Origin of the sequence: Nocardioides sp. NPDC127514 (assembly GCF_040302125.1) — a bacterium.
GTDB lineage: Bacteria > Actinomycetota > Actinomycetes > Propionibacteriales > Nocardioidaceae > Nocardioides.
Genome location: NZ_JBEORF010000035.1, coordinates 1 through 56,917, shown reverse-complemented (window position 1 = coordinate 56,917; position 56,917 = coordinate 1). Strand labels below are relative to the sequence as shown.

Annotated in this window: 54 protein-coding genes, 1 tRNA gene, 1 other RNA gene and 1 pseudogene (1 of these 57 cut by a window edge); 43 read left to right on the top strand and 14 right to left on the bottom strand. The window is 67.6% G+C overall.

What is annotated here, in order from left to right:
- The 3 genes from ABTX24_RS24820 to ABTX24_RS24810 form a co-directional block, all read right to left on the bottom strand.
- Window positions 1–307 carry the start of a hypothetical protein gene (locus tag ABTX24_RS24820; RefSeq protein WP_160025826.1) on the bottom strand. Its footprint begins 575 nt before the window's first position, so the window shows 307 of its 882 coding nt (coding positions 1–307); it begins with the start codon at window positions 305–307; its stop codon lies beyond the left edge, outside the window.
- Window positions 304–633 carry a hypothetical protein gene (locus tag ABTX24_RS24815; protein WP_350843389.1) on the bottom strand — a complete coding sequence of 110 codons (330 nt, stop codon included), beginning with the start codon at window positions 631–633 and terminating at the stop codon, window positions 304–306. Before ABTX24_RS24815 ends, ABTX24_RS24820 begins: the two co-directional genes overlap by 4 nt.
- 127 nt (window positions 634–760) lie before the next feature.
- Complete coding sequence (locus ABTX24_RS24810; protein ID WP_350843387.1) at window positions 761–1,936, bottom strand: pyridoxal phosphate-dependent aminotransferase; 1,176 nt, start codon at window positions 1,934–1,936, stop codon at window positions 761–763.
- Between the two features lie 52 nt (window positions 1,937–1,988).
- On the opposite strand from ABTX24_RS24810, the gene ABTX24_RS24805 reads away from it, so the two are divergent.
- The gene (locus ABTX24_RS24805) at window positions 1,989–3,479 is read left to right on the top strand and encodes a potassium/proton antiporter (protein ID WP_201451162.1); all 1,491 of its coding nucleotides are present in this window, start codon (window positions 1,989–1,991) and stop codon (window positions 3,477–3,479) included.
- Between the two features lie 13 nt (window positions 3,480–3,492).
- Here ABTX24_RS24805 and ABTX24_RS24800 read toward each other — a convergent pair whose 3' ends face one another.
- Together ABTX24_RS24800 and ABTX24_RS24795 are read right to left on the bottom strand one after the other, a co-directional pair.
- Entirely contained in the window at window positions 3,493–4,008 is a 516-nt protein-coding gene (locus tag ABTX24_RS24800; RefSeq protein ID WP_160025822.1) for a LytR C-terminal domain-containing protein, read from the bottom strand.
- A gap of 28 nt (window positions 4,009–4,036) precedes the next feature.
- Entirely contained in the window at window positions 4,037–4,330 is a 294-nt protein-coding gene (locus tag ABTX24_RS24795; RefSeq protein WP_045551249.1) for a type II toxin-antitoxin system VapB family antitoxin, read from the bottom strand.
- Window positions 4,331–4,380: 50 nt separating this feature from the next.
- Here ABTX24_RS24795 and ABTX24_RS24790 point away from each other — a divergent pair, with 50 nt between their 5' ends.
- Entirely contained in the window at window positions 4,381–5,931 is a 1,551-nt protein-coding gene (locus ABTX24_RS24790) for a helicase HerA-like domain-containing protein (RefSeq protein WP_160025821.1), read from the top strand.
- 54 nt (window positions 5,932–5,985) lie between these two features.
- Entirely contained in the window at window positions 5,986–7,479 is a 1,494-nt protein-coding gene (locus tag ABTX24_RS24785; RefSeq protein WP_350843385.1) for an amidohydrolase, read from the top strand.
- 85 nt (window positions 7,480–7,564) lie between these two features.
- Here the strand turns inward: ABTX24_RS24785 and ABTX24_RS24780 are convergent, their stop codons facing one another.
- On the bottom strand, window positions 7,565–7,735 hold the full coding sequence (locus ABTX24_RS24780; protein WP_201451161.1) for a hypothetical protein: 171 nt from the start codon (window positions 7,733–7,735) through the stop codon (window positions 7,565–7,567).
- Window positions 7,736–7,928: 193 nt separating this feature from the next.
- Window positions 7,929–8,816 (bottom strand): spermidine synthase, encoded by an 888-nt coding sequence (locus tag ABTX24_RS24775; RefSeq protein ID WP_350843383.1) that lies wholly within the window; start codon window positions 8,814–8,816, stop codon window positions 7,929–7,931.
- Window positions 8,817–8,929: 113 nt separating this feature from the next.
- Here ABTX24_RS24775 and ABTX24_RS24770 point away from each other — a divergent pair, with 113 nt between their 5' ends.
- From ABTX24_RS24770 to ABTX24_RS24730, 9 genes are all read left to right on the top strand, one after another.
- The gene (locus ABTX24_RS24770) at window positions 8,930–10,333 is read left to right on the top strand and encodes an RDD family protein (protein WP_350843381.1); all 1,404 of its coding nucleotides are present in this window, start codon (window positions 8,930–8,932) and stop codon (window positions 10,331–10,333) included.
- 64 nt (window positions 10,334–10,397) lie between these two features.
- On the top strand, window positions 10,398–14,903 hold the full coding sequence (locus ABTX24_RS24765) for a type VII secretion EssC family protein (protein WP_160025817.1): 4,506 nt from the start codon (window positions 10,398–10,400) through the stop codon (window positions 14,901–14,903).
- A 124-nt stretch (window positions 14,904–15,027) separates the two neighbouring features.
- On the top strand, window positions 15,028–15,315 hold the full coding sequence (locus ABTX24_RS24760; RefSeq protein ID WP_008356184.1) for a WXG100 family type VII secretion target: 288 nt from the start codon (window positions 15,028–15,030) through the stop codon (window positions 15,313–15,315).
- Between the two features lie 336 nt (window positions 15,316–15,651).
- Entirely contained in the window at window positions 15,652–15,939 is a 288-nt protein-coding gene (locus tag ABTX24_RS24755; RefSeq protein ID WP_008356172.1) for a WXG100 family type VII secretion target, read from the top strand.
- Between the two features lie 109 nt (window positions 15,940–16,048).
- A complete protein-coding gene (locus ABTX24_RS24750; protein ID WP_350843379.1) occupies window positions 16,049–16,369 on the top strand; it encodes a flagellar protein FlgN in 321 nt (106 codons plus the stop codon).
- A gap of 34 nt (window positions 16,370–16,403) precedes the next feature.
- Complete coding sequence (locus ABTX24_RS24745) at window positions 16,404–17,597, top strand: hypothetical protein (RefSeq protein WP_350843377.1); 1,194 nt, start codon at window positions 16,404–16,406, stop codon at window positions 17,595–17,597.
- Window positions 17,597–18,250: a hypothetical protein gene (locus ABTX24_RS24740; protein WP_350843375.1), complete on the top strand. Its 654-nt coding sequence runs from the start codon at window positions 17,597–17,599 to the stop codon at window positions 18,248–18,250. The genes ABTX24_RS24745 and ABTX24_RS24740 overlap by 1 nt, the downstream gene beginning before the upstream one ends.
- A complete protein-coding gene (locus ABTX24_RS24735) occupies window positions 18,247–18,864 on the top strand; it encodes a hypothetical protein (RefSeq protein ID WP_350843373.1) in 618 nt (205 codons plus the stop codon). Before ABTX24_RS24740 ends, ABTX24_RS24735 begins: the two co-directional genes overlap by 4 nt.
- A 17-nt stretch (window positions 18,865–18,881) precedes the next feature.
- Window positions 18,882–19,322, top strand: a complete 441-nt coding sequence (locus ABTX24_RS24730) for a hypothetical protein (protein WP_350843372.1) — start codon at window positions 18,882–18,884, stop codon at window positions 19,320–19,322.
- A gap of 82 nt (window positions 19,323–19,404) precedes the next feature.
- On the opposite strand, the gene ABTX24_RS24725 is transcribed toward ABTX24_RS24730, so the two are convergent.
- Window positions 19,405–19,551, bottom strand: a complete 147-nt coding sequence (locus ABTX24_RS24725; RefSeq protein WP_350843370.1) for a hypothetical protein — start codon at window positions 19,549–19,551, stop codon at window positions 19,405–19,407.
- 98 nt (window positions 19,552–19,649) lie between these two features.
- Here ABTX24_RS24725 and ABTX24_RS24720 point away from each other — a divergent pair, with 98 nt between their 5' ends.
- The 8 genes from ABTX24_RS24720 to ABTX24_RS24685 all read left to right on the top strand — a co-directional run bounded on the left by ABTX24_RS24720 (window position 19,650) and on the right by ABTX24_RS24685 (window position 25,173).
- A complete protein-coding gene (locus tag ABTX24_RS24720; protein WP_350843368.1) occupies window positions 19,650–20,075 on the top strand; it encodes a hypothetical protein in 426 nt (141 codons plus the stop codon).
- A 320-nt stretch (window positions 20,076–20,395) separates the two neighbouring features.
- Entirely contained in the window at window positions 20,396–20,683 is a 288-nt protein-coding gene (locus tag ABTX24_RS24715; protein ID WP_008356172.1) for a WXG100 family type VII secretion target, read from the top strand.
- A 107-nt stretch (window positions 20,684–20,790) separates the two neighbouring features.
- Window positions 20,791–21,087: a flagellar protein FlgN gene (locus ABTX24_RS24710; RefSeq protein WP_350719206.1), complete on the top strand. Its 297-nt coding sequence runs from the start codon at window positions 20,791–20,793 to the stop codon at window positions 21,085–21,087.
- A gap of 86 nt (window positions 21,088–21,173) precedes the next feature.
- Window positions 21,174–22,262 (top strand): hypothetical protein, encoded by a 1,089-nt coding sequence (locus ABTX24_RS24705; protein ID WP_350843366.1) that lies wholly within the window; start codon window positions 21,174–21,176, stop codon window positions 22,260–22,262.
- 62 nt (window positions 22,263–22,324) lie between these two features.
- Window positions 22,325–22,957: a hypothetical protein gene (locus ABTX24_RS24700; RefSeq protein WP_350843364.1), complete on the top strand. Its 633-nt coding sequence runs from the start codon at window positions 22,325–22,327 to the stop codon at window positions 22,955–22,957.
- A gap of 34 nt (window positions 22,958–22,991) precedes the next feature.
- Window positions 22,992–23,675, top strand: coding sequence for a hypothetical protein (locus ABTX24_RS24695; RefSeq protein WP_350843362.1), 684 nt, complete (start codon window positions 22,992–22,994; stop codon window positions 23,673–23,675).
- Between the two features lies 1 nt (window position 23,676).
- Window positions 23,677–24,306, top strand: coding sequence for a protein TPRXL (locus tag ABTX24_RS24690; RefSeq protein ID WP_350843360.1), 630 nt, complete (start codon window positions 23,677–23,679; stop codon window positions 24,304–24,306).
- A 36-nt stretch (window positions 24,307–24,342) separates the two neighbouring features.
- Window positions 24,343–25,173: a hypothetical protein gene (locus ABTX24_RS24685; RefSeq protein ID WP_350843358.1), complete on the top strand. Its 831-nt coding sequence runs from the start codon at window positions 24,343–24,345 to the stop codon at window positions 25,171–25,173.
- Between the two features lie 9 nt (window positions 25,174–25,182).
- Here ABTX24_RS24685 and ABTX24_RS24680 read toward each other — a convergent pair whose 3' ends face one another.
- Window positions 25,183–25,623: a DUF3592 domain-containing protein gene (locus ABTX24_RS24680; RefSeq protein ID WP_350843356.1), complete on the bottom strand. Its 441-nt coding sequence runs from the start codon at window positions 25,621–25,623 to the stop codon at window positions 25,183–25,185.
- 172 nt (window positions 25,624–25,795) lie between these two features.
- On the opposite strand from ABTX24_RS24680, the gene ABTX24_RS24675 reads away from it, so the two are divergent.
- The 5 genes from ABTX24_RS24675 (at window position 25,796) to ABTX24_RS24655 (ending at window position 34,242) form a co-directional block, all read left to right on the top strand.
- A complete protein-coding gene (locus ABTX24_RS24675) occupies window positions 25,796–27,022 on the top strand; it encodes a hypothetical protein (protein ID WP_350843354.1) in 1,227 nt (408 codons plus the stop codon).
- Between the two features lie 134 nt (window positions 27,023–27,156).
- Window positions 27,157–27,792, top strand: a complete 636-nt coding sequence (locus ABTX24_RS24670) for a transcriptional regulator (protein ID WP_350843352.1) — start codon at window positions 27,157–27,159, stop codon at window positions 27,790–27,792.
- Between the two features lie 238 nt (window positions 27,793–28,030).
- Window positions 28,031–29,617 (top strand): ABC transporter substrate-binding protein, encoded by a 1,587-nt coding sequence (locus tag ABTX24_RS24665; protein WP_350843350.1) that lies wholly within the window; start codon window positions 28,031–28,033, stop codon window positions 29,615–29,617.
- Between the two features lie 57 nt (window positions 29,618–29,674).
- Complete coding sequence (locus ABTX24_RS24660) at window positions 29,675–31,885, top strand: protein kinase domain-containing protein (protein ID WP_350843348.1); 2,211 nt, start codon at window positions 29,675–29,677, stop codon at window positions 31,883–31,885.
- On the top strand, window positions 31,882–34,242 hold the full coding sequence (locus ABTX24_RS24655) for a protein kinase domain-containing protein (protein WP_350843346.1): 2,361 nt from the start codon (window positions 31,882–31,884) through the stop codon (window positions 34,240–34,242). The genes ABTX24_RS24660 and ABTX24_RS24655 overlap by 4 nt, the downstream gene beginning before the upstream one ends.
- 66 nt (window positions 34,243–34,308) lie before the next feature.
- Here ABTX24_RS24655 and eccCa read toward each other — a convergent pair whose 3' ends face one another.
- Window positions 34,309–38,340, bottom strand: coding sequence for a type VII secretion protein EccCa (gene eccCa / locus ABTX24_RS24650; protein WP_350843344.1), 4,032 nt, complete (start codon window positions 38,338–38,340; stop codon window positions 34,309–34,311).
- A gap of 174 nt (window positions 38,341–38,514) precedes the next feature.
- Between eccCa and ABTX24_RS24645 the strand changes: the two genes are divergently transcribed.
- From ABTX24_RS24645 to ABTX24_RS24620, 6 genes are all read left to right on the top strand, one after another.
- A complete protein-coding gene (locus ABTX24_RS24645; protein ID WP_350843342.1) occupies window positions 38,515–39,888 on the top strand; it encodes a ubiquitin family protein in 1,374 nt (457 codons plus the stop codon).
- 152 nt (window positions 39,889–40,040) lie between these two features.
- Complete coding sequence (locus ABTX24_RS24640) at window positions 40,041–40,370, top strand: WXG100 family type VII secretion target (RefSeq protein ID WP_160025798.1); 330 nt, start codon at window positions 40,041–40,043, stop codon at window positions 40,368–40,370.
- 29 nt (window positions 40,371–40,399) lie between these two features.
- On the top strand, window positions 40,400–40,693 hold the full coding sequence (locus ABTX24_RS24635) for a WXG100 family type VII secretion target (protein ID WP_160025797.1): 294 nt from the start codon (window positions 40,400–40,402) through the stop codon (window positions 40,691–40,693).
- A 182-nt stretch (window positions 40,694–40,875) separates the two neighbouring features.
- Window positions 40,876–42,240, top strand: a complete 1,365-nt coding sequence (eccD, locus tag ABTX24_RS24630; protein ID WP_160025796.1) for a type VII secretion integral membrane protein EccD — start codon at window positions 40,876–40,878, stop codon at window positions 42,238–42,240.
- On the top strand, window positions 42,240–43,646 hold the full coding sequence (locus ABTX24_RS24625; RefSeq protein ID WP_350843340.1) for a type VII secretion protein EccB: 1,407 nt from the start codon (window positions 42,240–42,242) through the stop codon (window positions 43,644–43,646). Before eccD ends, ABTX24_RS24625 begins: the two co-directional genes overlap by 1 nt.
- Window positions 43,631–44,809: a S8 family serine peptidase gene (locus ABTX24_RS24620; RefSeq protein ID WP_350843338.1), complete on the top strand. Its 1,179-nt coding sequence runs from the start codon at window positions 43,631–43,633 to the stop codon at window positions 44,807–44,809. The genes ABTX24_RS24625 and ABTX24_RS24620 overlap by 16 nt, the downstream gene beginning before the upstream one ends.
- 245 nt (window positions 44,810–45,054) lie before the next feature.
- Here ABTX24_RS24620 and ABTX24_RS24615 read toward each other — a convergent pair whose 3' ends face one another.
- Window positions 45,055–45,330, bottom strand: a complete 276-nt coding sequence (locus ABTX24_RS24615) for a hypothetical protein (RefSeq protein WP_350843336.1) — start codon at window positions 45,328–45,330, stop codon at window positions 45,055–45,057.
- 534 nt (window positions 45,331–45,864) lie between these two features.
- Here ABTX24_RS24615 and ABTX24_RS24610 point away from each other — a divergent pair.
- The gene (locus ABTX24_RS24610) at window positions 45,865–46,272 is read left to right on the top strand and encodes a hypothetical protein (RefSeq protein WP_350843334.1); all 408 of its coding nucleotides are present in this window, start codon (window positions 45,865–45,867) and stop codon (window positions 46,270–46,272) included.
- Window positions 46,273–46,813: 541 nt separating this feature from the next.
- Here ABTX24_RS24610 and ABTX24_RS24605 read toward each other — a convergent pair.
- Window positions 46,814–47,179 carry a winged helix-turn-helix transcriptional regulator gene (locus ABTX24_RS24605; protein ID WP_350843332.1) on the bottom strand — a complete coding sequence of 122 codons (366 nt, stop codon included), beginning with the start codon at window positions 47,177–47,179 and terminating at the stop codon, window positions 46,814–46,816.
- Between the two features lie 77 nt (window positions 47,180–47,256).
- Here ABTX24_RS24605 and ABTX24_RS24600 point away from each other — a divergent pair, with 77 nt between their 5' ends.
- Complete coding sequence (locus ABTX24_RS24600) at window positions 47,257–47,667, top strand: RidA family protein (RefSeq protein WP_160025792.1); 411 nt, start codon at window positions 47,257–47,259, stop codon at window positions 47,665–47,667.
- Window positions 47,668–47,673: 6 nt separating this feature from the next.
- Here ABTX24_RS24600 and ABTX24_RS24595 read toward each other — a convergent pair whose 3' ends face one another.
- Window positions 47,674–48,312 carry a TetR/AcrR family transcriptional regulator gene (locus ABTX24_RS24595; protein ID WP_160025791.1) on the bottom strand — a complete coding sequence of 213 codons (639 nt, stop codon included), beginning with the start codon at window positions 48,310–48,312 and terminating at the stop codon, window positions 47,674–47,676.
- A 58-nt stretch (window positions 48,313–48,370) separates the two neighbouring features.
- Here ABTX24_RS24595 and ABTX24_RS24590 point away from each other — a divergent pair, with 58 nt between their 5' ends.
- Both ABTX24_RS24590 and ABTX24_RS24585 read left to right on the top strand, forming a co-directional pair.
- Window positions 48,371–48,868: a VOC family protein gene (locus ABTX24_RS24590; RefSeq protein ID WP_350843330.1), complete on the top strand. Its 498-nt coding sequence runs from the start codon at window positions 48,371–48,373 to the stop codon at window positions 48,866–48,868.
- A gap of 5 nt (window positions 48,869–48,873) precedes the next feature.
- Window positions 48,874–49,599 carry a hypothetical protein gene (locus ABTX24_RS24585; protein ID WP_350843328.1) on the top strand — a complete coding sequence of 242 codons (726 nt, stop codon included), beginning with the start codon at window positions 48,874–48,876 and terminating at the stop codon, window positions 49,597–49,599.
- A 73-nt stretch (window positions 49,600–49,672) separates the two neighbouring features.
- Here the strand turns inward: ABTX24_RS24585 and ABTX24_RS24580 are convergent.
- A tRNA-Ser gene (locus ABTX24_RS24580) sits at window positions 49,673–49,760 on the bottom strand.
- Between the two features lie 100 nt (window positions 49,761–49,860).
- Between ABTX24_RS24580 and ffs the strand changes: the two genes are divergently transcribed.
- The 8 genes and pseudogenes from ffs to ABTX24_RS24545 all read left to right on the top strand — a co-directional run bounded on the left by ffs (window position 49,861) and on the right by ABTX24_RS24545 (window position 56,794).
- Window positions 49,861–49,951, top strand: an RNA gene (ffs, locus tag ABTX24_RS24575) — signal recognition particle sRNA small type.
- A gap of 92 nt (window positions 49,952–50,043) precedes the next feature.
- Entirely contained in the window at window positions 50,044–52,182 is a 2,139-nt protein-coding gene (locus ABTX24_RS24570) for a DNA polymerase III subunit gamma and tau (RefSeq protein WP_350843326.1), read from the top strand.
- Window positions 52,183–52,192: 10 nt separating this feature from the next.
- Window positions 52,193–52,582: a YbaB/EbfC family nucleoid-associated protein gene (locus ABTX24_RS24565; RefSeq protein ID WP_160025787.1), complete on the top strand. Its 390-nt coding sequence runs from the start codon at window positions 52,193–52,195 to the stop codon at window positions 52,580–52,582.
- Window positions 52,583–52,615: 33 nt separating this feature from the next.
- Window positions 52,616–53,212 (top strand): recombination mediator RecR, encoded by a 597-nt coding sequence (gene recR, locus ABTX24_RS24560; RefSeq protein WP_008356228.1) that lies wholly within the window; start codon window positions 52,616–52,618, stop codon window positions 53,210–53,212.
- Between the two features lie 101 nt (window positions 53,213–53,313).
- Window positions 53,314–53,901, top strand: coding sequence for a DUF5063 domain-containing protein (locus ABTX24_RS24555; protein WP_160025786.1), 588 nt, complete (start codon window positions 53,314–53,316; stop codon window positions 53,899–53,901).
- Between the two features lie 11 nt (window positions 53,902–53,912).
- Window positions 53,913–55,217, top strand: a pseudogene (locus ABTX24_RS24550) (aspartate kinase); the annotation flags it as partial.
- The gene (locus ABTX24_RS29675; protein WP_502890426.1) at window positions 55,194–55,751 is read left to right on the top strand and encodes an ACT domain-containing protein; all 558 of its coding nucleotides are present in this window, start codon (window positions 55,194–55,196) and stop codon (window positions 55,749–55,751) included. The pseudogene ABTX24_RS24550 and the gene ABTX24_RS29675, both read left to right, overlap by 24 nt.
- On the top strand, window positions 55,748–56,794 hold the full coding sequence (locus tag ABTX24_RS24545) for an aspartate-semialdehyde dehydrogenase (protein WP_160025784.1): 1,047 nt from the start codon (window positions 55,748–55,750) through the stop codon (window positions 56,792–56,794). Before ABTX24_RS29675 ends, ABTX24_RS24545 begins: the two co-directional genes overlap by 4 nt.
- Window positions 56,795–56,917 lie beyond the last annotated feature (123 nt).

Below are 56,917 nucleotides of genomic sequence, written 5' to 3'. Positions count from 1 at the left end.
CGCCGGCGATCCCGGCGTCGAGGGTCCCGTCGGCGTCGAGGAGATCGCGGCGCTGCAGCGAGGTGCTGCCCTCGCCGAAGCCGGCGACGGCGCGGGCCAGGGCCTCGGCCTCGGCAGCCGAGCGGGTCTGCCCCAAGCGGGCGTCGAGCCCGTCATCACGGTGCGTCGCGACCTCGAACGGGAGCGGGGCCCCGATGGTCTCGCAGGCATGGGTCAGCTCGGGCAGCGTCAGGCCGACGCGTCGGGGCACACCCGCCCACGGCTCTGTCGGCGCCGCCGGAGCGGGGCCCAGGTCGATCGTGGTCATCGGAAGGTGACCTCCAGCCAGTCCTTGTGGCCCGGCTCAGGGGCCTCGAATCCGTCGAGCTTGTCCTCGGCGAGCAGCGCCTCGGCGCGTGCCTCTGCCTCGGCGATCTGCTCCTTGAACAGGTCGACCTGATTGAGGTGCTTGGCCAGGGCGTCGGCCGCCCGATCATGCTTCTCGGCCGAGCTCCGCAGCGCGGTGGCACGCTCCTTCATCCGCCCACGGAGGGACTCGGCAGCCCGGCCGTGCCAAGGCACCGCCTCGGCCTGCACCACCAGCTTGTCGGCACTCGCGCGGATGTCGCCCGCCTGCTCTCGCAGACTGCTCACCCGACGACGGATCACGTCGCTGTCGCCGTACATATCCCTCCTCGGACAGGTCTCTGTGATGGTCCTACCCCGCTGGAGCGGTTCTAAACGTAAAATCGTGAACTTTCTCAAATTCGCTCGCGACGCCCTATCGCAGGACGGTGGAGAGCCGGTCGAGGCCCTGCTCGATCTCGGCGGCGGAGCCGGCGAAGGAGAGACGTACGAAGCGGTGTCCGTCGACCGGGTCGAAGTCGACGCCGGGAGCCATCGCGACGCCCGTGCGGTCGAGGATCTGGTGGCACCAGGCCATGGTGTCGTCGGTCCAGCGGCTGACGTCGGCGTAGACGTAGAAGGCGCCGTCGGCCGGGGCCATCTCGGTGACCCCGAGGGAACGGAGGCCGTCGAGGAGCACCCCGCGGTTGGTCGCGTAGCGGGTCACGTGACCGTCGAGCTCGGCGTACGCGTCCGGGGTGAACGCCGCCACCGCGGCATGCTGGGCGAGGGTCGGCGGGCAGATGGTGAAGTTGCCGACCAGGACGTCGATCGCGCGTCGCAGGTGGGCGGGCGCGAGCAGCCAGCCGATGCGCCAGCCCGTCATCGAGAAGTACTTCGAGAACGAGCCGAACACGACCGCGTCGCGCGAGGTCTCCCAGGCGCTGCGGCCCCGGCTGCCGTCCCCGCCGTAGGTCAGCCCGTGGTAGATCTCGTCCGAGATCAGCTGGATCCCGGCCTCCTCGCAGTAGCGAGCCAGCGCGGCCAGCTCCTCGGGCAGCAGCATCGTGCCGGTCGGGTTGGCCGGACTGGCGACCACGAGCCCCTTCAGCCCGACGCGCTCGTGCAGCTCCCGCACCTGCTCCACGGTCGGCTGGAAGCGCTCGGCCGCACCTGTCGGGATCTCCACGACCTCGCACCCGAGTGCCGCGAGCACGTTGCGGTAGCAGGGATAGGACGGCCGGGCCATGGCCACCCGGTCCCCGGTGTCGAACGCAGCCAGGAACGACGCCAGGAAGCCGCCGCTCGCGCCCGTGGTCACGATGACGTCCTCGGGGGAGACGTCGATCCCGTGCCATGCCCGATGGTGCCCCGCGATCGCCTGGCGCAGCTCGAGGATCCCCGTCGCCGGCGTATAGCCCAGCGGGTCACCGCTCTGCAGCAGCCGCACCGCCTCGGCGCTGACCGCCTGCGGCGCTCCTGTGGAGGGCTGCCCCGAGGTGAGCGAGATGAGATCGCCGTACGTCCGCTGCCGCTGCGCCGCTCGCTCGAGCATGTCCATCACGTGAAAAGGAGGCACGTTCGCGCGTTGGGCGACAGTCAGACGGTCCATGGGAGCAAACATTAGGATGCAGATCCATAGGTCGGAGGGGGGCCCGGCACACATGAGTTTCGACGTCCACCAGTTCGACCTGTTCGTGCTGATCGGCTCGCTGGTCACGCTCCTGGCGATCCTCGCGGTGCGGATGTCGACGAAGGCGGGGCTCCCGTCGCTGCTGATCTACCTGCTGATGGGCGTCCTGCTCGGTGAGTCGGTGCTCGGGATCCGGTTCGACGATGCCGCGCTCGCGCACGCCGTCGGCTTCGGAGCGTTGGCGCTGATCCTGGCCGAAGGTGGTCTGACGACGTCGTGGAAGGACGTACGTCCCGCCTTCGGGCTCGGGCTGATGCTGGCCACGGTCGGGGTGGTGATCTCGATCGGGATCGTCGCGGTGGGCGCGCACTACCTGCTCGGGCTCTCCTGGCAGCTGGCGTTCCTGCTGGGGGCGGTGACCTCGCCGACCGACGCGGCGGCGGTGTTCTCGGTGCTGCGGGTGGTGCCCCTGCCCAAGAGGCTGACCGGTGTCCTCGAGGCGGAGTCGGGGCTCAACGACGCCCCGACCGTGGTGATCGTGACGCTGATCGCCAGTGGGGCGATCGCTGAGCACCATCCGGTCGTGGTGGCCGGGATCGTGGTCGGCGAGCTGCTGCTGGGCATCGTGGTCGGCCTGCTCGTCGGGTTCGGTGGAGCGTGGCTGATGCGGAGGGCCGCGCTGCCCTCCGCCGGTCTCTATCCGCTGGCGGTGATGACGCTGGCCTTCCTGGCCTACGGCGGAGCGGCGTGGCTGCACGGGTCAGGCTTCGCGGCGATCTACGTGGCCGCACTCCTGCTCGGCAACTCCGACCTGCCCCACCGCGGCGCCACCCGGTCCTTCGCCGAGGGGGTCGCCTGGCTGGCCCAGATCGGGCTCTTCGTGATGCTCGGTCTGCTGTTGTCCCCGGGACGTATCGACCTCCAGACGATCGGCCTCGCGCTCGCCGCCGGCCTGATCCTGACCTTCATCGCCCGGCCCACATCCGTGCTGGTCAGCACGGTGGTCTCCCGGATGACGTGGCGGGAGACCGTGTTCGTCTCCTGGGCGGGGTTGCGTGGCGCGGTGCCGGTCGTGCTCACCACCATCCCCCTGGCCGCGGGTGTCGACGGCGCCGAGGACCTCTTCGACCTGGTCTTCGTGATGGTCGTCGTCTACACGCTGCTGACCGGCCCGACGCTGCCGTGGGTCGCCCGCGTGCTCGGGGTCGCTCGCCCCAACGACCCGCGCTCGCTTGACCTCGACGTGGCGCCGCTGGAGCAGATCGCGGCGGACCTGATCCAGCTCCGGATCCCGCCCGAGTCGCGCCTGCACGGCGTCGAGGTCAGCGAGCTCCGGCTGCCCACGGGGTCGTCGGTGTCGCTGCTGATCCGCGACGGACGGACCCTGGTTCCGGAGGAGACCACGGTCCTCCGTGCCCGTGACGTCGTCCTGGTCGTCGTGCCCCGCCACCAGCGTGAGCTCGCGGAACGGCGCCTCGAGATGGTCAGCCGGAAGGGCCGGCTCGCGGGCTGGCTGCGCTGAGCTGCGGTACGACTTATTCGACCGGAGGGCTGCAGATCGTGGCGTCCGCCTTGGCGGTGACGGTCTTGTCGCCGCCGGTGACCTTGGGGAAGTTCTCGCCGGTCACGACCACGATGCCCGGGATGTCCGACTTGGTCTCCACGATCTTCGCGTCACCGAGCCAGCTCGCGACGAGCGCGGCCGAGGGAGCGTTCTTGTCGGGCGTCCACACCTCGACGGTCTTCAGCTTCGTGCCGCTGGGCGCGTTGCCGGTCCGACCCTTGACGAAGCCCTCATCGACGAGGTCTGTCATCGCCCGGGTGGCGAGACCCGCCCGGGTGCTCGCGTTGAGCACGGTCACGACCACCTGCGACGGATAGACCTCGGAGCCCTTCTTGACCGGGGTGTCGACGCACGGCCCGACTTCGACCTTCTGCGGGAAGGGTGCGGTCATCGCCTTCCATCCCCAGGCGCCGGCCAGAGCGACCGCGGCCGCGAGGACGGCGAGGATGATGAACGTACGAACTCCCGTGAGGGCCGAATCGAGCATGACGCCGAGCCTAACCGCTCGGAACGCGCTAACCGAGGCTGTGCACGCGGGCGTGCAGCACGTTGCGCTGCTGGAGCGCCGCGCGGAGCGCCCGGTGGAGCCCGTCCTCGAGGTAGAGCTCGCCGTTCCACTCCACCACGTGGGCGAAGAGGTCGCCGAAGAACGTCGAGTCCTCGTTGAGCAGAGCCACCAGCTGGAGGGTGTCCTTCGTGGTCACCAGCTCGTCGAGGCGGACCGTCCGAGGAGGCAGCGCAGCCCACCCCTTGGTCGTCAGACCATGGTCAGGGTAGGGGCGAGAATCGCCGACACGCTTGAAGATCACCCTCGTGACTGTATCGCCCCCCGACCAAATCCCAACATAGAGTCCTGGTCATGACGGATGCTGCTGCTCTCTCAGAAGCGGTCGGGCCCGGCTACCAATTCGAGGGTTCCGCCCTCGAGCTCGGGGGCCTGATGGCGGACGCTGAGACGTTGTTGGAGACGCCGATTCGCATTCCTTTGGGGATGCTGAACCGGCATGGGCTGGTCGCCGGGGCGACCGGCACGGGCAAGACGAAGACCCTGCAGCTGCTCGCCGAGCAGCTCTCCGCAGCCGGGGTCCCGGTGTTCGCAGCCGATATCAAAGGCGACCTCTCCGGTCTGTCCGTGCCGGGCGAGTCCAGCGAGAAGCTGACCGCACGGGCGGCATCCGTCGGGCAGGCGTGGCAGGCGCGCGGGTTCCCGGTCGAGTTCTTCGCGCTCGGCGGCGAGGGCACCGGCATCCCGGTCCGGGTTACGGTCGACGCCTTCGGTCCGACGCTCCTCTCCAAGGTCCTCGATCTCAACGAGACCCAGGAGTCCTCGCTCGGTCTCGTCTTCCACTACGCCGAGAAGGCCGGACTGAAGCTGGTCGGCCTCGACGACCTGCGGGCGGTGCTGCAGTGGCTGGTCTCCGACGAGGGCAAGGCCGATCTCAAGGGCCTGGGTGGCCTCTCGTCGGCGACGACGGGGGTGATCCTGCGTACGCTCATCGCCTTCGCCGACCAGGGCGCGGACGAGTTCTTCGGTGAGCCGGCCTTCGCGGTCACGGATTTCGTACGCAACGACGGGGACGCCGGGATCATCTCGCTGTTGGAGCTGCCCAACCTGCAGGACCGGCCGGCGATCTTCTCGACCTTCCTGATGTGGCTGCTCGCCGAGCTCTTCCGGGCGCTGCCCGAGGTCGGTGACGTCGACAAGCCCAAGCTGGTCTTCTTCTTCGACGAGGCGCACCTGCTCTTCAACGACGCCTCCGACGCGTTCCTCGACCAGATCACCAACACGGTCCGGCTGATCCGCTCCAAGGGTGTCGGGGTCTTCTTCGTGACCCAGAAGCCGACCGACGTCCCCGACGACGTGCTCGGTCAGCTCGGCTCGCGCATCCAGCACCAGCTGCGGGTCGCCACGCCCAACGACGCCAAGGCCCTCAAGGCCAGCGTCAACACCTACCCGACCTCCTCCTACGACGACCTCGGCGCGGTCATCCAGACGCTCGGCATCGGCGAGGCGATCGTGACCGTCATGAACGAGCGCGGCGCACCGACGCCGGTCGCCTGGACACGGCTGCGCGCCCCCGAGTCGCTGATGGCTCCCGCGGACGCCGCCGCGATGGAAGCCGCCGTCGCGGCGTCGCCGCTGGCGGCGAAGTACACCGCGTCCGTCGAGGTCGAGTCGGCCGCCGACCAGCTCAAGGCGAAGACGGACGCGGCAGCGGCCGCACGCGCGGCCGAGGCGGAGGAGAAGGCGGCCAAGAAGGCCGCCCCGAAGAAGTCCTCCGGGTCCCGATCGCGGTCGCGTGACGACGACGACTCGATGATCGAGACGGTGGTGAAGTCGACCGCCTTCAAGCAGGCCGCGCGCACCGCCGCGAGGGAGCTCGTCAGGGGAATCTTCAAACGCCGCTGAGGCTCCTCGGTATCTGATTGGCTCGAGCATGGGCAGACTCCTTATCGTCTGCTCATGCCCGACCTTCTCCTCCGGAACGTACGTATCGTTCCGCTCTCACCCCAGGCGACCGTGCCTGCCGGGGTGGTTGACGTTCTCGTCGCCGACGGTGTCGTGTCGGCGGTCGGAGAAGGCCTGTCCCGACCGGAGGGTGTCGAGGCGTACGACGCCGGTGGGCGCTGGCTCGTGCCGGGTCTGTGGGACGCCCACACCCACCTCGGCCAGTGGACGCTGAAGGCCAGCAGGCTGGACCTGCACGGCACCCGTTCCCCCGCTGAGGCGCTGGCGCGGGTCGCCGCGGCCGCGCGCGAGGTCGGGCCGGGTGAGGCGATCGTCGGGATGGGGCACTCGGCCGGCACCTGGGACCGCTGGGGCACCGTCTCCGAGCTCGACTCGGTCACCGGTGGCATCCCCGCGATCCTGGTCAACCACGACTTCCATCACGCCTGGCTGAACACCGCCGCGCTCGACGCCGTGGACCTGCCGCGCCGGGAGGACATGGTGGAAGAGACGGAGTGGTTCGAGACCTATCCGCGGGTTGCGGAGCTCTTCGAGTCCAACGGGAGCACGCCGGCCGCCTACCGACGGATGCTGGCCCGGACCGCCGCACTCGGGGTGGTCGGGATGACCGACTTCGAGGTCGGCATCCGGCTCGACGACTGGCGCTCGCGGTGGGCGGCCGGCTGCGACCTGCTGCGGATCCGGGTCGCGACGTACGCCGACCAGCTCGACGAGGCGATCGCCGAGGGGCTGCGTACGGGGGACCGGCTGCTCCCCGGCGAGGACCGGCTGACGATGGGACCGCTCAAGATCATCAGCGACGGCTCGCTGGGCACGCGCACGGCGTGGTGCTGCGACCCGTACGCCGACGACCCCGACAGCTGCGGAGCGCCGAACCAGTCGCTGGACGAGCTGCAGGGACTCCTGGGGAAGGCGCACGCTGCCGGTCTCGAGGTGGCCACGCACGCGATCGGTGACCGGGCGGTGTCGGAGGCACTGGCGGCGTACGAGACGACGGGGGCGCGCGGAAGCATCGAGCACGCCCAGCTCGTACGTCGCGAGGATCTGCCGCTGATGGCTCGGCTCGGGATCACCGCATCGGTGCAGCCGGCGCACATCCTCGACGACCGCGAGATGACCGAGGATGTCTGGCCGGGGCGAGAGGACCGCTGCTTCGCGACCCGCTGGATGCTCGACGAAGGAGTGCGGGTCGCGCTCGGTTCGGATGCTCCGGTCGCGCCGCTCGATCCGTGGCTGGCCATCGCGGCCGCCGTCGGGCGCTCGCGGGACGGCAAGGAGCCGTGGCACCCGGAGCAGGCGCTCACCGTCCAGGAGGCGTTGGCGGCATCGGTCGACGGTCAGCCCACGGTCGCTCCCGGATCACGCGGCGACCTGGCCGTGCTCGACATCGACCCGCTCCGGGCCTCGGTCGGGGATCTCGCCGCGATCGCTCACGGTGGGGTCGTGCTGACCACGGTCGGCGGCCGGATCGTCCACCGCAGCGCCTAGCCGAACGCCCGGAAATGAGCGAAGGCCCGGCCGTCGTCGGCCGGGCCTTGCGCAACGGGATCGTGGATCCCCGTTCAGCTGCTGGTCACGCGGACCAGCGCACCGAGTCGTCGACGAAGTCGGCGAACACGTGAACACCGCGCAGGTCCTGGCGCTCGTCCATGAGCTTCGTCAGGGCACTGGCGTGACGGAACTTGAGGCTGTGCTGCTTCGCAGCACCGTTGGCCTCAGGCTGGGTGGCGGTGAGTGTTTCCATCGAGGTCCCCCCTACAACGGATAGATGGTGTGCATCGTGGTTTGTCCTGCGCATCAAGCATCCCGCCCGCACGTCGCAAGCAGGTTGTTTGAACGTTACAAGCCGGTTTCGGTAAAAGAAATGGCTGGCGATGCCTGTCGCGGTATCTGCCGAGCGATAGGGCCGAATCTCGCTAGACAAAGACGATGGAGCCTCAGTCGGCGGTGGATCTGAGCGTGTCGACGGCCTGTCGGGCCTGCTCGAGGAGCCGCAGCGCGGCGCTCGCGTCGGGAAGGTTCGGCTCCGGCGACCAGAGCTGGTCGGCATCGCTGATCGGATCGGCGCCGTCGATGATCGGGTCGAGGTCGGTCACCAGCGCGCCCTTCGACGGGTCGCCGGCGAGCGAGGCGCGGATCGCCTCGCCGTCGATCGGGGCCGCCGAGCCGATCAGCGTGGCATTGCCGAACCTCGCTCCCGCGAGCGCGGATCCCTGCACGATCATCGCGACATGCCCGAAGACCGTACGCAACGTCGCGAGCTCACGACGGGTGAAGAGCAGCTCGGGACCGGCGACGGAGTTCAGCACGAGCCGACCCTCCTCGCGCAGCGCGTCGCGTGCCGCGGTCATGCACTCGCGCGAGGTGAACGCCGGCGGAATCCGGTTGCCGACGAAGATGTCGATGACGATGGCATCGTGCTCCGAACCCGGGTGAGCCTCGAGCCACGAGCGTGCCTCGGCGGTCGCCATGGTGATCCCCGGCGGAAGCGGGAACCGCGACCTGGTCAGCTCGACCAGCGCAGGCTCGATCTCCACGACCGTCTGCGTGGTCGCAGGCCATCGGTGGGCAACCGCACGGGGGAGAGCGAGCAGCGCCCCGCCCAGGTGGGCCACGCTGCCGGGTGCACGGTCCCCGAGTGCAGCCAGCATCCACCGGATCGAGGCGAGCTTCGGCGGGTGCGCCGGATCCTCCCCGAGGTGGGACTGAGCGACGCCGTCGATCTGGATCGCCCAGCCGTCCTCCTTGCGTACGAGATCGGCGGTGCTGCCGTCCGAGAAGACGATGCGCTCAAGGCTCGCTGATGGCCCGGAGGGTGTTGACATACGTCGATCCTGCCAGACACCATCGCGCCCGAGCCGGGACATTCCGGTAGCCTTCTGGCGTTGTTGGTCAGCGCCGAAAATACTCGGACATCGGGCGTGAGGGAGTTCTTGCGGTGGAGATATGGGAGGTCGCCGAAAATGACGACCGGATCGAGGGTCTCACCGCCGACGGAAAGCCGGATCCGGCCTACGCTGCCTCGCTCGGTCTGAAGGACGCGCCGCTGGGCCGTCGTGCGGTCGCCGCCGCCGTCGACATCGTCTGCTACCTGCTCCTGCAGGTCCCCTACCTGGTCTTCACGCTCCCGCTGCTGCTGAAGCTCGCGCAGGGCAAGTTCGGCTTCGCCCGGTTCCTGAGCCACCCCGACTTCATGCTGGCGGCGATCGCGGGCGGCGCCACGGTGCTGCTGAGCCTGATCTTCGTCATCGTCCAGATCGTCTTCCACGGCCGTCGCGGGGTCACGCTGGGCAAGTCCGTCGCCGGAGTCCGCTCGATCAACGTCAAGACGCTCGAGCGGCCGGGCGTCGGCCGCGCCTTCCTCCGCGCGCTGGTGCTCTGGGGCTCCGGGATCATCCCGATCGCGCCGATCGTCTTCCTCGCCTCGCCGCTGTTCGACAAGGAGCAGCGGAGCCGCGGTTGGCACGACAAGGTCGCCGAGACCTGGATGGTCGACGTCCGCGAGGGCCTCGACCCCTACGACGAGAAGCGGATGCGCATCGCCCGCAAGACGGTCGCGGCCGCGCCCGTCGCACAGCGGAAGTCGCTGCCTTCACTCACCACCCCCAGCGACGACGACTCCGGCAGCTACCGGCCCTCGGGGCGGGTCAGCGCCGGCGTGCTCGGCGTCTCCCGCCCGAAGCCGAGGCACGACGAGGCGGGTGCCTCTCCTGGTGGCGCGCTCGCGACCCCGCCGTCGGGCCCCGTGGCCCCGAAGCCGGTCACCCCGGCGATCCCGCCCTCGCGCGCGGTGACCCCGAACCAGAGCCAGGCGGTGCCCCCGCCGCCTCCGACGCCGACCCCCACGCCGTACCCGACGCCGGCTCCGGCTCCGACTCCGACGCCTCACCCGACGCCCACGCCGTACCCGACCCCGGCCCCGGCCCCGGCCCCGGCCCCGGCGCCGGCGCCGCACGTGACCCCGGCTCCGACGCCGCACCCGACCCCTCAGCCCACGTCCGGCGGTCAGCCTCCGCGCGAGCGGGGCATCATGCTCAAGGTCGACTCCGGCGAGCGGATCCCGGTGACCGGCCTGGTGCTCGTCGGCCGCGACCCGGCTCTGACGGAGAACACGCTGGGCGCGCGTACGGTCTCGATCATCGACGTGTCGGTCTCGAAGACCCACCTCTCGCTGCGCCCCAGCGGGGACGGCGTCGAGGTCACCGACCGTGGCTCGACCAACGGCACCGTGGTGATCCACGAGGGTGCCACCCGACGGCTGAACGCGTGGGAGCCGGTGCTGGCACCGGTCGGCGCGATGATCCGGTTCGGCGACCGCTCGGCCCTGGTGCGTCGCGGGTGACCGCCGCCCCGCCGGCGGCATCTGGCTGCATTGACTTTTGGCACGTTGACGAGGGGAACGAAGGATGAAGGTCAAGCTCACTCTGCACCGGCCGGGTGTCGCGCCTGCGGATGTGATCGTCACCGCCGACTCCACGGCCACCGCTGGAGACGTCGCTCGGCACATCGCCGACGCGGACCCGGCGCGCTCCGTGATCGCCGGTGAGCAGGACATCTTGACCCTGGCCGTCGCCCCGCCGACCGCCGACCGGATGGAGCCGCTCGAGCCCGACGTACCCATCGGCGATGCGCCGATCGGGTCCGGGTTCGCGGCCGCGGTCGTCAACCTGGGCCCCGACAACGAGCAGACCGGCTCCCGGCGCAAGAGCGTCGGTGTGCTCCGGGCGATCGACGGTCCGGTGCGGGGACAGGCGTTCCCGCTGACCACCGGCCACGCCTCGATCGGTCGCGGTCCCGAGAACGAGATCGTGCTCGCCGACCCGATGGTCTCGAAGCGTCACGCCCGCATCGAGGTGGACCGCTCAGTCGAGCTCGTCGACCTCAACTCGGCCAACGGCGTCGTCGTCGACGGCACCCAGGTCTCCCGCGTACGTCTGGCGCCGGACACGCCGGTCGTCATCGGTGGCACCACGCTGGTCATGCAGCTCTCGGCCGACTTCCTCTCCGCCGTCGAGGACCCGGTGCTCGAGCGCGGTGGCGGCCTGCTCTTCAACCGCAGCCCGCGGGTCGACGTCCGCTACCCCGGCACCGAGCACCCGCCGCCGTGGATGCCCACGGAGATGCAGAAGAAGCTGTTCCCGTGGTTCGTGCTGATCGCGCCGATCATCATGGCGCTCTCGATCTACGCGATGACCGGCCGTGCCCGCGCGCTGCTGCTGGTCGTGATGACCCCGATGATGGCGGTCGGCAACTACATCAACCAGCACCGCCAGGCCGGCGCGAAGCAGGACCACGAGATCGAGCTCTTCGAGCGGCAGTTCGAGAAGCTGGAAGAGGTCTTCTACCGCAGCAAGCCCGAGGAGGAGCTCGCTCGCAACGAGGAGGTCCCGGCGGTCGCCGAGGTCTTCGAGCAGGCGATGCAGCTCGGTCCGCGGCTGTGGACCAGGCGTCCCGAGCACTGGAACTTCCTGGCCGTACGTCTCGGCACCACTCGCGCGCTGTCGCGCAACTCGATCGCGGAGCGTGACACCCAGAACGGCCTGCCCGAGTTCATCGAGCGGATCGACCGGCTGAAGGAGCGCTACAAGTACGTCGACGACGTACCGCTGCTGGAGTCGCTCCCCGCGGTGGGCTCTGTCGGTGTCGCCGGCCCGGCCGGCCCGGCCGCCGACGCGATGCGCGGACTCGCGGTGCAGCTCTTCGGTCTGCACGCGCCCAACGAGGTCGTCACCGTCGCCTTCGCCGACCCGGACTGGGTCGAGGAGTTCGAGTGGCTCAAGTGGCTGCCGCACACCACCTCGGAGACCAACCGGTTCAAGGACATGCCGCTGGCCGACTCCGCGCCGACGGCCAACGCACTGCTCAGCGCGCTGGAGGAATACATCATGCGCGCCGGCCGGACCGCTGAGCACCGCGGCCCGTTCCCGGAGAAGTGGAACCCGATGCAGTTCGGGACCGACGTCGCCCGGGCCGGGGAGGAGACCAACGCGCGGGTGCAGGTCTCCATCATCGTCTTCGTCACCAACGACGCTCCGGTCGACCGGGCCCGTCTGGTCCAGGTCCTCGAGCGCGGTGCCGATGTCGGCGTACACGCGGTCTTCATGTCCTCCACCGTCGAGGCCCTGCCGGCGGTGTGCCGCAGCTTCCTGGACGTGAGCAACGGCCTGGAGCGCGCCACCGTCGGGCTCGTCCGCAACGGCGACCTCTACGAGGGCGTGACCGTCGAGGGTGTCTCCAACGCCTACATGGACATGTTCGCCAAGCGGCTCGCGCCGGTGGTGGACGCCAGCACCGTCGTCCACGACTCCTCCGACCTCCCCAACTCGGTCGGCTTCCTGTCGCTGGTCGGCAACGAGGTGGCCGAGGACCCGCACTCCGTGGTGGAGCGCTGGCGGCAGAACAACTCGATCATCGACCGCTCCGACCGGCCGCGGCCGCGGCTGAAGAAGGCGGGCAACCTGCGCGCCATCATCGGCCAGGGAGCCTCGGACGCGATGACGCTGGACCTGCGTACGCAGGGCCCGCACGCCCTCGTCGGCGGCACCACAGGTGCCGGTAAGTCCGAGTTCCTGCAGGCGTGGGTGCTCGGGATCGCCTCGGCCCACTCGCCCGACCGGGTGACGTTCCTCTTCGTCGACTACAAGGGCGGCTCGGCCTTCGCCGACTGCATCGAGCTGCCGCACTGCGTCGGTCTGGTGACCGACCTGAGCCCGCACCTCGTACGCCGTGCGCTGACCAGCCTCAAGGCCGAGCTGCACTACCGCGAGCACCTGTTCAACCGGAAGAAGGCCAAGGACCTCCTCGAGCTGGAGAAGCGACAGGACCCGGAGTGCCCGCCCGCGCTGGTGCTCGTCATCGACGAGTTCGCGGCACTGGCCGGTGAGGTGCCGGAGTTCGTCGACGGCGTCGTCGACATCGCCCAGCGAGGTCGTTCGCTGGGTATCCACCTGATCATGGCGACCCAGCGCCCGGCGGGTGTCATCAAGGACAACCTGCGGGCCAACACCAACCTCCGCGTCGCCCTGCGTATGGCCGACGAGACCGACTCCAAGGACGTCGTCGACGACCCGATCGCCGGGACCTTCCCGCCGTCCCTGCCGGGCCGTGGGATCGCGAAGACCGGACCGGGTCGCCTGACCCCGTTCCAGTCCGCGTACGCCGGCGGCTGGACGCGCAACGACGAGGTCGTCACCGCCGACGTGAAGGTGGCCGAGCTCAAGTTCGGTTCGATCACGGAGTGGGAGCCGGAGCGCCCGCCGGAGAGCGACTCGCACGACGAGGACCTCGGCCCCAACGACCAGAAGCGGATCGTGGCCAACCTGATCAAGGCCTCTGCCACCGCTGGGCTGATGACTCCGCGGCGGCCGTGGCTCGATGACCTGGCGTCCGTGGTCGACATGCGCGACCTGCCGCTGGAGGGTGACGGACAGATCCTGCTGGGTCTTGCCGACCTCCCGGAGCGCCAGCAGCAGAACGCGATCTACTTCGCTCCAGACCGCGACGGCTCGCTGCTCATCTTCGGCTCGTCCGGGTCGGGTAAGTCGACCCTGCTGAAGACGATCGCGACCGCCGCCGGCGCCCGTCCGGAGCTCGGTCGGGTCCAGGTCTACGGCCTCGACTTCGCCTCCGGCGCGCTGGGCGCGATCGAGCGTCTCCCGCACGTCGGCTCGATCATTGACGGCGACGACGCCGAGCGTCTGCAGCGGCTGATGCGCACGCTCGAGCGGGAGATGGACCGCCGCTCGGAGCTGTTCTCCAAGGCCGCGGCCGCCAACCTCACCGAATACCGTGAGATCGCCGACCAGTCGATGCCGCGCATCCTGCTCCTGATCGACAACTACCCCGAGTTCAAGAAGGAGTGGGAGATCGCCGCCGGTCGGGCGCCGTTCTACCAGTCCTTCATGCGGGTCCTCGGCGAGGGCCGCCCGCTCGGCATCCACGCGGTGATCACCGCCGACCGGTCCGGGTCCGTCCCGACGGCCGTCTTCGCGAACATCCCGCGCCGTGTCGTCATGCGGCTCTCCGACCCGAGCCAGTACGTCCTGGTCGGAGCACCCAAGGACGTACTCAACGAGCAGTCGGTGCCCGGCCGCGCCGTCGTCGACAAGGCCGAGGTGCAGCTCGCCGTTCTCGGTGGGACGACCAACGTCGCCGAGCAGACCAAGGCCCTCGACGAGCTGGTCTCGCAGCTGCGTGCTCTGGGTGTTCCCGAGGTCGGCGAGATCGGTGCCCTGCCGACGAAGATCTCCAGCCGGTCGCTTCCCGCGCAGGTCAACGGTCAGCCCGTCTTCGGTATCGCCGACGACACCCTGGCGCCGCGCGGCTTCGACCCGATCGGCTCGTTCATCGTCACCGGCCCGCCGCAGTCGGGCAAGACCAACGTACTCAAGGCGCTCGTCGAGTCCATGGAACGCTTCGACCCCGAGGTGAAGCTGTTCCACCTCGGCAGCCGTCGTGCCATGCTCGGCGACTTCCGTCCCTGGGTACGCAGCGCCACCCGCCCCGACGACGAGAAGGCGCTCGTCACCGAGCTCGCCGAGATCGTCGCCGACGAGTCCTTCCCCGGCCGCATCATGATCGTCGCCGAGGACATGACCCACCTGGCCGACGGTCCCGCCGACCGCCCGATGCGCGCCCTGCTGCAGGCGATCAACAACTCCGACCACCTCTTCGTCGGCGACGCCGACGTCACTCGAGCCGGCGGCGGCTCGGGCGTCATGGGTGAGTGGAAGGCCGCTCGTCAGGGCATCGTGCTCAAGCCGGACACCTACGACGGCGACACGCTGTTCAAGGTTCCGTTCGGCAAGCTCAAGCGCACCGACTTCCCCGCGGGCCGTGGAATCTTCGTCCAGGCAGGTCGCACGGTGACCATGCAGATGCCCCTGGCGAGCGACGCCGAGGGCTCTGCATGAACGTCTGCATAAATCGGACAACGAAGCTGCTTTTACCCTTCACAACCGTGTGAAGGGTGGCCTACGGTGGCCAGCGGCGTTTGACGCCGCCATCTAATGAAATCGCGGGAGAGGGCAAAGATCGATGACTGATTTCGGGGCAACCTACGACGAGATGACCGGCACTGCCGACAAGCTCGACCAGGGCAAGGACACGATCGAATCGGCGCTTGACGAGTGCCAGGGTTACGTCGACGAGCTCGTTCAGGACGGGTTCAAGACGGAGAAGGCGTCGGGCAAGTTCCAGGACGGCTACACCGAGATGACCACCGGCCTCAAGGACGCCATCGCTGGTGTCGAGGACATGGCTCAGGCTCTGCGTGACATGGCGACCGCCATCCAGGACCTGGACTCGCAGCTCGCCGGCGGCTGAGCAGCAGCATTGGTCAACATGGTGGGCCGGCATCTATCGGCCCACCATCACCTGTCTCGGTCAGGGGCCGCGGTGTCGACTCCCGCCAGGTGTGCTGCTGCCACCGCCTACACCGGGATGAGCTGAAACTTTACTTTCGAAGATGTTTAGAACCGGCCGTAGCGGGTAGGACTACCGCGACGACGTTGATTGCCTGGATCTCGGACCACCACGCTCGGGATGACGGTGTCGGCTCGTCGGTTCACGCATCACGACAGTGTGATGCGTGAGTGATGGTGACGAACGGCGCCGCAATCGGGTGTCGTGTAATGAAAATTGCGGGAAAGGCAATGATCGATGAGTGACTTCGGGGCAACCTACGACGAGATGACCGGCACCGCCGACAAGCTCGACCAGGGCAAGGACACGATCGAGTCCGCGCTTGACGAGTGCCAGGGTTACGTCGACGAGCTCGTTCAGGACGGGTTCAAGACCGAGAAGGCGTCGGGCAAGTTCCAGGACGGCTACACCGAGATGACCACCGGCCTCAAGGACGCCATTGCTGGTGTTGAGGACATGGCCCAGGCTCTGCGTGACATGGCGACCGCCATCCAGGACCTGGACTCGCAGCTCGCCGGCGGCTGATTCGCCGAGTTTCTATGGTGGGGCGCAGGCGATCGCGTCTGCGCCCTGCCATAGACACGCACCTCGCACGTGGCAACTGTTTCGTCTAGGGAGAAGCAGGCATTTCTGTATGGACTTTTACATTGACCTCGGCCAACTGAACACCGTCAAGGACGAGCTCGGCAAGATCACCAAGGAGTTCGAGGACGCAGAGGACAGAGCGGACGACCTCGAGGACGCGATCGGCGACCCCTATGGGCGCAACGAGTTGCGCGAGGCCGCGGAAGACTTCGAGGACCGGTGGAACCATAAGCGCGATGAGCTCAAGGACAGTCTCGATGACGTCCTCGAGCACATCAAGGGCGTGATCGAGAACGTGGAGAAGTGGGACGCTGACACCGCCATCCAGTTGTCCGCTCCCGAGGTCAAGGCCGAGAAGGCCGGGGCCTAGGCCGGCAGAGCGGTAGGAGACGACAGTGACATTTATGGAAGCGTCCCCTAAGGGACGCACGATCAGGCCGGTCGACGGTGAGCCGGGGCCGATCAGCAAGCGCGGTCTGAAGATCGAAGAGCTCGGTGAAATGATGCTCAACAGCGCGCTTGTGCTGCAGAACATTGCCGACAACGCCTTGGGCGGTGACTCCATGAAGGGCAAGGCCATCAACGCCCTTCGTGAATCGATCGGTGACTCCCACGAGACGCTCAAGCAAGCGGGGGAACTCTACAAGCCGGTCGGTCCGGTGATCAAAGCCTACGGGGATGCTCTCGAGGACATTCAGCCGAAGATCCAGACGGCTGTGAACGAGGCGCAGGACCGATACAGCCACTACGTCTCCCTGCCTGGCGACAAAGATGACAGCCAGACCGAGGAAGAGGGCGGTCTGCTCGGAATCGGCGGCACCGATAAGGAAGAGGCGGCCGAGAACCAGGCGAAGGCTCAGGCCTACCAGGACTTCGTTGAGAAGGCGACCGAGTTCGACGCCCACTACGACACCTGGGAAGAAGCCTTCGAGACGGCAGCAAACGGTATTGAGGACAAGACAGCAGGGAGCATCGAGGACAGCGCCTGGTCAGACTGGGCCGATGTCCTGAAGGTCGTAGGGACGATCGTTGCGATCGCCGCCCTGTTCACCGGGATCGGCGCCCTCGTGTGGCTCGGTGTCGCAATCGGAATTGCCGCCACGGCGGTGACCGCGATGCAGATGGCGAATGGTGAGGCCAACTGGGGAGATCTGGTACTAGCTGCGTTGACCGTCGTACCGGTCGGGAAGCTCGGGAACCTGTCGAAGTTCGGCCACGGCACGAAGTTGGGCAGTTTCTCTGCCTTCAAGGGAATGTTCTCGGGCTCAAGCGCCATCGGAAAGCCACTGCTGAGCATCACCGACGAGAGCATCATCGGTGCATGGCGAGCCGGCGGCGGACTGAGCGCGGTTGGGAAGTTCTTGGCCACAGGTAGCCGTGGAGGGCTCACCGGCTTGGTCGACGACAATCTTCGCATGTACACGTCGAGCCAATTGTCCTTCGGTCTCGCCGAACGTGTGGCACATATGGGGATCGTGCAGGGCGTCTCGACCGGCATCGGCAACCTGAATTCCCTCAACGGGTGGGTCGGAAACCTTGGGATGCCCAACATCAAGCTGCCTGAAGCGCTCGATCAAGGCTTGGGCGTGGTCTTCTGATGACGGTGACCCACGCTGCTGATCAGATCTGGACGGTGCGAGGGCTGGACGAATTCTCGGCCCCTGGCTGGTTCCCGGTTCGAGCCGATATGCCGACAGCGGAGAGGGCCGAGTGGGTGCGGCAGGCTGAATCGGCGCTGGCAACCGTTGTCGGCGTGGAGCGCTGGGACGGCGCGCCGACCTCTCCTGACGATGTGCGCGAGCTCCTCGGTCGAGCATTCGAGGAGGTGCAGCTCATGGATGCTGCGGCAACCTTCCAGGTCTGGCCCGTCCTGGGCCCGGTAGCCGTGATGTGCCGGGTGATGCTCCTGACGAGTGACTCGGTTCCGAGATGGGAGCGGAGGGACGGCGCTGCCCTGCAAGTGATCGAGAGCAAGCACCTCGGCGTCGGTCTTCAGTTCACGCCTCGGACGCGCGTCGAGTCAGAGGATGGCGCCACTGACATCCAGGCGATCGACCTGATCTTCGATGACGGCACTGCGGCCATCGTGCTGACGGTAGAACCCACCTTTGGGCCCGTGCTCGCCAACGTCCTCCCGGGACTGCAGACGCTCATGGACACGATCTGGGTCGAGCGACCTGGCGGGTCCGTCTTTGCTGGGGTTGTGCCTGACGGCATGACCGAGGATTCGTGGGAGGTCGAGACTTCATGAGTTCGATGGGATTGCGCGAACAGCTCGGTATGTCGAAGGACCCCGACTTCGTGATCGATGTTCCAGAGGGATGGTCCAGACGAGACGTCACCTCCGACAGCATGGATTCGATGCTGGAGAGTCTGAAGACGCAGTTCATGCGGGCTCATCAGCCAGCGATGTACGCCAGTATGAAGCGCCTCGTCGGCGAGGCGTTCGACGGCATGAAGCAGAGCGGTGCAGTCGGCTTCTACGCTCCGGTGGATGCTCCGGAAGGCACGTTCCTCATGCCAGCATCGATCATCGTCAGGATCAAGCGGGCGGACGGGGGAGCGTCGCTCGACGCCTACGTCCGGACGCTGATCGATCAGCGAGGTGCAGAGAAGCTTTTCGGTGATCCGCGAACGCTTCGTTTTGAAGAGAGAGCGGTCGTTCGTGTCGAAGGTCAGGAATTCATCAACAACTCGGTCACATACTTGAGCCCGATTCCAGGTAGTTCGCGCAAGCGGGCCGTTGAGTTCGTGGCCTCGCTCGTCAGCCTTCCTCAAGACGAGAACCAGGAATGGCTCGCCGCACAAAAGTCGCTGATAGATCTTTGCATCGCCTCGCTTCGCTGGAGAGAATCCAAGAATTGAAAACGGAAAGTCGAAACGTGCAGTATCGAAAAGTTCAGAAGAAGGTCGGCCAGTGGTTGTCCATCTGGTGCATTGTCTTCGGGTTGCTGCACGTGCTGTGGATCCAGTCCTTCACCGTGACCGTGGTGCCGTCCGTCTCGGGGCTTGACACCCCAGATGCTCCTACCGTCATCCTGAGCATCGGGTTCGGAGTGCTGTTGCTCTTTGCTGGTTGGTTGACGGCAAACCTGTCTGACGGCCAGCCATCCGTCATCGTGGGTCGCGGGGCTGCGGTGAAGCGCGCGATCCTGCTGGTCCTTTCGCTTGGCGCGCTTGTCCGGGTCGTGATCGGAGTACCGAGCCTCGGTGAAGGCTCGCTGATGACGACTGTGGCGGAGTTCTGGTTCTTGATCGCCGGTGTCGCCGGATTGGTATTGTGGTTCGCGCTGATTGGGCGTAAGCGCGAGCTCCAGAGCTAGGACCATCGGCGCAGGCAGTTGAGCCGGGTCCGGAGCTGTTGGCATTGTGCGCGGGTGGCCTCGGCCTCATCTTGGTGATCCTCTAGCTCGTCTCCAAGCCGCGGAGACGTACGGGTGCGGGTGTGCCCAGGGGTGATGGGCACATCGACGCATCAGCGCCGCCCGCGAGCAGGTTCTCGACGTGCTCAGCGAGCGGGGGATCGTGGAGCTCACCTTGGATCAGCGTCATCGGATGTGGCGAATGCGCGTCGGAACGTGGCACAAGTTCGATGCGCAGGGCCGCGTGTAACCTCACAATCTTCATCATCTATCTAGCAAAGGGTTCACGTGGGATCAGAACGAGCGAAAAGTGCTGACCTGGACGCCGCCCCGGAGGCCGCGTTTCGGGCGGCCCTTGGTGTCGCGCAGCACGAGAAGAAATACGAGATCAGAGCGGTGCACAATGAAGGCCAGGCTCTGATCATCAGGCAGAAGACAAAGGCCTTGTCGTGGCCGAAGGTCATCATGCTTCGAGTCCACCAGAACGGGTCGGGGTCGTCGGTCAACGTGTTGGTCCAGAATATTCCGGGCGGCCCAACTGCTCTGCTTGACGGTGTCTTCAACGGCAAGATTGCGGAAAAGTACCTCACTGGTATCCGAGGTGTGTTGGACGGGACGATCACCGCGCCGGCGACCGCACTGTCGTCTCACTACGTTCGTGACGACGGCTCCGAGGTCCCGTGGGACAACCCGGACGAACTCCCCGAGTTCTGAGGCCCGGCAACGCCTTGACCCGGCAGTGACAGATTGGCCTGTCGTGCGATCGGGGTACGGTCCGCGCGTGTAGGGTGACGGCCTGGTTCTGGCCGCTCGTATCGCCGTGGCTCGTCGCCTTCGCGGGATATCTCGGATGGGTCGCGACGGTCGCATCGGTGACCCTGCGGATGCCGCTGACGGGCGAGAACGAGAACTGTGTATGAAGATGACAACGAAGCCGTTATTGCGCTTCACAAGTTTGTGAAGCGTGGCCTACGGTGACCAGCGGCTGCCCAATGGGGCACCGTGTAATGAAATCGCGGGAAAGGCAATGATCGATGAGTGACTTCGGGGCAACATACGACGAGATGACCGGCACCGCCGACAAGCTCGACCAGGGCAAGGACACCATTGAGTCCGCGCTTGACGAGTGCCAGGGCTACGTCGACGAGCTCGTTCAGGACGGGTTCAAGACGGAGAAGGCGTCCGGTAAGTTCCAGGACGGCTACACGGAGATGACGACCGGTCTGAAGGACGCCATTGCTGGTGTCGAGGACATGGCTCAGGCTCTGCGTGACATGGCCACGGCGATCCAGGACCTGGACAGCCAGCTCGCCGGCGGCTGATCCATTCGCTTGGTTGGGCGGGGCGACGCGAGAGCGATCGCCCCGCCCGAAGCGACATTTCGGCAACTTTTGACCGGGCAGATTGACGAAGATCGAAGGGGAGCGCGGTGGCGGACGTCAAGATCAAGATCGAGACACTCTCGAGAATCGCGACGCAGTTGGACTCGATCGTGAGCGAGTTCGAGAATGCGACGAGCCAGTCGGAAGCGCTCGAGGCGGACATCGGCAACCCGTACGGCCGCGGCGACCTCCGAGACAAGGCGCAGGACTTCGAGGAGCGCTGGGATGACAAGCGTGACGAACTCAAGGACAGCCTGAAGGAGCTCCACGAGCACGTCAAAGGCGTAGTCGACGGTTTCGAGAACTGGGACAGCGAGACCGCTCTTCAGTTCCAGACCAAGTAGGACGTCCACCCGGCCCGCGACGCGGCGCCCGTGTGCAACGGACGATTCAGGACACCTGACGGGCTCGACGAAGGAGCACATGAGCCATGGATTCATCCCCTAAGGGCAGAGAGATCAAGACCGTCGAGGGCAACCCCTCGGGCATCATCGAGCGCGGCGACGCCATCGAGCGTCTGGGCGAGATGATGAAGTCCTGTTACGAAGAGCTGAAGAAGATCTCCGAGCATGATCTCGCCAACGGCGAGATGGACGGCAAGGCCATCGAAAAGCTTCAGGACAAGATCGGCGACTCCTACAAGACGCTCGAAGAGGCCAGCGCGCTCTACACGCCGGTGGGCCCGATCATCGCGAAGTACGGTGAAGAGCTTCAGCAGTGGCAGCCGCTGATCAGGTCACAGGTCGACACCTGCCAGGACCTGTGGGCCAAGTTCGACAGCATGGAGGGTGCGCCGAACCACCTTCCGGGCGCAGGTCCGAAGGAGGGCAGCCCGGAGGCGCAGCAGGAGGAAGACGCCGAGGAGGCGAAGGATCAGGCCCGCAAGGACTGGGAGAACGCCGCCGAGACCTGGGACGGCTACTACGACTCCTGGGAGGACGCGTACGACGCTGCCGTCAGCGGTATCGGCAACGAGATGTCCGGCAAGATCGAGGACGGCTTCTGGGAGGTCCTCGATGACATCATCGCTGTCCTCGAGATCGTTGCGATGGTGCTCTTCGTGGCGGCTCTGTTCATCGCCGGACCACTCGCGGCCATCGCGATGGCGGTATCGGCGCTGGTTCTCCTCGCGAAGACCATCCAGTTCTGTGCCGGAAAGTGCTCGCTCGTCGACCTCGGACTGGCGGTTCTCGACGTCGTACCGTTCGGCAAGTTCGGAAAGATGGCCGATGCGGTCACCGCCCTGGGCGACGCGACCAAGTTCGCCAAGTTCTCGGCTGCGTACAAGGCTGCGGGTGGCGTCGGAGACGCCGTCAAGTTCAAGGCCTTTCCGGACATCATGACCAGCCTTCACGCCGGTCTCGACGTCGGTGACTTCACGCGTATCAGCTCGTACAGCAAGATGTGGGCGTCGGCCGGCGACATCCAGGGGGCGTTGGCGAAGCAGGCCAACTCCTTCTACAGCACGGTGAACACGATCCAGGGCCTGCCCGACTCGGCCGTCGACATCTTCGCCTGAGCGATCGATCTTCCATACTGACGTGTGCTGCTCGGAGCTTGTAATCAAATCGGAGGACGACCGTGGTCGGAACGTGGCGAGCTGAAGGAATCCACCCACAACGTGAATGGACGCTGGTTCCCAGTGAACTGGGAGAGGGCGCCGACGCGTGGGTGTCGACCGAGTGTGCCCGCGTCCGCGAGTGGTTCGGCAACAATGCGAGCCGGCGGTCGGACGAGGACGTACGCCGCATCCTGACGGATTCCCTTGCCAGCCTCGGTGAGCCGGGCAGGCTGGTCACCATGCTTCACTGGCCGATGACGGTTCCGATCGTCAGCCGCGTCAGAGTGGTCCTTGCCGAGGCTGGTGACCTCGACGTCAATGCCTGGGAGAAGTCGGGTTTCGACGTCGACGAGTGCATCGGTGCGGCGATCGGTCCCGGCATCAAGTGCGTCGCATCGCGGGACGAGAGCATCGACGGACATGACCTACACCTGTCCACCGCGGTCTATGCCTTCAGCGGCGACGCTGGTGGTGTGGGACTGATCGTGGAGTCCGGTCTGCCGTTGGCGTTCCAGCTCACGATCACTCAGATGCCGATCATTCTCTCGAGCCTTTCTCTCCTCGACCCCGACGGTCGTCCCTTCGAGGCCAGTCCGGTTCCGGGTCTCACACGAAACCAAGTTGACGAATGGGAGCACGTTTCCAATGCCTAAGGCGGCAGCGATCGATCCAGGAAACTGGGCAACGGTGCACAGCAACTTCGATCGCTTCGACATCAACGAGCTGAATCGAGTCGTTCTGGACTACGCGCAGATCGAGCTGGAGTCAGCCGAGAGGAAGCGTCGCCGCTCGGGTGCGGCGAACCTTGCTGCCAAGCTGATGTACTGGATCGCGCTCATCGGTCTGGCCGGACCGCTGTTCGCCGTGGCGATCTTTGCCAGTGGCGGAGGTGCGAGGAAGCTCTCCGAAGACTTCTCGCCGGGTTTCGAGGTCCCGTGCGTCTACATCGGATGCGCGCTCGGGTTCCTTGCTCTGCTCTACCACTTCGTGCCGTGGGTCCGGTCGACTCATCGGCAGTGGGATCGGTCCCTGTTCGGGTTCTCGGTCTTCGTGTTGGTCTCGACCGTCCTCCTCCTGGTCCTGATCCTCATGAGCGACCCGGAGGCATATCCGCGGTTTCCCCTCGTGATGGCGCCGTTGTTGCTGCTGGTGTTCGGGATCTCGGCGATCGTCGCGGAGTTCCGGCTCTACTCGAAGGAGAAGCCACCCGCGGTCGACGTCAACGCACTGACCTCGGACGAGATGGAGGTGCTTCTCGCCTTGAGACGTCAGGCGCTGACCACGCTTCGCTCCCGTTCGATCGTGTCCTACGAAGAATTCGATGCACTGAACAGCAGTCCGCTGACTGCGAGTGCTGACGGAAAGGCTTGACGTGTCAGGAATCGGCGCAGGCTCGTTGCGGGAGATGCTGGGTGCCAGCAAGGACCCGGAGTTTCACCTGAAGCTTCTCGACGGTTGGGAGCGTCACGTCCCGGACGCCTCTGACCGGGAAGCGATCGACGCCGAGATGAAGCGGCGCTGCATGGACGCCAACCGGCCCGATCTGCACGCGCACCTTCGGCTGCAGATGGATCAGGCGTTCTCCCTGATGAAGCAGCAGAATGTGATCGCCTACTTCGCGCCCACCGGGGCGCCGACGGGCGACGTCTACATCCCGGGTTCGATGTTCGCCACCATCCGGCGCGCCCCCAACGGCGAGAGCCTCGATGGCTATGTGACACATGCGATCCAGGCGTACGACGCCAAGCCGCTCTTCGGTGACAAGCGGTTCATCCGCTTCGAACGGGAGTCGACGAAGGAGCTCCAAGGCGGCTCGATCGTCATGACCTCGATGGTGTACGTGACACCGATCCCAGGCTCGAATCACCGCCGAGGCCTGCAGCTGACGGCGTCGGTCGCGCGGCCGGTGGAGATGGCGGCGACCGACCCGGTGTTCGTGGGTTGGAAGACGGCGTTCGACGTGTGTGTCTCGACGCTTCGCTGGGCGCCGCCGGCGGCATAGTCGCGACGAGTTGACCGATCTCGGGTTGGAGTACAGATGGCCCCGCCGAAGGTACTGATGCAGTGGGCTCGCAAGTCCGATGAGGCCCGTGCGGAGTGGGCTCGCGAAGCGGTTGACGGGTGGGCGCGTACGGAGCGGTTCTCGCAGCCGTTCAGCTGGGGTGAGGCCGAGGCCGCGGTGTTGGCGCGGAGCTACCCGCCGCTGCCGGGCCGGTTCCTGCTGAACGCCGTCGGTTCTGTGGCCATGGGGCTGCTCGCGCTCATCGCTCTTCCACTTTTCGGTTCGTCCGTACTGGGGTTGGTGCTGGTTGCGCTGGCCAGCCGTCAGGAGACGGGTGCGGAGGGGCTGTTGTGGCTGGCTCGGATCGCCTTCGCCGCTGCCATTCTCGTCGTCGGCACGGGGCTGTCTGCCTGGTGGCAGACGCGACGGCGCAGCGCGGTCGGCGTTGCTTCGGCCGCGGTCACCGCGGTCGCGTCATCGGCGACGTACGTGCTGCTACTGGTCGTGGACCTCCCTGCGATGCCGTGGCTGTCGATCCTGGTGCTTGGCGCGGGGATCTTGGGGCTGGCCAATCTGGTCCTGGAGCTGGCGTCCAAGCCGGAGGGCGGGGCAAAGAGCCGGAAGCCACCGCGGCGTGGGCCGCGAAGCTCGAGCAAACGACAGCGGGCCGGCGTCGCACGAGACCGCCTCCTCGACGTACTCATCCATCGTCGTCTGGTCGATGTCGACGAAGGCGACCGCATTCGACTTCGGGAGATGCCACTGGGTTACTGGTCCGAGCTCGATGGGCTCGACGAACGGGAGTGGCGTCGGGTGCTCGAGTATCGCCACGTGGGGTGGCGGGAGTTCGATGAGAACGACAGGTAGGTGTGAACGCTAGGCCGATATCAGGCCGAGGGAGGCGAGGATGACGAAGATGCCGCCTCCGCCGAGCAGGATGAACACGGCGCCGTAGTTGATGATGCGACCGACGACGGATCCGCCGGCGACGGTGTCGCTCGAGCTCGGGTCGTCGGGGGCGTACATGATCTCGATGACTTCGCCGACCGTCGGGCCGTGCAGGTGGTCGACCTCGCCGACGTGCTGGATGCCAGCAGCGTCACGGTATTCGTAGCGGGCCTCGTAGGACGTCTCGGTCGTGGTCGTCCCGGTGGCTGACGAACTGTGCTTCGTCTTCCGTACGTGGCGGATCGTCGCCTGCGCCCGTGGCCAGGTCGCGAGGCGGCGCCAGCGGCGGATCAGGTACCAGGCGAGCCAGGCTGGGAGGACAAGCATCGCGATGCCGATGAGGAGAGCGGCGACGGCGCCAAGGACCATGATCACTCCGTTCCCGAGATTGAACGCCCTCACCCTAGCCGCGAAGGCTGGGAGCCTGGCCGGGGCGGTGGGGTGCAGCCGGGGCTGTGCGCGTACCGTATCCCCGCTCGGAATCTCGGGGGCCTCCGCTGTGGCGCCTTCTGACTCATCTACTGACGACGGGATGTGTGCGTTGACTCGACGTGTGACGGCGATGGCGGTGGCCTCGGCGGCTGTGCTCTCCGGATGCCAGATCGGCCCACCCCCGAAGGACTTCGCGACCGGGGATGCGGTTCTGGCGCTGCGGGTCCACGAGGGCGGCGAGGACTCCAGCTACCTCGTGCTGGTCTCCCCGAAGGGGCAGACGCGTGCGTTCGAGCTCGACCGGGTCGAGGGCGCCCAGATCTCCTGGACGGAGAACGGGATCACCACGTCCGACCGGAGCCACGACTACGTGATCGATGAGACCGGGTTGACCGCGAACGAGCGGACGAGCGGTGGGAACGAGCACGAGACGCAGCATGAGTGGTACCGAGTGCCGGTCGGGGCGGGGACGTTGGTCGGGTTCAGCCCCGAGGACGGGTCCAAGGATCCGTTCGTGACGTACATCGACGGAGAGAGCGGCAAGGCGACGACGCGGGTTTCTCCGTACGGTCAGACGTCTACTGCCGCCGTGTGCGGCGAACGTGTCTTCTCCTCGGGACGAGGCACCGACACCAAGGCCTTCGAGGACGACACCGAGTCCCTCCCGGAGAGCCAGTGGGACCGTGCCGCGTTGACGTCCGCCTACCCGCACGACGGTGCGGACATCCTGAGCACCGTGGAGCCCTCGGCCTTCCCCGGCACCACGTCGCCCTGTGTCGACGGCATCGTCTACGAGGGGTGGGAGAACGACGATGACCAGCACTTCGTGCGCGTCTGGAACACCGCGAAGGGGACGCCCGCGGAGCAGGTTGCCGCCGATCACGAGATCGTCTATCCGGCGGATGACGACTCGTCGCGCATCGGCGGACCACATCGGGTGACGGTCTCGGACGGTCAGCTCTTCTGGGTCGTCGACAACACGATGTGGAGCGCGCCGGTGCCGACCACCGGGACGGCGCCGGTCCAGGCGCGTGAGGTCGGTTATCTGGAGGGGTACGTCGGGATGGACGCCGAGGTGATGACGTACGCGTCGAGTGCGGTCTACACGGTCGCCAACGACACTGATCTCCACGAGCGCAAGTGGTCCAGGTCCCGGCGCAGCGATCGCGTCTGGACGGAACTGACGGAGCTGAGCCTGCTGCGTACGGATCTGGCGAGCTGGAAGACATCCGTGGCGCTCGACGTGGATCTGGAGGACGTCGACTTCCCGACCAAGGACGTCCAGGTCACCGCACTGGCCATCAACCCGGAGTGGCTGGCCGAGAACGAGAAGTAGACAGCACCGGCGATGTTGCGAAGGTCACTGCGCGACACGCCGAAGTAAAGAACGACCGGCAAGGCTTCGAGTTGCCAGGGTGACGCCGTACCTCTCGATCTCGGGAACATTCACTGTTGAAAGGGACCCTTCTCATGCGCACTCGCACCACCGTCCGGACCTGTCGATCGGCCGCCGCCGGCCTCAGCCTCGGCCTCGCGCTCGCATTGACCGGGTGCGGCTCCGAGGCGACCGACTCCGACGCAGACACTGCGGCCGAGGTCGAGTCCAGCGCGCCGGCCTCCGAGTCTCCGTCCGCAGCACCAGCGGGTGAGGAGAAGGAGGTCAAGATCGGGAAGACGCTCAAGGACCCCGACATGGGCGACACGATCGAGGTCATCTCCGCGGTCCGGGACTTCCCGTCGACGGAGGAGGCCGACCTGATCGCCGAGGGCGGAGAGGTCGTGCTGCTCCAGGTGAAGATCAAGCCCGGCACGGAGTACGGCGGTCGCATCTCGGACGGGAACTTCGAGATCTCCTGGGACAAGGGTGCCGACTTCGAGAGCGCCGACACCCGCCTGATGACCGAGGAGCTGACCGCTGCGAAGCGTACGCCGCTCGAGGACGTGCAGCGTCGCGACGGTGGCGAGCACACCGGCTGGATCGCCTTCCAGGTCGAGGAGAAGGCTGACACGTACCTCATCGAGTACGAGCGCGACGGCGCGAAGGTGATCGGCTCGGACAAGACCATCGCCGAGTTCACGGAGCAGGTGGAGATCCCCGCCTCGTGAGGTGATGACGCCGCGGGAGCGGAGACCCGCCATGTCGATGGCAGGTCTCCGCTCAGGCTCGTTAGGATCTGGGCGTCCGTTGTCTCGGAGAGGGGACTTGAAGGTGCATCCTGGGGCACGTCGTCGAGCGGGACTCGTTTCCGTTGCCAGCCTGGCGCTTGTCGCCACCGCCTGTTCGGGTGACCTCCCCGCCTCGGTCGAGGAGGGTTCTGAGGTCGCCGTCGCGTGGACGGGGTCCTTGACGAGCACCAACCCGGCGAGCGCGGCGAGCGTGACCGACGGAAACCTCGACATCGCCTCGCTGACCCGCGGAGCCTTCGGCACCCTGGTCAACGACACCGTCGAGATGGACGAGACCTTCGGCAAGGTCACCATGGAGGGCGACAAGCAGGCGCGGGTGCGCTACGACCTGGCCGAGCCGACCTGGTCCGACGGGGTGCCGATCGACACCGCCGACCTCATGCTCGCCTGGGCCGCGACCTCGGGCTACTTCCGCACCCCGAAGGAGGGGAGCCCGGACGGCACGGTCGACTTCGGTGCGGTGCCGACCGGTCTGACCAAGAGCGCCTACATCCCCGAGGTCGACGAGGGCGCCCGCGCCATCGAGGTCCCGCTGGTGGTGCCTGTGGTCGACTGGCGTACGGCCCTGGACGTCGCCGTGCCGGCGCACGTCGTCGGGCAGAAGGCCCTGAAGATCGAGGACCCGATCGAGGCCAAGGAGGTCGTCGAGACCGCGATCGAGGAGTCCGACACCGCCAAGCTCACCAAGATCGCGGAGGCGTGGAACTCGTCCTTCACCATCGCCGAGAACGGCAAGGCGTCCGAGGAGGCGCTGCTCTCCAGCGGCCCCTACCGGGTCTCGAAGATCTCGGCCGGCGAGGGCGGCCAGGAGGTCGACCTGGAGGCCAACCCGGAATACGCGGGTGAGGCCAGGCCGACCTACGAGCAGGTACGCCTCACCCCGGCCGGCTCCGACGCCCTGAACAGCCTGGGGGAGAAGGTCGACGTCGTCCAGGTCACCCCGACCAAGGCCAACCGGAAGCAGGTGCGTGACCTCGAGCGCCGCGACTACGCCGTCGAGAACGCCAACGACGGCACCATGTGGGCGCTGATCCTCCGCAGCGACCGGGGTCTGTTCAAGCGCAAGGACACGCGCACGGCCTATCTGCGGGCAGTGCCCCGCGGCGACATCGCCGAGGGCGGCGCGGGCGAGTGGGCCGAGGCGTACGAAGCCACCGACGTCGTGCTGTTCCCGCCGGGTGGCGAGGGCTACCAGATCGCGACCGAGGACTCCGGGTTCTCCACGAAGTTCAAGGCCTCCGAGGATGCGGCGGCCCCGCGTGGCGCCAAGGTGTGCATCTCCTACGACACGTCGAGCGCGTTCGCCTCAGGTGCCTACGACACCATCTCGAACGTCGTGGACGACGAGGGCTGGGGCACCACCGACTGTGGTGTGTCCTCGGCCGACAAGGTGATCTCCGGCAACAAGTGGGACGCTGCGCTCGTCCGGATCCCGGTGCCGCAGACGCCGGAGGAGATCTCGGCGCAGTGGGGCAGCAAGGGCAGCCAGAACGCGACCGGCGGCGGCGACCGCGAGCGCGACCGCCTCATCAGCGAGCTGGCCCGCACCGCGGATCCCTACGAGGCTCGCGACGTACGCGTCCAGATCGAGAAGACGCTGGTCCGGGATTCGATCGTCGTGCCGATCGTGATGAACCCGACGGTGACGGTGATCGACAAGAAGGTCGACAGCGTACGTCCCCGCTCCGGGCAGGTCGCACCGCTCGTCTCGACCGTCGTCGAATGGTCGCCGACCAAGAAGTAGGCGACTTTTAGCGCATTGGAGTGGTTGGGTTCCGCCACCCTTGAATAGGGTGCGGGCATGACGACGCTTCATCCCGGGGCAGTGTTCGGCCACTACCGCCTGGATCGCATTCTTGGTGAGGGTGGAATGGGCGTGGTCTATGACGCCTTCGACACCAAGCTCGAACGGCAGGTCGCCCTGAAGATGGTGCATGCCCACCTCGCCGACCGACAGTTCATCGACATGTTCATCCGCGAGGGGCAGACCCTGGCGCAGATCAGGTCGCCCCACATCATCGCGATCTACGACATCGGCGAGCAGCACGGCAGCCCGTTCATCGTCACTCAGTTCATCAAGGGCGGTGATGTGACCGGACTCGTACGCAGCAACGGGCCGTTGGCGCCGCACTTGGCGTGCCTGGTGAACGCCCAGGTGGCGGGGGCGCTTCACGACGCCCACCAGGCGGGGATCATCCACCAGGACGTCAAGCCGTCGAACGTGCTCGTCCGCAACCCCGCGAGCCCTCTCGACCCGTTCGCGTACCTGTGCGACTTCGGGATCGCGACCTCGTCCTCCGACTCGCCTGCCGGCGGGATCACCGGCACCTGGAACTACCTGGCGCCCGAGTACATCCGCGACGAGCGGGACGCGCAGGGCCGGCCGATCTCGCCGGAGCCGTCGCGAGACATCTACGCGGCCGGCTGCATGCTGTGGTTCACGCTGACCGGCAAGATCCCCTACTCGGGTGCGGCCGTGCAGGTGGCGATGGCGCACCAGAACGCACCGATCCCGCAGTTCGTCGGCACCGACGAGTGGACCAGGGAAGCCAACCGGATCCTGCAGCTCTCGATGGCGAAGGACCGCCGGAGCCGCTACCAGAGCGCGGCGGTCTTCAAGGACGGCCTGCTGAAGCTGCGCGAGATCACCGCGCCCGCTCAGCTCGTGCCCGCGCCGTCGATGACCGACCCCAACCCGGCGCCGATCCTGGTCGCGGCCGTCCGGGCGCCGTCCGAGAGCGAGGCCATCCTGATCGAGGAGGCCGCGCGGCCGTCCAGGATCACCCCGCTGCGGGTCGGTGCGGCGATGGTCGGGGTGGCCGCCCTCGGGGTCGGTGGTGCGCTGGCGATCACCCAGCCCTGGGTCGAGCACGGGCCCGAGCCCATCGTGCCGACCGTCAAGGGCGCTGCGTACGCGGATGTGAACGGCGACAAGTTCGGGGACGTGGTCACCAATGTCCAGAACCCCGACGGCAAGGGTGTCGACGTGGTCACCTGGAAGTCCGACGGCCGCACGCTGACCCCGTCGAAGGCCGTCACGTACGACGACCCCGCGCTTCCGGAGGACAACGACGGGAGCGAGGTGTTCCCGCTCTGCGCCGACTTCACCGGCGATGGGAAGAACTCGTTGATCACCTTCGTACGGAGCGAGAAGGGCTTCAACTTCCACGGTGATCTGGAGGGATCCCTCAAGGCTCCCGCGGGGGTCGTCGAGCAGGGCAAGAAGATGGCTGGGTCGACGTTCTACTACGACCTGGGCACCGACGACTTCGATGGTGATGGCGTAGCCGATCTGTTCATGGCGACGACCTTCGGCAACCCGGACCCTGACCTCGACAGGCAAGGTAGAACGGTCGGGGACGGCGCCATCTGGGTCTATCGCGGCACGGGATCAGGGTTCGCGGAGCCGACGCAGTTCGCGGCCTATCCGGCTGAGGACAGGGAGCAGGTCGTGGTGGGTGAGTTCACCGGCGACGAGAAGGCCGACCTCGTGGTGCTGAAGCGAGTTCCGGGTGAACCTGAGAACAAGACGCTCACGACGGGGACTTCGGAGCTGGACCTCTACCAGGGGGATGGAGCGACCGTTGCCGCGGCCAAGTCGTTCCCCTTCAAGCACCAGGGAATCAGCTCGTTCCTCGCTGGTGACGTCGACGGCGACGGCCTGGACGAGATCGTCGTCGGGGAGTCCGGCCGAGGCGAGGGCCAGACGATCACGGTCGGGACCTTCACCGAGGACTTGGCCGAGTTCTCGATCGCCACGCGCGGAAAGCTCCCTAAACCACGCAACACCCTCAAGACCGTCAGCAGGTATCCCGTGACACTTGCCGATGTGAACGGGGACGGGCGGTCCGACGTCATTGCGGCCTCCCAGGACACCAGCGACAGCCCCTACACGTTCTATGTGGCGTTGGCCTCGAAGGAGGGCACGTTCCCAGGCCACGAGCTGGCGACGTGGAAGAACTCGCCGGAAGACGTGCGCCGCTACAACCTCATGGGAGGAACTCTCGGATGAGCGATTCCACAGGAATCCCTGACAACGACCCTCGCGGGCCCGAGCCCTCCTTCGAGCGCCCGCCCGTCGACGACCCCGACAAGACCACGATCCGGCCGCGGATCGCTCGACCCAGCGGGCCGACGAGTACGCCGCCTCCGCCGCCCCCACCCCCGCCGACCCGGACGCCACCCCCGCCACCCCCGGGGCCTCCGGCGCCTCCGGCACCCACGCAGGCGCCGACACTGGCGCCGACGCAGGTGCCGTCACAGCCCGCGCCGCCTCCACCGCCCGCGCAGCAGGACACCCCCGGGATGATCGGGCCCTACCGGCTCGAGCAGCAGGTGGCGTCCAACGACAGCGCGGTCGTCTACCGGGCGACCGACACCCGGCTCAACAGAGCGGTCGCCATCAAGGTGCTCCTCGGGCGGAGCGCCCGTGACCCCGAGTTCGTGTCCCGGTTCGACAAGCAGGCCACGTTGATGGCCAAGCTCGACTCGCCCCACATCATGGGTGTCTACACCAACGGCCGGACCGGCGACGGTGCTCCGTACCTGGTCTCGCAGTATGCCGACGGCGGCGATCTCGGCTCACTGCTGAAGGCTCGTGGTCGGCTCCCTGGCCCCATGGCCGCCGACATCTGCGCCCAGATCGCCGATGGCCTGGCGGCGATCCACTCGCCCGAGGTCGGGGTCGTGCACGGCGACGTGAAGCCGTCGAACATCCTGCTGCGTGACGGCAACAACCCGCCGTACGCCTATCTCTCGGACTTCGCGGCCGCGCGCGCCGACGACTCCGAGACGGCCCGGCCCGGCATCCATTCCGGCGCCTGGGACTATCTCGCGCCCGAACGCGCGATGGGTGCACCGGCCAGCCCGGCGACCGATCTCTACTCGCTGGGCTGCCTGTTCTACGAGCTGGTCACCGGCGAGGTGCCCTTCACCGGGGCGAACGACGTCGAGACGGCGATGGCCCACAGCTCCCAGCCGATCCCCACGTTGCCCGGAAGGGACGACTTCACGCTTCAGGCCAACGACCTGCTCTCCGGCCAGGGCGGCCTGCTCACGAAGGATCCGGCCGGACGGTCCAGCGACGCAGTTCGCGTCCGGGACCGGTTCGCGGCCATGGCGGGGCGCCAGATGGGGTTCGCCTCCGGCGCCACGGTCACCCTCAAACGCGCCAAGACCAAGTGGTGGGTTGCTGCAGGGGCGGCCGCGGCGGTCCTCGTCGCCGGTGGTGCCGCGCTCGGGATCACGCTCACGACCACGGAGAACACTCCGGCGAAGCCCAAGCCGGCCGTACGCGGCGACATCACCGGAGACCGGTTGGGCGACCTGGTGCTCGGCGCGCCGTTCGGCGACATCAACTACAACTGGGACACCAACGCCGCGACTCTGTTCGCCTCGACGGGCAAGGCGTTCAAGACCGGCACCGGCGAGGGCCTCCGCTTCGGCAACCTGCTCGGTGACCTGGACGCCGATGGGCGGGTCGACGTGGTGCAGCTGTCCGGCGTCGGATCGACGTTCAACGTCGAGTCGAACTCCAAGAACCAACCGGACGGCTCCATCCAGGTGCCTGCTTCGGGCAAGCGTCTGGCCATGTTCTGTGCCGACTTCAACGGTGACGGCCGCGACGACATCGGCATGATCTCCGTCGGCAACGGAACCAAGCTGCCCGCGGACGACGCCGAACTTGGAAAGCTCGAGGACCTGAAGTTCCACGTCACGGTCATGCTGAGCAAGGCCGACAACACCTGGGCCAAGAGCGCCGACTGGTACACCGGTCCCTGGAAGGGCACCACGTTCGACGTCAACTTCGAGGTCGGTGACCTCGATGGCGACAAGGGGGCCGACATCGTCATGGGCGCCAGGGAAACCTCCCCCGCCGCGGCGGTCCTGCTGATGAGCCAGGGCTCGAAGCTCACCAAGACCGAGCTCGACCTGCCCGGGCCCGACGGTGACCGGTCCGCCGAGACGCCGATCTTCGCCGACGTCACCGGTGACGGGAAGGACGAGATGATCACCCAGGAGGTCGCGGATCAGAAGTGGGTCTTCCGCGTCTACTCCTACGACCCCGAGGGCAAGAAGTTCGTGCACGAGCCGGTGTGGGACATCGACGACCCGGTCAGGAACGACGACGCCCTCAGTGGGTCTCAGATCCCCGCGGCGGCCGACGTCAACGGGGACGGCCGCGACGACCTGGTCAACCCGCTGCGCGCCGGTGACGGGGACTACGAGTATCTCAACAAGGCGTCGGTGATGATCTCCGGCAAGGACGGGTTCACCGTCGAGACCTGGGAGATGCCTGGCGCCGACCAGTTCGAGACCCACCCCCCGTTGCGCAAGGCGTCCAACAACAACGGGACCGGGACTCTCTAGATCACGACGGCAGCGGCCCGCGACCTGGATCAGGTCGCGGGCCGCTGTCTCGGTCGGAGGGGCGAGCTACACCGAGGACTCGCTCCACGCCAGCTGGACGACCTCGATACCTCGGTCGCGGGTGACCAGACGACCTCGGCCCGGGCGCGTCGGGACCGGCTTCAGGTTGCCGACGAGCGGACCCTCGTCCGGGTTGCCGGAGAGCAGCAGGCCGGGCATGGCCAGATCGCGCATCGACTGGATGACCGACTCGTAGAGCGACCGCGAGGCTCCACCCGAACGGCGGGCGATGATGACGTGCAGGCCGACGTCGCGGGCCTGGGCCATCAGCGGCTGCAGGGGAGCGACCGGCGAGCCCTGCTGGGTGGCGACCAGGTCGTAGTCGTCGACCAGCAGGAACAGGTCCGCACCCGTCCACCAGGACCGGTTGCGCAGCTGCTCGGGCGTGACGTCGGGGCCGGGGATCCGCTTCGACAGGTAGTCCGCCAGGTCGCTCAGCGCCGGCGTCGCCTGCGTCGCCGAGGTGAGGTAGCTGACCAGGTAGTCGTCCGGGATCTCGCCGAGCATCGAGCGCCGGTAGTCGACCACCGCGATCTGGGCTTCCTTCGGCGAATGCGTCCGCATGATCTCGCGGGCGATGTTGCGGAGCAGCGTCGACTTGCCGGACTGGCCGTCGCCGAAGACGAGCAGGTGGGGCTCGGTGTCGGGGTTGAGACCGACCGGAGCCAGCTCCTTCTCGTTGATCCCCAGGAGCAGTCGCTTGCCGGGCTTCTCCTCGGTGACCTCGGCCTGCTCGCGGATCCGCTCGATCGTGATCCTCTCCGGCAGCAGCCGCAGCTTCGGGCCGGCAGGACCCTGCCAGCCCGCGGAGATCCGGGAGATCAGGTCGTCGACGCCGTCACCCAGCGTCGCCGCCGAGCCGTCGCCGTCCATGCGGGGCAGGGCGCTGAGGAAGTGGAGCTTTTCCTTCACGATGCCTCGACCCGGGCGACCGGTCGGCACCAGGGCGGCGAGCTTGCGGTCCAGCTCGGAGTCCATCGGGTCGCCCAGACGGAGCTCCAGCTTGGTGCCGAAGACGTCGCGCATCGAGGAGCGGAACTCGGCCCAGCGACCGGCCGACGCGACGATGTGGACACCGAAGGTCAGCCCGCGCGGAGCGATCTCCTGGATGGCGTACTCGAGGTCGTCGAAGTCGGCGCGCAGCGTGCCCCAGCCGTCGATGACGAGGAAGACGTCGCCCCAGCCGTCGTCGGCCTGGCCACGAGCGCGGCGGGTGCGGTAGGTCTCGATCGAGTCGATGCCCTGCGCCCGGAAGTAGGCCTCGCGGCGGTCGATGATGCCGGAGATCTCGGCCAGGACGCGGCGTACGACATCGGGCTCGGAACGGGTGCCGACACCGGAGACGTGCGGGAGCTTGGCCAGCGGTGCGAACGTGCCGCCACCGAAGTCGAGGACGAAGAACTGCACCTCCTGCGGCGTCATGGTCAACGACATCGAGGTGACGATGGTGCGGAGCGTGGTCGACTTACCGGTGCGAGGGGCACCGATGACCGCGACGTGACCGGCGGCCCCGCGCAGGTCGACCGTGAGCGTGTCGCGCAGCTGCTCACGCGGCTTGTCGACGATGCCGAGCGGCACCACGAGTCCGCCGAGGCGCTTCCAGGCCGGCGAGTGCAGACCGAGCTCGGGCGAGGTGGTCAGGTCGGGCATCAGCGTGTCGAGCGTGTCGGGGATGTCGAGCGGCGGCAGCCAGACCTGGTGGGCCGGGGTGCCGTGGCCGGTCATCCGGTCGACGGCGATGTCGAGCATCGACTTCTCGACGCCGTCCGCGCCGACGACCGGGGTGGCCGGACGCTCCTCCTCCTCGACCGGCATCGCCAGCTGCTTCACCTCGGCGATCGAGAACGGGAAGATGCCCTGCAGCTTGCCGCCCTCGTCGCGGCGGATCCGCGACCCCGCGGCCGGCGGCCCCGAGACGTACGCCGCCCGGAACCGCTGCATGTTGGTCGGGTCGGGCTTCAGGTAACCGAGGCCGGGGACCGCCGGGAGCTCGTAGGCGTCCGGCACACCGAGCACGGTCCGCGACTCCTGCGCGGAGAACGTACGCAGGCCGACGCGGTAGGAGAGGTGGGAGTCGAGACCGCGCAGGCGGCCCTCCTCGAGACGCTGCGAGGCGAGCAGCAGGTGGATGCCGAGGGATCGGCCCAGACGACCGATCGCGACGAACAGGTCGATGAACTCGGGCTTGGCCGAGAGCATCTCGGAGAACTCGTCGACCACGATGAACAGCGACGGCAGCGGATCCATCGAGGGGTCCTGCGTACGGGCCTTCTCGTAGTCCTTCAGCGAGGAGAAGTTGCCGGCCTCGCGCAGGAGCTCCTGGCGGCGGGTCATCTCACCGGAGAGCGCGTCCTGCATACGGTCGACGAGCGTGAGCTCGCCCTCGAGGTTGGTGATCACCGCGGAGACGTGCGGCATGCCCGCCATCCCGGCGAAGGTCGCACCACCCTTGAAGTCGACCAGCACCAGGTTGAGGACCTCCGGCGGGTGGGTGAGCACCAGACCGAGGACGAGGGTGCGGAGGAACTCCGACTTACCGGAACCGGTCGCGCCGATGACAAGGCCGTGCGGCCCCATTCCCTGCTGGGCCGACTCCTTGATGTCCATGTAGATCTGCTGGCCGGCCTCGCCGACGCCGACCGGCACGCGCAGCCGGTCGCGGTTGGCGCGGGGACGCCAGGCGACGTCCGGGTCGAAGGAGCGTACGTCGCCCAGACCGAGCAGCGCCATGTAGTCCTTCGGGGCCGCGATCTCGGTGTCCTGCGGGGTCTCGGCAGCGGCGTCGGAGCCCTCCGGAGACACCGTGTAGAGCGCGGTCAGGCGGCGGGCGTAGGCCTCGGCGTCGGCCATGCTCATCTGGTCCACCCGCAGGCGGACGGGGTCCATGCGTACGCGCACCTGGTAGCCGGAGACCGTGTTGTTCTCGTCGGGCTCCTCGTCGTCGATCAGGAACCGCACCCGGCTGGAGTCGAACAGCTCGTCCCAGTGGGTCGGCAGGTCGATGACCGTGACGCCTTGGATGCCGTCGTCCGGGAGCACGTGGTTGCCCGGCGGGACGGAGCCGCCGTCGACGATGACCACGACCTGCGGCGAAGGAATCCGGTCGTCGGTGCCCCAGCGGGCGCGCTCGCCGACCTCGGTCGGAAGCAGGGCGCCGAGGTCGTTGATGTTGGTGACCACCATGCGGCGCGGCCCCACGGCGTCGACCTCGCGGCCGCTCTGTGCGTGCGGGAGCCATTTGACCCAGTCCCACTCGGCCAGGTTGCGCTCGGAGGTGAGTACGGCGACGACCAGCTGCTCCGGTGAGTGGAAGGCCGTCATGCCGCAGATCAGAGCGCGGGCGAGCGCCCGGGCCTGGTCCTCGTTGCCGCAGATCTCCATCTTGTCGAAGCCGCGCAGGTTGGTCGCGGCCGGCAGGTCGGGCTGGACCCGGTGGACGGTCAGCAGCCGGTGCAGCGCGCTCGCCGACGCTGGGTCGACCTGATCGATCGGGGTCTGCTGGGGAGGCACCAGCGTGAGGGCCAGGGGCTGGTGCGCGACGCCGTAGCGGACGTCGAGATAGCGCTTGTGGGTGTTCGAGCGCTCCCACAGCCGGCTGCGCTCCTCGGCGATCGCGGGCAGCGACGACGGCGCCGGATAGTGCCAGGTGAGCGCCTTGCGCTGCTGCTCACCGGCCCTGCGCGCCGACTGCCGGACGCCGGCCAGGTAGCGCAGGTAGTCGGTGCGCTGCCCACCGACCTGCTTCTGCTTCTGCTTACGCTGCCGGTCGATCTGCACGAAGATGAAGCCGAGCGTCGCGAAGAGGAACATGCCGGCGGCGATGTAGCGCTGGATCGGCGGGGACCCGCCCGCGCCCGACTGCATCGTCGCGATGAGCACGATCGACCCGAGGCCACCGAGCATGGGGATGGCGTTCATCAGGATGCCCCCGACACCCTCGCCCTCTTCGATAGCCGGCGGAGCATTCAGAGCCAGTTCCCCTTCGGGGACCTCCGGCTCCTCGGTGCGGGTACCGCTGGCTGTCGCAGCGATGGTCACGTGTCCCCCTGAGACTGGTTCAGTGCCCCGCGGGCCCGGATGCCGCAGGTGGTCAGGATCTTAGAGTGCCCGCTACCCGGCTACTACCCTTAACCGTGCCGGTCGGGTAAAACGGGCGGTGGAGCTTCCGATGTGGAACTCTGTCACAGGGTCATCACGCATCCGGGAGGTGTCATGCCCACTCAGACGGCCGATGCCGTAGTGCCGGCGCTCGCAGCAGGCGGCCTGGCGGTCACGGTCCACGGCACCGCCGGAGTGGTCGACATCGTCGTTCCTTCCGATGCGCACGCCTCGGACCTGGCGAGGGAGTACGCGACGGCCGTCGGCCTGCCCGCGGCCCCGGTGCTGCGCGATCGTCGTGGCGAGGTGATCAAGCCGGACGCGTCGCTCGCCTCCCGCGGCATCACCTCCGGCGCCCTGCTCGCCGCCGACTCGCCGCCCACTCAGGCCTACGCACGGCGCGAGGTCGTGGAGACGGCCGCCCCGGTCCGCGCAGGCAGCTTCTCGTTCTACTGGGTCGGTCTGGCCACCCTCCTGGCGGTCGGCGCGGCCGGGTTCGGCGCTCAGGCCGACGGCTGGCAGCGACTGGCCATCGCCGGTCTGCTCGCGCTCGGCGCCTTGATCGGCATCATCCCCGCGGGGCCGTACGCAGCGCGCCGGGCGATCGCCGCTCCGGCCTTCGCGGCCGGCGCCGCCTTCGTCATCACCGTCGACCCGGCGCCCGAGACGCTGCCCATGGCGGTCGGCGTGGCCGGGTTGAGCGCCGCGGTCGTCGCGACCATCTCGCGGTCGCTCGTCGACGGCGTCGACGAGGCGCTGAAGATCTGGACGACGACCGGCGTCGTCGTCTTCGTGGTGACCGCGCTGTGCGCCCTGCTCGGCACCTCGCCGCAGGTGCCGTGGTCGATCCTGTTCGCGGCCGCCGCGCTGGCGGCGCGGATCGTCCCGTCGTACGCCGTCGACGTCCCGGACTCCTATCTCCTCGACGTCTCGAAGCTGTCCGTGACCGCCTGGTCGGCACGGGCCAAGACGACCTCCGGCAAGGCGACGGTCCCGATCGACGAGGTCACCGCGGTGGCCGATCGCGGCGCCCGCACCCTGGCAGCGGCCTCCTGGGCGGTGCTCGCCGTGGTCGCGGTGAGCGGACCGGCGCTGGTGGCGACCGCGACGGACGACGTGGACCGGATCGGTGGCTGGCTGATCCTGCTGGCCGGTGCCTTCGTGATCCTGCTCGCGGCGCGCAGCTATCGCTACTGGCTGCCTCGTGGCGTACTCCGGGTCGCCGGGGTTATTGCGCTGGCGGTCGGGGTCCGTGCCTTCGTAGGCTGGACCGACCCGGAGTTGGTCTCCTGGTTCGGTCTGGGAGTCGTGGTGATCGGGTTCGCCGTCATCATCGCGGCGATCGCGACCGGCCGGGGCTGGCGCTCGGCGAAGTGGGCGTCTCGGGCCGACTGGGCGGAGTCGCTGTGCGGCGCGGCCGTCATCGCTTCGTTCGTGGTTTCCTCGGGGTTCTTCAGACACCTGTGGGAATCGGGTTTCAACGGCTAGACAGCAGGGCTGAAAAAAGTTCAGAGATTTGTGTTTAGAACTCCGGAGACGGGGTAAGAACACATTGTCCGGACCTCGGGGGAGCCCATCGGGAGCCGGGCTCCAACAGGTATCAACCTAGGAACCGGTTCCGCCGGTGGAAGGACAGCACCATGAGCAGTGAGATCAAGCAAGGGCAGGCGATCGAGTCCGCCGTCAAGTTCATCGAGGAGACGAAGGCCAAGCTGGAGAACATCAACTCCCGCACGGTCTCCGAGGCTCAGTCTGCTGGGGCCTCCGGGTGGAAGGGCGCTGGCGGCAACGCGTTCCAGCAGCTCATGAACACCTACAACGAGAAGGCCCGCGAGATCACCACGGCCCTCGACCAGCTCACCGCCGGTCTCACCAAGGCCCGCCAGCTGGGGTCCGACGCCGACCAGGATGTTGCGGGGCAGACCAGCTCCATCAGCAGCCAGGTCGAGGGCACCAAGTACTCGTTCTGATCGACGCAACAGACTGAAAAGGAACTGTCATGGGCGAAGAGATTGTTGTTAACCACGGCGCCATGGGCTCGATCGTGGACGTGCTGATCAAGGGCGTGAAGGAGATGGACGGCGCCCTCGATGAGCTCGAGAGGTACATCCTGGGCCTCCAGGAGAACTTCACCGGTGAGGCGGCCAACGCCTACAACCAGGCTCAGGCCAAGTGGAACGGGACCATCCGTGAGCTGGGTGGCGCGCTCGACCGCAGCAGCAAGTTCGTCAACGAGTCGCAGGCGCGCATGCACGATGCTGACATGCGCGGTGCCGGCGGCTTCGGCGGCTGAGCTTTCAGCACACAGACAACACGAGGGGACCGGTGCGGGGCACCGGTCCCCTCGTCGCTGGTTTTATGGCAAAGTCAGCGCTGATGTTCGCTGTCTGACTCAGCGGGCACGATGTACGTCTATCTCTCGGGACATTCGGTCGGTTCGTCTCGGGCACAGGCACGACGCGAGGAGTTCGTGAAATGACGCAGGCGCAGGTGGCGCCCACGGGGCTGGTCCGGGTCACAGTCGCCTCCGGCACACGCCGGATGGATCTGGTGCTGCCGGGCTCGGTGCCGGTGGCGGAGCTCGTGCCGGAGCTCGCGCGAAGCGTCGGGCTGCTCGACCCGCAGACGGCGTACGCCGGCTACCGCGTCGTGCTTGCCGACGGCCGCAAGCTCGCCGGCGACCTCGGCCTGATCCCGCAGGGCGTCGAGGACGGTGGCGTACTCACCGTGAGCGCCGGCATCGACGACAAGCCGCCGCGGGTCTACGACGACGTGGTCGAGGCGATGACCGACGTCGTCGAGAGCGAGATGGCCCCCTGGAAGCCGGAAGCAGGACGACGTACGTCACTGCTGGCCGCCGCGCTGCTGCTGCTCCTCGGCGCCGGTGCGCTGTGGACGCAGGCGCCGTCGATGCTCGCCGGCGTCGCGGCCGGGGTGATCGGCATCGTCCTCGCCGGAGGCGCGATCGTGCTCTCCCGGCTCGAGGCCGAGAACGACGCCGCGATCGCCGCGGTGTGGATCGGTGAGGTCTACGGCGCGGTCGCCGGCTTCCTGATCGGCTCGGCCTCCCTCGATGGTGGCGTCGGGATGCCGCTGGCCTTCGCCGGCGCGGGTGCGATGCTCGCCGCCGCGATCGGCTTCCTCGGCCTCGGCGAGGCCCGGATGCTGGCGATGCCGGGTGCGCTCGTCGGCGGGGTCTTCCTGGTTGCCGGCATGCTGCTGAGCATGACCGGCTGGCAGGCCGGTGTGGTGCTCGGGATCGTGCTGGTCGTCGTGGTGCTGGCCGGCAGCTTCTTCCCGTGGCTCGCGCTGAGCACGACCAAGACCGACGTCCCCCAGCTCTACTCCGACGAGGACATCAACCTCGACCCGGACGAGATCCGGGCCGACCAGGTCAGGGTTGACGCCAAGGTCGCTCACGAGATCCTCGTCGCGATCTCCCTCTCCGTCGGCGTCCTGGTCGTGCTGACCTCGCCGTTCGTGGTGCGGCTCGGCCTCTTCGGCACGCTGCTGGCTCTCGCCGCGTGCGTCGTGCTGATGCTGCGCACTCGGCAGTACCGGACGGGATCTGAGGTGCTGGTCGGGCTGGTCTCCGGGATCGCCGGCCTGCTCGCGATCGGTGCCGCGCTGCTCGTCTACCACGAGTCGTGGCGGCCGACGACCGCCGTCGTGCTGGCGGCTGCGGGTGGCGTACTCCTGGTCCTGACGCTGGTCCCCGACGTCGGCTCGATCCGTCGTGGTCGCCTCGCCGATGTCGCCGAGACCGCCTGCCTGCTCGCGATGCTGCCGCTGATGGTGCTCGCCTCGGGCCTCTTCAGCGCCGCGGTGGCTGGTTTCTGATGGCCAGCAAGAAAGACCTCGTAGAGGCCCATGCCTTCAGCCGCCGCCGGCTCGTCTCCGCGTTCCTCTCCGGCGCCCCCGGCGGGCGCGAGGTGGAGCCGGCCCGACCGGGCCGCTCGGTCTTCGGTGGCGTCGTGCTCGCCGTGCTGCTCATCGCCGGTGGCGCCGTCGCCCACTTCCTCGCTCCCCGGCCCGCGACTGGCTGGGCAGACCAGCCGGGCCTGATCGTGACCAAGGGCGGGGCGCGGTACGTCGTCACCGGCCCCGAGAACGAGAAGGAGCTGTACCCGGTCGTCAACCTGGCCAGCGCCCAGCTCATCCTCGGGCTCGACCTGGAGAAGAAGTCCAAGGTCATCGACCAGGAGGAGATCGACAAGGAGTTCCCGAAGCAGACGATCGGCATCTCCGGTCCGAACGTCCCCGAGGAGCTGCCGACCGAGGCGGACTTCATCAAGACCGGTTGGACAGCCTGCACGGCTGACGATGCGGGCACGTACCTGAACATCTCGGCCAAACCTGACGTGCGGGGAGCCGATCGCGCCGGCTTCATGGTGCAGACGGCTGAGGGCACCTACCTCATCGCTGACAGCACCAATCTCGACGGCGACACGCAGGCTTACAGCTACAAGGTCGAGGGGGACGCGGAGACGTACGCGGACCGCATCTTCACCGGACCCGTCTCGACGCCGACGGTGCCTCAGTCGTGGGTCAACCTCTTCCCGGCGGGCGGGGCCCTGACAGGTGGTTCCTTCGGGAGTGCCTACAGCAAGGAGGGGCAGCCGGTCGAGGGTGAGGAGTACCCGATCGGCACGAAGGGCAAGTACCTGGCCAAGGACTACCTGATGACGGAGACCGGGTGGATTCGGCTCGAGGACTTTGCCAGCGAAGTCTACGACATCGCCTTCGGTGACAAGATCAATCAGCAGATCTTGGACTCGCAGCCGACCATCAACGGTGAGCGTCTGGAGGCGTCCACCTTCTGGCCCACGTCGACGCTCGATCCGGCGACCGGAGCGGCCTGTGCCCGGCTCGAGACCGGAGCCGAGACGACCGTACGGCTCGGCATCGAGCCAGGTAAGAAGGCGTGGCCGGCGACCCCGCCGGAGGCCGACGACCTGACCGCGGCGCAGGTCGACCCCGGTAAGGGCGCCTTCGTCTACGCGGCCAACGGCGAGGACCTCGACAAGGCGAGCGCAACGCCCTATCTCATCGACGCCCGCGCAAGCGTCAACACCGTCGACGGCCCGCTCACGGTCGAACGCCTCGGGCTGAGCTCCGACTCAGGACCTCTCATCCCTGGTACGTGGCTGCGACTGCTCCCGCAGGGCGCGGCGCTCTCCACCGAGATGGCGCTCTGCCCGCCCGGCTTCGAACCAGGCCAGGAGGATCAGTGCGTGCCCCAGTGAGCGTGCTGCGTGTGGGCGTCGCGCTCGCCGCGGTCGCTGGCGGCCTGATGACGCTGGGTGGTCCCGGGCCGGCGTACGCCGCCGAGGAGAGGCCGGTGTGCAGCGCCTATCGGCAGACCACCGGTGGGACGCCAGAGCCTGCCGAAACAGAGGACGCGCCGGTGCAGAGCGCGGTTGCTCCGTTCGCCATCATGCGGATCGATGCGGCGCAGCAGGTCAGTGACCAGGGCAGAGGCGTGAAGGTCGCGGTCGTCGACTCGGGCATCTCCGGCAAAGCACAGGACTATCACGGGGCCGTCGCCGCCGGGCTCATCTCGGAGATCGCGCCGAAGGCTCAGATCAGCGACCACCCGGTGCTCAAGGTCTCACAGGACAAGTCGACGGTCGACGCCGCGCGGCTGACCGTCGCGCTCAATCAGCTGGCGAGGGGAAACACCACCCGCCTGATCGTCGACATCGGCCTGCCCGCGACGCAGGGGAGTCCTGCGATGGACAAGGCGGTCGAGACCCTGGTGAAGAAGGGCGCGATCGTCGTGATGGCCTCCGACTGGTCGGAGGTCGCCAGCGCCAAGGTGCCGGACGTGGCCGCGAGCATCTTCCCCGCAGCGCCCGATCCGGTGGTGACCGTCAGCGCGTCCGGCACCTGGGCCTCGGATCCCGCGTCCACCGTCTTGCCCAACTCCAACACCGATGTCACCGCCCCGACCTATGGCGCGCCGTCGAAGACGCTGTTCGGAAAGCCGTGCTGGGTCGACACGATCACGACGTCGTTCGCGGCGGCGGAGGTCAGCGGCGTACTCGCCTTGATCTGGTCTGCCAACAAGAGTTGGAAGGCCGAGCAGGTCATCGACCGTCTATACGCCACGGCTTCCGGGCAGGAAGGTCAAGGAAGTCGTTACTGGGGTGCCGGCGTGGTGAATGCGTACGACGCCATCGTCCGGCCGCTCGACAAGGAGACGACCAAGCCGCCCGAGGTCGATCAGGCGCCGATGGCCCGCGAGAAGGCGGATCCCCTCGCGACCGTCCGCGAGAACGCGATCTGGTGGGGGATCGGTGGCGGCGGTGCACTCGGTCTTGGCTTGATTCTGCGCCCGCTGTTTTCAAAGCGACGCCGCGATAAAGCCGAAGAAGGAAGAACTGCAACAAGAATGTGGACCACTTGAAGGTGACCCTCCTTCTGTCAGTTACGCGGCGGGCCGAAACTCGAAAACGCCCACTTACGGCGTTCGCAATACATACAAGGTCCATTTCGAGATCGGCACGACTCCTTTGAGCAGCGCGTGTGGCGCGTTCGGAGGGAGCCCGCAGATGAGTAATGAGCCGGTTCAGGGCCCGTGCGTCGCGCCCAGGTCGTAGCCCTTGGCCGGGACCATGATCCCGATTCCGGTATCCGCGTAGCCCTTGTCGGTCAGAGTGGGAAGCCCTCTGCTGCGGCCCGGCAGGGCCGCGGGAACGCGTGCCGCGTGTCGGCGGTGACGTCGTGGGCTGATCGGGGCTCGCCCGATCCGACACAGACCGGGTAGCCCGACGGGTCGCACAGCGCCTGGACGTTCCCGCCGTGCTTGCCGGAGTACCACAGGCCGTAGCCTGATTCCGGGTTCGTCGCCGAGCACTTGTCGGTGGCGATTAGGGTGCCGTCCAGGCACACGAAGTCCCACTCCTCGGCGATCGCCTGGTCGATCACGTCCTCGAGGCTAGGGGCCGTGAGCGGCAGTCACGGAGTGGGCATCGTGCAGATAGTGGTAGGCGGTCGCGATCGAGACACCGGTATTGCGGGCGAGGAGTCGGAGCCGGGTGGCGTCCTTGAGCACCAGTATCGCCTGCTTGTGCGAGGTCCCGGCACGCTGTTTGGCCGGGCATCATGGGGCCCGACGGTGCGCGGCGATCCAGCCAAACACGGTGGTCAGGGGTCGATGCGGGCACGTCGAGAGTGGCACGACAGGCGATCACGTGGGGTCCTGCCGTGGGGAAGGGATTTGGCGAAGACTGACCCTGACGAGCCAGGAACCCACGTGCCAGCACCAACACACCCCTCCCGCCGCGTTCGCCCACCTCAGGCCGCCAACACGAAATCGACTGGCGAGAAACCTCAGTATGTGCCGGATCTGGAAGATGCTCATTCCCCTTTCGCTAGCGCGACGGAGACCATCTAGTAGAGTTTCCTTTCGAAGGGCTCTTTGACGCTATTTGTAGATGTCCCAAAGATATAGGAGTAGTGATGGATAGGCTGTTCATCTCGGTGCGGCGCTGGTTTTTGGCGCTGGCAGCCGTTTTTGGGGGGATGTCACTGGTGATGATGACCACCAGTTCGGCGAACGCAGCGGTATACAACACCTCGTCGTACCACAAGATCACCGTCGTCGGCGCAGTTGGTTATGCGTGGGAGGCTGGCGACAAGTTCAAGCTGTGCGACACGAAGGCGAACGGTCGCGCTGCCAAGATTCAGATTGAAGCGGCGGGCTCAACAACCGGCTACGTTCGTTCAGTCAGCGGTTCGGGAAACTGTATAACCTTCTACCACAACCTACCGGAGAACCGTAGGATCTACTGGCACGTGTTCGGCTGTACCGGTACTGGCTGCCCTTCCGGTAGCGTCATCAATACGTCCTACTACAACGACCACTGAGTTCAGTTGTAAGCAAACAAACGATCATAAGATCTGGCCGTCCGGTGCTCTAAGTTTTCTCGCCAGCCGATTTCGTGTTGGCGAGAAAACCTCAAAGAGTGCATCTCGGGAGGACTCATGAGGATCAAGCCCTTGTTCATGGCGAGCGTCATGACGATTTGTTCGGCAGTTTCCGCGTTCTCGGCCACCCCGGCCGCGAGTGCGGAACCGAATGAAAGCGTCGGTGCCGCTGCCTCGTGTGCCAGAGAGTCCGGATATCGCTACCTCAGGGTGAGCTGCAAGACATCTGCGCCTGGCAGCGAATACCGTGCAGTTGTCTACTGCACCGATGGTCACTACGGGTACGTTGCCCGTGGCCGATTCCACAAGCAGACGAAGAACTTCTGGTCGAACGTCTCGGCTGTGTGGTGCCCATCCGGGATGGAAGCGATCAACGACACCATCGGGTATAGCTGACGCCAAGTAGCGCCGCCGAGCCGGTGGCGGACGACTGGCTCGGCGGCAACCGTGTGGTCGACGCAAGGCCGCGACGCAGCTTTTGTCAGGGTCCATTGTCGAAGGCCTCGCGTGCTGCTTCGACCTCGGGCAGGGTCGTGGTCGTCCAGTGGTAGAGCCGGTCGATGAGGTCCTGCAGGGTGCTGCCCAGCGGAGTGATGCGGTATTCCACCGCGACCGGGCGGGTGCTCAGCACCACGCGCTCGACCATGCCGTTGCGCTCCAGACGGCGGAGCGCGGTGGTGAGTGACTTCTGGGTGATCGCCGGGATCGCCTGACGCAGCTCGTTGAAGCGGCGCGGCCGCTCGCACAGCGTGTCGAGCACCTGGAGCGACCACTTGTCGAGGAGCTGGTCGAGGAGCTCGCGATGCTCCTGGGTCAGGCGTAGCGGCTCCGGGCTGGTATCCGACATGACACCTAGTCTCGTTGAAGTGTCCTCTGGATACCAAGTACACATGAGAAACCTTAACCCTCGAAAGGAATCTCATCGTGTCCGTCGATCTGCTCACCCCCGAAGGCATGTTCCAGCCCGTGCCCTACCACCACGTCTCCGTCGCCACCGGCACCCGCCACATCCATGTCGCCGGACAGATCGCCCGGGACGAGCTCGGGCGTGGCGTCGCCCCGGGCGACCTCGCCGGCCAGCTCGCCCATGCCCTGCGCAACACCGCCCGCGGGCTTGCCGGTGCCGGCGCGACCTTCGCCGATGTCGTACGCCTCCGGTTCTTCGTCACCGGCTGGACCCCGGACAAGTACGACGACTTCGTCGCCGGGCTCGAGAGCGTCATCGACGAGCTCGGCATCCCGCAACCCCTGCCGCCGCTGTCCGCTATCGGTGTGGACTATCTGTTCGAGCCCGACGTACTCGTCGAGGTCGAGGCGTACGCGATCCTGGACTGAGGCGCCTCACGTAGACGAGGCCATGGCGAGGTGGCGCCAGGTGCGGTGCCGCCACGCCTGGTACTCGGGGGGTGTCCAGCGCAGGGTGCGCGTCATGTGGACGTACGTCTCGGCGTTGGCCAGCAGGGCGCTGGTGGCGATCACCCACTCGAGGTCGGCGTCTGGGCTCATCAGTCCGTCGCGGTGAAGCTTCTCCCAGAAGGCGCGCACCTGCTCGAGCGTCGACTCGCGGGCCGCCTGGGCTGCCGCTGCGATCAACGGCTCGTCCGCCTCGGCCTGCATGGCTACGGCGAGGACGGGCGCGATGCGATCCATCATCAGCGCGGTGCCTTCCGCGTCGGCAGCCAGTCGCTCCTCGAGTGTCGGGGCGTTCATCACCGTGTCGATCCAGTCGCGATCGGCCAGGGCGATCGGCAGGGCGTCACCGACGAGAGCCACGTCGACCACTCGCTTGAGCAGGTGTGCCTTGGTCGCGAAGCGGACGTAGATGGTTCGGTCGGAGACTCCCGCGGCTTTGGCGACGTCTGTCAGCGCGGTGCCGCGATAGCCGCGCTGCGCGAAGAGTTCGTGGGCCGCGGCGACGATCGCCTGCTCGGTCCGCTCGGCACGAGATCCCCTGACGAGGGGATTGACATCGGTAGGCACGAGTTGCAGTATAACTGCAATTACGAAATTGCAGTCACACTGCAAGTCAGGAGTGGGCATGAGCGATCACGAAGCACCGGCTCTCGCCGGCGTCCACCACCTCAAACTGCCGGTCACCGACCTCCGGCGATCCCAGCGGTGGTACGAATCAAGGCTCGGCTACAGGGTCTCCGTGGAGTTCCAGAGGGATGGTGAGCTCGACGGCATCGGCATGGTGCACCCCAACGGTGGTCCGGGTCTGGGGCTGCGGCTCGATCCCGAACGCGCCCGGGCCGCAGCCGGTTTCGAGTACTTCGCCATCGGAGTGCCCGACGAGAGCGCCCTCCGGGCGCTCGCGGACAGGTTGACCGGCTTCGGCGAGCAGCACGCCGGCGTACAGCCTGCGACCTTCGGCTGGATCCTGCCGATGCTCCATGACCCCGACGGTCACGAAGTGCGGTTCTACACAGCGCAGCACCACACCGAACCGGACCCGGAGGACGTCCTCGTCGTGGACAACCCGGTGGAGGCGGCCAGGCGCAAGGCCGCGGCCCGGGCCGCTCACGCGGCGGGCTGAAGACGATGAACGTCAAGAAGATCGCCCGCGGCGACCAGCCTGTACGCCGCGTCGACCACGAGGGGTCGTCGCAGTGGGCGGCGTCGGCGGGCCGGGCGTACGTCGGTGCGGTCGCGGTGCTGGCGGGGTATGTCGTGGTCGCCGTCACCATCGGGGCCGGCTTCGAGCAGGATCTCGTGGCCGCAGCCGAACGCGAAGGTGTGGCCGTCAATGCGCTGGCCAGCTCCACGCAGGCCGAGATCACCCAGGACCATCCGGTCTACGCCCTGCTCACGGGGCTGCTCCTCTTCGTGTCCCCGGTGCTCCTGGCTCTGGCTGCCCGCCAGATCCGCGCCGGCGCGCCCGGGCGGCTCGCTCAGCTCGCGTGGTGGTCGGCGCTGGCCACGCTGGTCGTGTGGTGGACGTACGTGGCTCTGGGGTTGGGCCTGTTCGCCGACCCGGAGAACCTGCCGCCCCTCGTGCGGGACTTCGACGTGCTGACGGTCCCGCTCGTCTCCGCCCTGTCGCTGCTCGCGCTCGGGTCGATGGTCTTCGCCGCCGAGGCGGTACGCGGGCACGGTGTCGTCCGCAGGGCGGCGAGGGCGACCACGATCGTCAGCATCCTGCTCGGCGTGGTCAGCCTCGTCGGTCTGATCGCTGCCGGATTCGAGGACCCGGTGGCGCCGATCGTGATCGTGCCCGGAGGGCTGATCCTCGGAATCGCGCTGCTCCGCTCGCGAGGCCGCGGATGAGGGGTGGTCGCGTCGCAGTGATAAACGAACGGCGCCTGACCTGCTCGATAGCAGGTCAGGCGCCGATTTGTGCTGGCGGATCTGGGGGGATTCGAACCCCCGAGGGCGTTAACCCAACACGGATTCCAGCCGTGCGCCATAGGCCACTAGGCGACAGATCCGTGAGCGATCCTACGCGGCTCCGCGAGCATGGAGGAAATCGGCGGAGGGCCAGCGGGTGTGCTTTGGGATCGGCGAGCGGACTCGTCTAGACTCTTCCGCAACCCCCCATGTGGCGACATCTTGTCGAACCTCCCCAGGGCCGGAAGGCAGCAAGGATAAGCGAGCTCTGTTGGGTACGTGGGGGGCCTTTTCTTTTCCCGCGCATCCTGGGCGACGGACAGGTGCCCGACGCACGTGGCGGGTGGTTACGAACTGTCGGCGGTCGCGGCTAGGGTCTATCGGGTGGACGCACCGCTAGCTCTCTACCGCCGCTACCGGCCGGAGACGTTTGCCGAGGTCATCGGCCAAGATCACGTCACCGGCCCGCTGCGCAATGCGCTGGCGGGCAACCGGGTCAACCATGCGTACCTCTTCTCCGGGCCGCGCGGCTGCGGCAAGACGACCTCGGCGCGGATCCTGGCGCGGGCGCTGAACTGCGAGAAGGCGCCGATCGCGGATCCGTGCGGGGAGTGCGAGTCGTGCCGGGACCTGGCGCGCGGCGGGCCCGGCAGCATCGACGTGATCGAGATCGACGCGGCGTCGCACGGTGGTGTCGACGACGCTCGTGACCTGCGGGAGAAGGCGTTCTTCGCGCCGGTGAAGAGCCGCTACAAGGTCTACATCATCGACGAGGCCCACATGGTCTCGACGCAGGGCTTCAACGCGCTGCTCAAGCTCGTCGAGGAGCCGCCGGAGCATCTGCGGTTCATCTTCGCGACGACCGAGCCGGAGAAGGTCATCCCGACGATCCGGTCGCGCACCCATCACTATCCGTTCCGCCTCTTCCCGCCCAAGCTGGTCTCCGACTACATCTCGACGCTGTGCGAGAAGGAGGGCATCAACGTCGAGCCGGCCGCGCTGCCGCTGGTCGCGCGTGCGGGCGCCGGGTCGATGCGCGACAGCCTCTCGGTCATGGACCAGCTGCTCGGTGGCGCGGGGCCTGAGGGCGTGACGTACGAGCTGGCCGCCGGGCTTCTCGGCTACACCCCGGACGCGCTGCTGGATGAGGTCGTCGACGCCTTCGCCGCCCATGACGGCGCTGCGGTCTTCGGTGTCATCGACAAGATCATCGAGACCGGCCAGGACCCGCGGCGGTTCACCGAGGACCTGCTGCGGCGGCTGCGTGACCTCGTCATCGTCAAGGCGGTCCCGGACGCGCCCGCGACCGGGCTCATCGACGTCTCCGAGGACGGCGGCGAGCGGCTGGTCGCCCAGGCCGGACGCTTCGGCCCCCACGATCTGTCGCGAGCCGCTGACGCGGTCGCCACTGGTCTGACCGAGATGCGCGGCGCCACCGCCCCCCGGCTTCTGCTCGAGCTGATCTGTGCCCGGGTGCTGCTGCCCGCGGCCGACGGTGCCGATGGTCTTGCGGCTCGGCTGGACCGTCTGGAGAGGCGGATCGAGATCAGCGGTACGCCGACGGTGGCCGCTGCTCCGGCGGCGCCGGCCCCCGCTCAGGACCGGCCGGTGCTCAAGCCGTCGGTCGGTGCGCCGGGGCACGAGACGGTCGCTCCGGCGGCGCCGCAGCCCGAGCCGGTCCCGGCGTACGCTCCGACCCCCGAGCCGGCCCGCGAGCCCGCTCCGGCCGCGGAGATGCCTTCCCAGCAGGCGCCGGCCGCTCCCGAGCCGCCGAGCCAGCCTCAGTCGCAACCACCGACCCAGCCTCCGGCCCAGCCTCAGACCCAGCCTCCGGCTCAATCGCCGGGCGGGATGGGCAACGTCGACGTTCGCCGCCTGTGGGACGACGTGATCGCGCAGACCAAGGGCCTGCGCCGGGCGACCTGGTCGCTGGTGGGCCAGAACGCTCAGGTGGTCGACTTCCGCGACGGTGTGCTCACCCTCGGGTTCGCCTCGCCGGGTCTCCGTGACCGGTTCGCGACCGGCGGACATGAGCCGATCCTCGGGCAGGCGCTGGTCAACGTGATCGGCATCCAGCCGAAGATCGAGGCGATCGTCGCGGGCGGCGGCCAAGGGTCTCCGCAGCGGCAGGCGCCGCCGACGCCGCAGCCGAGCCAGCCCCAGGAGCCCACCCAGCAGCAACAGCCGCCGGAGGCCTCCTGGAACGAGCAGGCGCCACCACCCGACTGGGCCGCCGAGCCGCCGCCCTCCGACCAGCCCCCGGCCCCGCCGGAGCCGCCCGCGACGTCGGCGACTCAGCCGGCCGACCCAGGAGCGATCGCGCTGGCCCGGGAGGCCATCCGGCCGACGCGTGCGGCCGACTACGAGCCTCCGGTCGACGACACAGTGGCTCGCCTGGCGGAGGCGGACGCCGCGGTCAACCCCGACGACCAGGCCTACGACGGGCCGGCCGCGATGGGCGCCGAGGCTCTGCTCGCTCAGGAGCTGGGTGCAACGATGATCGAAGAGATTCCTCACAACTAGGACGGCACAGATGACGAACCCACTCGAAGGCCTCGGCGGCGAGGGCGGCTTCGACCTCAACGCGATCATGCAGCAGGCCCAGGCGCTGCAGAGCCAGATCGTCGACGCCCAGGAGAAGCTCGCCGAGACGATCGTCGACGGCACCGTCGCCGGCGGTGCCGTGACCGTCAAGCTCACCGGCACCGGCGAGCTGGTCGGCGTGGAGATCAAGCAGGGCGAGTTCGACGGCAGCAACCCCGACGACCTCGAGGACCTCGGCGCCGTGATCGTCGCTGCCTACCGCGAGGCCAAGGGCAAGGCCGACGAGCTCGCCGGTGAGGCGATGGGCCCGCTCGCGGGCGGCCTCGGCGGTCCCGGTGCCCCCGGCGGCGGCGAGCCGCCGTTCAAGCTCGGGTTCTGAGATACGCACAGCTAGAGACAGGCGATAACCAAGTTGTACGAGGGTGTGGTCCAAGACCTCATCGACGAGCTGGGACGGCTGCCGGGCGTAGGTCCGAAGAGCGCCCAGCGGATCGCGTTCCATCTGCTCCAGGCTGACCCCGCCGACGTACATCGGCTGGCCTCGATCCTCAACGAGGTCAAGGCGAAGGTGAAGTTCTGCTCGGTCTGCTTCAACGTCTCCGAGGAGGAGACCTGCCGGATCTGTCGCGACCCCCGTCGCGAGCAGTCGGTGCTGTGCGTGGTCGAGGAGTACAAGGACGTCGTCGCGATCGAGCGCACCCGCGAGTTCCGCGGGCGCTATCACGTGCTCGGCGGTGCGATCAGCCCGATCGACGGGATCGGTCCCGACCAGCTGCGCATCCGTGAGCTCGTCCAGCGGCTCAACGACCCCGGGATCACCGAGGTGATCCTCGCCACGGACCCCAACCTCGAAGGCGAGGCGACGGCGACCTACCTGACCCGTCAGCTGAGCCCGCTCGGACTGAAGGTCACCCGTCTGGCCAGCGGTCTCCCGGTCGGTGGCGATCTGGAGTACGCCGACGAGGTCACCCTCGGCCGCGCCTTCGCCGGACGCCGGGCGGCTGAGTAGCCGTTACCTGTGCGATCCCTAAGAGCCGACTCTTTACCCTCGTCAGGCCGCGACTTCGGCGGTAGCCTGACGATTCAAGGGACCTCGGGAAGGGGGCCGTCATGACGAACGACTTGACCGGCAAGGACTTCGCCACCAGCATCGCCGACTCGGTGGAGAGCTTTCTGCTCTCGGTGCGCGCGATCGCTGCGGACGGCGATGGTGGCAGCGCCGTCCCGATGCTGCTGCTCGAAGTGAGCCAGATCCTGCTGGCCGGCGCGCGACTGGGCGCCCAGCAGGACTTCGAGCCTCGTGAGGAGTTCCAGCCCGACGTGGGCATGGAAGCCGACGTCGATGAGCTCCGGATGGGGCTCGCCGAGATGTTCGGGGACATCGACACCTACAGCTTCGTCTTCGATCCGTACAGCCCGGACGTGGTCGACAGCCAGATCTCCGACGACGTCGCCAGCCTGGTGACCGACCTGGAGTACGGCCTGCGTCACTACCGTCTCGGCGACGTCGACGAGGCGCTGTGGTGGTGGCAGTTCAGCTACGTCAACAACTGGGGCAACCTGGCCGGTGCCGTGCTCAACGCGCTGCTCACCGTGGTCGCTCACGACCGCCTCGACTCCGAGCCGTTCACCGGTGAGGACGAGGACCTGGCTGCCGCTGATGAGATGCTGGAGAAGACGGCCGCATCGGCAACGTAGACTTTCCCGCCGTGGGAATCGTCGTTCAGAAGTACGGTGGCAGCTCGGTCGCAGACGCTGCAGGCATCAAGCGCGTTGCTCAGCGAGTGGTCGCGACCAAAGAGCAGGGCCACGACGTGGTCGTGGCCGTCTCTGCCATGGGCGACACCACCGACGAGCTGATCGACCTGGCCAACAAGGTCTCGCCCGACGCGACCGCGCACGCGCGTGAGTTCGACATGCTGCTCACCTCCGGCGAGCGGCAGTCGATGGCGCTGCTGGCGATGGCGATCAACGACGTCGCGAACGAGCGCGGGCTGGCGTACGAGGCTCGGTCCTTCACCGGGTCGCAGGCCGGGCTGATCACCGACGCGCAGCACGGGCGCGCCAAGATCCTCAGCATCACCCCGGAGCGGATCCAGGCAGCGCTCGCCGACGGTGCGATCGCGATCGTGGCCGGCTTCCAGGGCGTCTCCAAGGACACCAAGGACATCACCACGCTGGGCCGTGGCGGCACCGACACCACCGCGGTTGCGCTGGCGGTGGCGCTGGACGCCGACGTCTGTGAGATCTACACCGACGTCGACGGCGTCTTCACCGCCGACCCGCGGATCGTCCCGACCGCCCGCAAGCTGAGCTCGGTCGCCTTCGAGGAGATGCTCGAGCTGGCGGCTTCCGGGGCGAAGGTGCTCCACCTGCGCTCGGTCGAGTTCGCCCGGCGTCACAGCCTCCCGATCCACGTACGCTCCTCCTTCTCCACCCTCAACGGCACCGTGGTCAAGGGCAGCATCGACGCGGTCTCGCCGCACGCCGACCACCAGCGCAGCGGTGACGCCGGGATGGAGGCGCCGATCGTCGCCGCCATCGCCCACGACCGCAGCCAGGCCAAGATCACGGTCGTCAACGCACCCGACGAGGTGGGCGCCGCGGCGAAGGTCTTCGAGATCATCGCCGGGGTGGGCATCAACGTCGACATGGTGGTCCAGGACTCGTCGGCGGCCGGCACCGACCGCACCGACATCACGTTCACGCTGCCCCGCGACGACGCCGAGAGGGCCGGGAAGGTGCTGGAGCAGGCGCGCGGTGAGCTCGGCTTCGAGCGGGTGAACACCGAGCCCCGGATGGGCAAGGTCTCCCTGATCGGTGCAGGGCTGCGCACCCAGCCGAAGAAGATCGCCGACTTCTTCTCCGCGATCGCGCAGGCCGGAGTCAACATCCAGATGATCTCCACCTCGGAGGTCCGGGTCTCGGTCGTCGTCGGCGACGACGAGGTCGACCGCGCCGTGCAGGCCGCCGCGGAGAGGTTCAGCGACGTGGAGGTCGAGAAGGTCTCCTACGGCGCCGACGCCAACGGCGACACCCCGGAGATCGTCGGCGTTGCCCACGACCGCGGCGAAGCCAAGATCACCGTCGCCGGCGTCACCGACGAGCCCGGTGAGGCTGCCCGCATCTTCGACACTCTCGCCGACAACGGCATCAACATCGACATGATCGTCCAGAACGTGTCGGCGGAGAAGACCCGGCGCACGGACATCTCGTTCACGCTGCCGCGTACCGACGTCAAGAGGGCCCGTGCGGCGCTCGGCGACATCCAGGGTGAGGTCGGGTTCGCCGACCCGGTCGCCGACGAGCAGATCGGCAAGCTCTCGATCGTCGGTGCCGGGATGCGTACGCATCCGGGGATCACGGCGAAGTTCTTCGCCGCGCTCGCCGCCGAGGGAGTCCTGATCAGGATGGTGTCGACCTCGGAGATCCGCGTCTCGGTGCTCGTCAGCGCCGACGACCTCGACCGCGCTGTGCGCGCGACGCACAAAGCATTCGGCCTCGACAGCGACGTAGAGGCCATCGTCTATGGAGGGACCGGCCGATGAGCACCATCAACCTGGGAATTGTGGGAGCGACCGGACAGGTGGGCGTCGCCGTACGCCAGATCCTGCTCGAGCGCGGCTTCCCGCTCGGCGAGGTCCGTTTCTTCGCCTCGGCGCGATCGGCGGGCAAGACCATCGAGTTCGGTGACCGCTCGGTCGTCGTCGAGGATGCCGCCACCGCTGACCCCTCGGGCCTCGACATCGCGATCTTCTCCGCCGGTGGCGCCACCTCGAAGGCACTGGCGCCGAAGTTCGCCGACGCCGGTGTGATCGTCATCGACAACTCCTCGGCCTGGCGCAAGGACCCGTCGATCCCGCTGGTCGTCTCCGAGGTCAACCCCTCGGCGATGGACGGCGTCATCGCGGCCCGCCAGGGCATCATCGCCAACCCCAACTGCACCACGATGGCCGCGATGCCGGCCCTCAAGGCGCTCCACGACGAAGCCGGTCTCGAGCGGCTCGTCGTATCGACCTACCAGGCGGTCTCGGGCTCCGGCGTCGCCGGCGTCGAGGAGCTGGTCGGCGAGATCGCGGCGGCCGGCGACAAGGCCCGCGAACTCGCGTACGACGGGTCCGCGATCACGTTCCCCGAGCCGGAGAAGTACGTCGAGACGATCGCCTACAACGTCCTTCCCTACGCCGGTTCGCTGGTCGACGACGGCCTGAACGAGACCGACGAGGAGCAGAAGCTCCGCAACGAGTCCCGCAAGATCCTCTCGCTGCCCGACCTGCGGGTCTCCGGCATCTGCGTCCGCGTCCCGGTCGTCACCGGGCACTCCCTCGCGGTCAACGCCGAGTTCTCCTCCCCACTGACCCCCGAGCGCGCGATCGCGATCCTCTCGAACGCCCCGGGCGTCGAGCTCCGCGACGTACCGACGCCTCTGTACGCCGCCGGCAAGGACCCCTCTTACGTCGGCCGCATCCGTCAGGACGAGGGTGTTCCCGACAACCGCGGTCTCGCCCTGTTCATCTCCAACGACAACCTCCGCAAGGGCGCCGCGCTCAACACCGTCCAGCTCGCCGAGCTGGTCGCCGCCGCCCTCTGACCCAGCGGCGCGGCCGAGTCCGCACTTCTGGCGGGCCGAATCTGTAGTTGTGGGCGACGAAACTCTGGCCGTTGACGGTGACGACCTGCCGTCCGGTCAACGGGTTGATCCCGACCGTGACCA

Coding starts and splice junctions, on each gene's coding strand:
- ABTX24_RS24810 (WP_350843387.1), bottom strand. CDS start 1,936: ATGGACCGTCTGACTGTCGCCCAACGCGCGAACGTGCCTCCTTTTCAC.
- ABTX24_RS24805 (WP_201451162.1), top strand. CDS start 1,989: ATGAGTTTCGACGTCCACCAGTTCGACCTGTTCGTGCTGATCGGCTCG.
- ABTX24_RS24800 (WP_160025822.1), bottom strand. CDS start 4,008: ATGCTCGATTCGGCCCTCACGGGAGTTCGTACGTTCATCATCCTCGCC.
- ABTX24_RS24790 (WP_160025821.1), top strand. CDS start 4,381: ATGACGGATGCTGCTGCTCTCTCAGAAGCGGTCGGGCCCGGCTACCAA.
- ABTX24_RS24785 (WP_350843385.1), top strand. CDS start 5,986: ATGCCCGACCTTCTCCTCCGGAACGTACGTATCGTTCCGCTCTCACCC.
- ABTX24_RS24780 (WP_201451161.1), bottom strand. CDS start 7,735: ATGGAAACACTCACCGCCACCCAGCCTGAGGCCAACGGTGCTGCGAAG.
- ABTX24_RS24775 (WP_350843383.1), bottom strand. CDS start 8,816: ATGTCAACACCCTCCGGGCCATCAGCGAGCCTTGAGCGCATCGTCTTC.
- ABTX24_RS24765 (WP_160025817.1), top strand. CDS start 10,398: ATGAAGGTCAAGCTCACTCTGCACCGGCCGGGTGTCGCGCCTGCGGAT.
- ABTX24_RS24760 (WP_008356184.1), top strand. CDS start 15,028: ATGACTGATTTCGGGGCAACCTACGACGAGATGACCGGCACTGCCGAC.
- ABTX24_RS24755 (WP_008356172.1), top strand. CDS start 15,652: ATGAGTGACTTCGGGGCAACCTACGACGAGATGACCGGCACCGCCGAC.
- ABTX24_RS24750 (WP_350843379.1), top strand. CDS start 16,049: ATGGACTTTTACATTGACCTCGGCCAACTGAACACCGTCAAGGACGAG.
- ABTX24_RS24745 (WP_350843377.1), top strand. CDS start 16,404: ATGGAAGCGTCCCCTAAGGGACGCACGATCAGGCCGGTCGACGGTGAG.
- ABTX24_RS24740 (WP_350843375.1), top strand. CDS start 17,597: ATGACGGTGACCCACGCTGCTGATCAGATCTGGACGGTGCGAGGGCTG.
- ABTX24_RS24735 (WP_350843373.1), top strand. CDS start 18,247: ATGAGTTCGATGGGATTGCGCGAACAGCTCGGTATGTCGAAGGACCCC.
- ABTX24_RS24725 (WP_350843370.1), bottom strand. CDS start 19,551: ATGACGCTGATCCAAGGTGAGCTCCACGATCCCCCGCTCGCTGAGCAC.
- ABTX24_RS24715 (WP_008356172.1), top strand. CDS start 20,396: ATGAGTGACTTCGGGGCAACATACGACGAGATGACCGGCACCGCCGAC.
- ABTX24_RS24705 (WP_350843366.1), top strand. CDS start 21,174: ATGGATTCATCCCCTAAGGGCAGAGAGATCAAGACCGTCGAGGGCAAC.
- ABTX24_RS24685 (WP_350843358.1), top strand. CDS start 24,343: ATGGCCCCGCCGAAGGTACTGATGCAGTGGGCTCGCAAGTCCGATGAG.
- ABTX24_RS24680 (WP_350843356.1), bottom strand. CDS start 25,623: ATGGTCCTTGGCGCCGTCGCCGCTCTCCTCATCGGCATCGCGATGCTT.
- ABTX24_RS24670 (WP_350843352.1), top strand. CDS start 27,157: ATGCGCACTCGCACCACCGTCCGGACCTGTCGATCGGCCGCCGCCGGC.
- ABTX24_RS24660 (WP_350843348.1), top strand. CDS start 29,675: ATGACGACGCTTCATCCCGGGGCAGTGTTCGGCCACTACCGCCTGGAT.
- ABTX24_RS24655 (WP_350843346.1), top strand. CDS start 31,882: ATGAGCGATTCCACAGGAATCCCTGACAACGACCCTCGCGGGCCCGAG.
- ABTX24_RS24645 (WP_350843342.1), top strand. CDS start 38,515: ATGCCCACTCAGACGGCCGATGCCGTAGTGCCGGCGCTCGCAGCAGGC.
- ABTX24_RS24640 (WP_160025798.1), top strand. CDS start 40,041: ATGAGCAGTGAGATCAAGCAAGGGCAGGCGATCGAGTCCGCCGTCAAG.
- ABTX24_RS24635 (WP_160025797.1), top strand. CDS start 40,400: ATGGGCGAAGAGATTGTTGTTAACCACGGCGCCATGGGCTCGATCGTG.
- eccD (WP_160025796.1), top strand. CDS start 40,876: ATGACGCAGGCGCAGGTGGCGCCCACGGGGCTGGTCCGGGTCACAGTC.
- ABTX24_RS24625 (WP_350843340.1), top strand. CDS start 42,240: ATGGCCAGCAAGAAAGACCTCGTAGAGGCCCATGCCTTCAGCCGCCGC.
- ABTX24_RS24610 (WP_350843334.1), top strand. CDS start 45,865: ATGGATAGGCTGTTCATCTCGGTGCGGCGCTGGTTTTTGGCGCTGGCA.
- ABTX24_RS24605 (WP_350843332.1), bottom strand. CDS start 47,179: ATGTCGGATACCAGCCCGGAGCCGCTACGCCTGACCCAGGAGCATCGC.
- ABTX24_RS24590 (WP_350843330.1), top strand. CDS start 48,371: ATGAGCGATCACGAAGCACCGGCTCTCGCCGGCGTCCACCACCTCAAA.
- ABTX24_RS24585 (WP_350843328.1), top strand. CDS start 48,874: ATGAACGTCAAGAAGATCGCCCGCGGCGACCAGCCTGTACGCCGCGTC.
- ABTX24_RS24565 (WP_160025787.1), top strand. CDS start 52,193: ATGACGAACCCACTCGAAGGCCTCGGCGGCGAGGGCGGCTTCGACCTC.
- ABTX24_RS24555 (WP_160025786.1), top strand. CDS start 53,314: ATGACGAACGACTTGACCGGCAAGGACTTCGCCACCAGCATCGCCGAC.
- ABTX24_RS24545 (WP_160025784.1), top strand. CDS start 55,748: ATGAGCACCATCAACCTGGGAATTGTGGGAGCGACCGGACAGGTGGGC.